The organism is Paenibacillus sp. M-152, from assembly GCF_003856555.1.
Classification (GTDB): domain Bacteria; phylum Bacillota; class Bacilli; order Paenibacillales; family Paenibacillaceae; genus Paenibacillus; species Paenibacillus polymyxa_C.
Window position 1 is genome coordinate 5,683,871 of record NZ_CP034141.1, and the last position, 57,129, is coordinate 5,740,999.

Genomic DNA, 57,129 nt, shown 5'->3' on the forward strand with positions numbered 1-57,129 from the left:
TTCCTGAGTATAGAGCGGATGCAGAACGGGTCGCGGCCCAGCTCGAATCCTGTGGATATACCTGTAACATCGTGGCCGCATCCATGAATGAATTTAAAAGTTCATCGATTCGTATGGAGTCAGACTTAATCATCTTTTCTCTGTTTCGTGACCGTGATGAGCAATTGCGCCTGTTTGATCTGTATCTTAATGTATCCGGACATGTGGAGCCGCATAGCCGCGTGGATATCGAAAGACTGCTGCGCGAAATTGCACGGGAAGCTGATCATACCGTCAGAGCGCAGCAATTTGAACATATCGAAACTCGGCTCATGGATGAGCACCAGCTGCATATCTTATATGAAAAGCCCGTTCAAACGGCATATCTTCCTACTGTACGCGGCGTATCCTTTAACAGCCAGGGCTGGGTGGATCTGCGTCATGTATGGTTTCCGCCTGCCCAGCTCCCAACTCCTCTCACTTGACGGCAAGGACGCTCCTTCAAATGCACTTCCAAATAAAAAAGGTATCCTCTTCTTCATAAGAGAATACCTTTTTTAATGTTATCGAGACCCTCTATGCGGATGGTTCAGGAGATGACAATGCCCATCCCCCCAGCCCATGACTGTGGACATCGCTAGGGTCTTCTATAGGAGGGGTGACGGGTGGAAAATGCAATAGGATAAAAACATTAAATGCGAGCAGAGAAAAAACGATCTTTTTTATCATGGATGTACTCTACCTCTCCAATGTACTCTACCTCTCCAAGTAAGTTTTTATACTCCTCTTTGTCCTCAGAAGTGGCAGTATGCCGATACTTTTCAAATAGTCCTACACATTTGATGGTGACAGGATTACCATTCAGCACGACGGAATAGGAAAGGCTCTCGAGCAGGAATTTCATACCTTTGGAATAACGATGTTTGTTGAGATCGTAACAAGCCATCTCTGCCAAAAATCGTGCATAGAGAGATGCTGACATTTGCTCGGTATAGGTGCCTACCTTGGCATGCTGATCTGCAAATGCCTCAATTTGTTTTTCAAAGTGCTGCAGTACATGATCTACATTAAAATCATAACGGTTGGCCGCTACCATTATCTTATGTAACCCAACCAGAATTTCGCCCTCATTTTTTTCCAAATAATCTACATACTGTGGAATTACATCCAAGCTGCCGGACATCAACTGATACAAATACCCGTTGGCCTCAGCCCAGTTGCTACAAAGAGCCTTCAGACGCCGAGCTTCTTCCGTATCCTCTTGCACCCAGCTCAAATCCGAATACAGGGATACATATTCCAGCGCTTTCTGATAATCCCCGCGCTCATCCCACACCCCGGCACGCAGCACATAAGAGTATACAATATACATAAATAAAGGACCCTTAGGTTCCCTGCCACGCTCTGATTTTCTGGTATTTCCGTATTTTTGCTCGTATTGTACTTTGGCTTTTTGAGCCATTTTTTCAGCAAACCATTCTACTTTATCCCAACGCCGCAAGGAAGCATACGTATTAGCCAAGTCTCTTAAGGCATCTAATTGGTCTGCTTCGCCCAATCGCTCCACAAAGCTTTCAAAATGTGTAGCTGCCCATAAATTCTCATCCTGATCATCGCCAACGGTAATCGTAAATAAACGGTATTGGCAGAGCGCCAGCCGCTCCGAATGTTGATACTTCTCACTTTCCGCGACATTCTTATAAATAATGGCCGCAGCCTCAAACCTACCTTCGCTGAACAATTCCTCCGCTGTCTCAAATAAAGCCGGGGCGTATATGAGATAGTCCATCATAAACTCCACGACTTGCTTAATACAATCCAATTTATTCAGCTCTGCACAGCGATGCAAAAAGGGACGAACCCGTCGCCAATTCGGTGCCGTATTCCGTATAAATTCATCAATGTATAGCTCATAGAGGCTCCCTTCTTCAAGCCCCATGCCTGCAGCAATCCGATCCAGCAACAGCATCGCAATTGGCCGGTTACCGTTGATTATGGCACTGATCGTACCTGCATTAATACCTGTCTTCTCCCCAAACTTACTAATCGTAATTCCTTCTCGTCTGATGTACTGCTCCAGCTCTGCGCGAATAGTGGTTGTTTCCTTCAAATCAGGCACCCCCAGGGATAACTTGCATGATTTCAATACAAAAAAAGAAAATTCCCGTGAATATTCCCTTAATTATACAAAAGAAAGCCCACTTAGCCAACTGCATAAGTACATTTATATCAAAAAATTCAATAATTCTCCGAATTGCCGTATACTACAGGAGGCGAGCTGAACAGCTACACCCAATCGGTCGCAGGAAAGGATACGACAAATGGACAACACCCCAACTATAGAACAACAAATTGCACAATGGATGGTCGCGCAGATCCGTGAAGTGGGCACTTTGAAACAAGAAGATGCCATTGCATATGTACGCTCTGAATATGGAGAGCAGTATGTGTTTATAAGCGAACATGGTCATGTCTCTTTGGAAAAAGAAATCAAAAAGGCATTTCGCAAGCTACATGGTGGCCGAATCGCCTGGGATCGTGATGCATTCCTCTGGGCCTGGACTTAACAAGCAAAAGCATCTGCTATCGGCAGATGTTTTTTTGATGATTTAACCGTAGATCCTCTGGAGTCGGCTAATTTCCTCCTTCACAAACTGTCGGAGTATTGCAGGCTCCACGATTTCAACCCGGCCGATCCAATCCATCGCATCGCGGCAAGCCGCTTCATAGCTATACATGTTAACGGTTACAATGAAGTGACTGCCCTCCTGCACAGACTGAATGATTTCCATCCTTTTCGCTAATATTCCAGCTTGCTTCTTAGTCGTTCGGATCAGAACAGGATAGTATTCTTTCTCTCTACAAAGCTGCTTAAACGCGCTTTCTTGCCTCATCCAATAATGTTCCAGCGAGAAATCTCTAGGAACCTCGAAGACTTCGGCAGACGGCTGAATCTCCATAATTCGCTCACACTTAAAGGTCCGAACCTCCTGCCCGACTTCACAAAAGGCAATAAGATACCAATCTCCCTTTTTCACCACAAGTCCATAGGGATGTACATCGCGAGAAGAACAAGAGCCGTCAGCTTTCTCATACTGAATAGTTACTTTATAGGACCCCCACACTGCCGCTCTCACGGCTTCCAGGCAAGGAATCGCTACACGTTCCGTCCACCACGGTGTATCATCAAAATAAAACCGCGCTTTGGCTTTTTGAATATCGGACTGATATGGGGCCGGCATCGTCTGTTCCAGTTTGAGCAAAGTATTCTTTAACTTCAAACCCGATTCTGTGGACCCGCCCGTATAAATGCCCATCCCCGTTAAATACAACTGAATGACATCCCCGCCATTCAACTGTTTCAGATTCGCTGTATAACCGTCCATTAAATAAATTCCGCCCTTCGGGCCGGATGCGGTAACAATCGGAACTCCGGCTTCAGCCAGAAGGTCGATATCCCTGTAAATGGAGCGTACAGAGGTTTCCAATGCCAACGCCAATTCCCTGGCCTTCATTCTCCCTCTAGATTCGATACATAATAAAATCGCGATTAAACGATGCAGTCTCACAATCATACCTCCACAATAGATGGTTAACCCGAAATGAAAAGATGATGCAAAGATTGTTGACACCCTGTTGGCAACAATAGGTGTGTATCATAGAAGTAAAGGGGTGTAATGGATGATGAATATTGGAATTTTGGGGACGGGATTCGGCGCGTATCACGCCTCACTGTTAAACAACCATCCCAAGGTAAACAGACTCATTGTATTTGGAAGGAACGAAACCAAGCTGCAAAAATTGAAAGAGGAGCTAAACGTAGAAGTCACACAAAATATAGAGGATATTCTGCTGGATCCGGACGTGGATATCGTCGATCTATGCCTGCCCTCCCACCTGCATAGGTCACATGCCATTGATGCGCTAAAGCACGGGAAGCATGTATTTTGTGAAACACCGGTTTGCTTTCATCTCGAAGACGCTCTTCTTATGCAACAAGCTGAGAAGCAATATGGCAAAAAAATTCTGGTCAACCAGTTCATTAAGTTTGATCCTGCCTATACCTATCTGTACGAGGCTTATCGCCAACAAAAATACGGAAAACTCATTTCCTTGTCCTTGAAAAGAGAAACCCCTCCCTTGTGGGGAGACCTTGGACTAAGCTCCATCCCTACGCAGTTCATGATTCATGAACTGGATTTATTCACCTGGCTATGGGGTCCCTGTGATCCATATACAGTGTGGGGCACAGAGGTAGTCCATCCCGAACAGGCACAGGTTCGGGCTTACTATCAGCATCGGGATGCCTTCACAGAAGTCATCGCTTCTTCCCATATGCCGAAAAGCTATCCTTTCACGGTAGCCTATGAGGCTTATTTTGAAAAAGCCAAACTGGTATTTCATGAGAGTGACGAAAACGATCCTATACCCACCGCATTATTTGAGTATACCGCATCAGGACAGCAAAAAATCAATCTCGAGTCTGCCAATCCATACGAAAAAAGTTGGGATCATGCACTTGAATGCTTTGGCGGACATGCGGAATGCCTCATTCCCCTGGAGTCGGCCGTACAAGCACTGGAAATGGCCATTGAGATTAAAAACAGGCTGGAACAGGCTCGGCGTTAGCCGGTATGTAGCTGGCACCTACGGAAATCAGCTTCCTATCAGGAAGCTGTATCCGCAGGCAAGGACACTTCGTCCGCGTAGTTCGTTGCCATAATCTTGGCTACCCCGGCCGGGTCTGTCGTCTGTCCCAACGCCCACATCATTTTCGTCACCAGCGCTTCCGTTGTCATGTCATAGCCCGGAATAACACCCTTCTCCAGTACCTTCTGACCTACCTCATAGATCGTCAGGTCCCCGCCCTCATAAGGACATTGAGTTGTGACGACAATACTCATACCGTCCTTCATCAGCTCCTCAATTTTGCTAATGAGGCTTCTTTCTTTAAAAGGCACGCCCCCCATACCAAAGCCCTCAATGACGATACCTTTATAGCCCAAACTCCGAATAGCATCAAAAATCGCGGGATTCGTACCTGGAATCAGCCTGAGCAGAAATACTTCAGCAGCATACCCGTCATTGTATGGGTGACGAACGGTATCACGATTTGCAAATATACCCTCCGTATAGACCACCTTGCCGTTCTCCACGAGACCTATGTACGGATAGTTAATACTCTCAAAAGCGTTATAGCTGCGTGTTCTGATTTTCGAGCTGCGACTACCGTTGATAATTTTGCCATTAAACACGACAAAAACCCCTGCCACCTCGCCACATGCGGTCAGGAATGAGTCAATTACATTTTTTTTGGAATCACTGTGCTCCGCCAATATGGATACCTGCGAACCTGTCACAACGACGGGTTTGTCTACAGTGCCCAACATGAAGCTCAGGGCTGAAGCTGTGTAAGCCATCGTATCCGTGCCATGGGCAATAACAATACCGTCGTATTGATCGAGCGAACGATGTACCATCCGAGCGATGGAAGCCCAATCCTCTGGTTGTGTATTGGTGCTATCAATGCTCATCAGATTGCAGGCATCAATCTCGCAAATTTCCTGAAGCTCCGGAATTTCAGCCAAAATATTTTCAGCCGATTGGGTTGGAGTCAGACCGTTTTCCTGATAGGAGGAGGAAATTGTCCCTCCGGTATTAATGAACAGAACCTTTTTCATTTGCCAATGTTCCTTCCCGATTACAACTTCACTTTATTGTTCTTAGAATTTATCATGAATAAGGGTGATTAGCTACTTTGCAACGGAAAATAATTTCGAATGTAAAGCTAAAAAAGCACGGCAAAACAAGCGCCGACTTTCCTGCCTCCCGCGACTTGTTTAGCGTGCTTTTTACGATAGTTGCAATGAATCTACAGCACTGCACATACCTTTAACCCATTCACGTACTTTTATGGCGATGCTGGCTGGTCCTGTAACGTTCTTTGCCCCAAAGCTTTGCCCAGGAATTGCCGTGTCCGTTCTTCCTTCGGATGATTGAAAAACTGCTCCACCGGCCCCTGTTCTACAATCGCACCATGCTCCATCAGCACGACCCGATTCGCTACATCCCTCGCAAAACCAAGCTCATGCGTGACAATAATCATCGTATTGCCTTCACTCGCCACCTTTTGAATCACGGACAGTACTTCATCCACCAGCTCAGGATCAAGTGAGGAGGTCGGCTCATCGAACAACAACACCTGCGGATTCAGCGCCAAAGCGCGGGCAATCGCAACACGCTGCTGCTGTCCACCCGAAAGCTGGGCAGGATAATAGGTCATACGATCCTTTAACCCGACCTTTTCCAAAATGCCCTCACTGATCTCCCTTGCCTGCTTGCGATCCATCTTTTTCACACTGGTCAGACCCATCATCACATTGTGGAGTGCATTCAAATTTTTAAACAGCTGATATTGCTGAAATACCATTGCCGTTGCCATCCGCAATCCGAGAATGTCCTTTTTTCCTGCCTTGGCCGCATCTACCTTCAGACCGTCAATTTCAATGATACCGCTGGTTGGCTGTTCCAAAAAATTAATGCTACGCAGCAGTGTAGACTTCCCCGATCCGCTTGGTCCCAGGATGACCACGACTTCTCCCTTGCCCACCGTCAGGTCTATGCCCTTTAACACATGATGCTGCCCAAAATGCTTATGAATTTGATGAAGTTGGATCATGCCCTTATTCACTTCTTTCGTATATTCGGATACGCTTCTCCAGCACAACAAGCCCGCGCTCAATAATGATGCACACCAACCAGTAGATCAAAGACACCGCAACATAGACCTCAAAAAAAGCCAACGCTCGCGCGCCCATAATTTTGGCCTGTCCCATCATATCGACGACACCAATCATAAAAATAAAAGATGTATCCTTCACTGTACTGATCAGTGTGTTTCCCAAATTGGGCAAAGCCACCGTTAGCGCCTGCGGCAATACAATTTTGAGCATAATCTGTGTTTGGCTCATGCCGATGGAATTGGCAGCTTCAAATTGTCCCCGATCGACTGAATGAATCGCTGCCCGGAATGTCTCCGACAAATATCCTCCAAGGTTCAACGAAAATGAAAGCAACGCAAACAGCTCGGGCGGAATGACATAGACATTAAATTGCTGTAAGAAGCCATACTCGCTCTGAAAATAATACAAAAACTTGGGTATTCCGTAATATACGAGAAACAGCTGCACAATGAGCGGTGTTCCCCGGATGTACGAGACATACAACGTAGACAAGGGCGCCAAGACAGGCACCTTGTATATCCGGATTAAGGCCGTAGCCAACCCGATGATCGCACCCAGCAGCATGGAGACAAACGCAATCCATAATGTAACAGGGAGATACTCCACGATCTGGGGAAGGCTTTTCAGCATATAATCTAAATCAAACAGCTTTTCCATAGGAACCCCACTCTACTTTTTACATTGTTATTACTGAGGAATAAATTCTCCGCCTGTCCACTGTTCAGACAATTTTTTCAGTGTTCCGTCCGCTTTAAGTTCTTTAATAATCGGGTCGATTTTAGCTTTCAACTCCTCACCCTGCTTATCCTTTTTGAACACCAGATTGATATTATCGCTTTGCACAGGCTCGCCCACAGCTTCCACCTGCAAGCCTTCCTTCTTGATCGTTGCTGCGGCCATCACTGGATCATTCACATAAGCATCCACTCGGCCATTTTGCACGTCTTGGAGGTTATCGGACGAAGTGCCTGTATCGTTATATTTTAAAATAATTTTGTTCCCGTTCTTCGCATTATACTGCTCTAGCAACTGCGTATAGGAATCCCCTACCGAGGCGGCTACCTTCTTGCCTTCCAAATCCTTGAGAGAATGGATATCCGTTCTACCCTTTTTCACAATAATAACCGACTGAGCGGAGAAATAGGACTCATCCGAGAACAGATACTTCTTCTCACGCTCCGGATTTTTGGCAACTTCATCTGCGATGATCTGAACTTTATTCGCATCCAGCGCAAGGAATATCGCATCCCAGCCCGAAGGTACAAATTCAATCTTATAGCCGTCCAGCTTCTTATCGATCTCCTTGACTACTTCCACATCGTATCCGGTCAGCTCGTTTTTATCATTCGTAAAAGCAAACGGCGGGTAGTCATTTTGTGTCCCCACATAGAGTACCTTATCCCCTGATGCCACTTCCTTCGAGGAACATCCACTCAAAGCACCCGTTAATAACACAAGAGATAGGCCAATCGCTGCTACTAAAGCAGATTTCTTCATAAGTGATATCCCCTTTTGAAATCCAAGTAATTTACTATGATTTTATATTATAACGAGTTATTCAAATAATACAACTAGCAAATTTCATTTCGATTATCTAACCAGATATTGCACAAAAAAAGACCCTTGCGGGTCAGTTGTTATTCATGAAGTGGAAGACGGTCTGCAGGGTGCTCCGGCAAAATGGACGAAATTAAACGTTGCACAGCCGGGTGAGCAGATTCAAAAATCTGATCTTTCTTATCACAGTGCTCGATTAATCTCCCCTGTTCCATCACAGCAATGCCATCACAGACGGCGTAAGCCGCTCGAATATCATGCGTGATAAACAGATATGACAATCCAAATGAAGTTTTCAGCTCTTCCAACAGGGATAAAATGCGCATCTGATGAACCATATCCAGACTGCTGACGGACTCATCCAGCACGATCAGCTTGGGTCTGAGCGCAATCGCCCGTGCAATATTAATCCGCTGTAATTGTCCACCGCTGAATTGGTGCGGATATTTATTCCGATCCTCTGGCTTGAGACCCACCCGCTCCAGCAGGCCTTCTACCGTTCTTTTTTGTTCCTGCACTGATAACCGCTCGTAATTATCCAAAGGCTCTCCGACAATCTGTCCGGCGGTCATGCGAGGGTTTACAGCAGAATAGCAGTCCTGGAATACAACCTGCATATCCCGTCGCAATCCCCTGCGTACTTGAGGACTTCCATTATAGATGTCCTGCCCCTGAAACAGTACCTGACCCTCCTGCGGCTTCTCCAGCCCCAGAATAACCTTGCCCAGCGTGCTCTTCCCCGCTCCGCTGGTTCCCAGCAGTCCCAGACAAAATCCGCTCTCTATGGTAAGCGACACATCAGTGAGCACAGGGAGACGTGATTCGGAGCGGCCCAGCCATTTGCGCTTTCTATAGCTATGAGTTACTTCCTTCACTTGCAGCACACGCATTCGCTCCCCTTTTGAAAGTATCCAACAGGTAACTAATCGCCCTACTGATTTATGCCCTGAAGGGACAACTTAGGTCTGGCCTGCAGCAGCATTTTCGTATATTCATGCTTTGGCTGGTCGAACAACTGAAAAACCTCTGCCTGCTCAACAATACGTCCCCGCTGCATCACTGCCACTTCATCCGCCATTTGGGAGATGACACCCAGATCATGCGAGATCAGCAAAATAGACGTGTCATATTCCGTACGCAAGCGATCCAACTCTCTCAGCACCTGTAGCTGATTAACCACATCGAGTGCCGTTGTCGGTTCATCCGCAATAACCACTGCTGGCCGCAGGCACATGGAAATGGCGATCATGACCCGTTGCAGCATCCCGCCACTCAACTGAAACGAATAACGTTTCATCAGCTTGGCTGGATCAGGCAGATTCATATTTTCCAGAGCCGTTATGGCAAGATCGCGAGCCTGTTGTTTGGTTAATCCGGTATGCGTGCGGATCGTTTCCATAAACTGATCCCCAATCGTATACACTGGCGTAAAAGCTCTCATCGGATTTTGCATAATAAAAGCGATTTCCTTGCCCCGAATGCGGCGCATCTCCTCAGCTGCCATTCCGTTCAACTCACGACCGTTCAGACGGACACTGCCTTCCACATCCATCGTCTGACGATCCAGTAACTGGAGAAGCGCGTTACAGGTTACTGTTTTGCCGCTCCCACTCTCGCCGACAAGACCTAGAATCTGCCCCTTTTTCAGTTCAAAATGGGTAGGTTCTAGTAGAGATACCGCCCCTGCATCAGTTTTGAGCTTTACCTGCAAGCCGCTGACCTCCAGCACCTGCGTCTTGGCCGTGTCATTCATCGTTGTCCCCACTCCTGTTTTACTGACGTTTGGCAATCCCGTATCGGTCGGACAGCGTCTCCCCCAATATATTGAAGGCCATTACCACCACCAGAATCATGATACCCGGATAAATCATTAATTCAGGATGACTGCGGATGTATCCCGTTCCCTCATGAATCATGGCTCCCCATTCAGGAGTCGGCGGCTGGATACCTAGACCAAGGAATGACAACGCGGAGATATCCATAATCGCCCAGCCCATCTCCAGCGTACCAATGACCACAATCGGCCGCAGCACATTTGGAATGATGTGCCGCCGGATAATGGCCCCTGAGGAGGAGCCGCTAATCCTTGCGGCCGCTATAAAATTCTGCTCTTTCAGACTGACGACCATATTGCGGCACATTCGGGCATAGTACACCCACTGCACCAGCATCAAGGCAAACAGCACCTGCATGAGACCCGGCCCAAAAATACCGACAATGCCGAGCACAAGCACCAAGTTGGGAAACGCCATAATGCCTTCGCAAAACCGCATCAGTACACTATCGACCCAACCGCCCAAATAACCTGCAATTGATCCGATTACAACACCGATGCTTAGCGAGGACAGGAAAATTAATGTCGCAAAGCCGAGCGAAATTCGTGCTCCATACAGCAGCCGGGATAGATTACACCGACCCAGATGATCCGTTCCCAGCCAATACTCTTTTGAAGGACCTTCCAGCTTATGCAGTAAATTGACCTTAACGGGATCATGGGGAGCCAGCCACGGAGCCAGCGCCATTATGATAAAAAGGGCTACCAGCACGACAGAGCAAACCACGATTACCTTTTGATCCTTAAACATTTTACGCAACCTTATCATCACTGCTCTGCTCGTCCCTTCGAGGAAATTCGGGGGTCCATATACAACTGCACCAGATCAACGAGCAAATTGCATACGATGAACAGGCATGCCGCCAGAAACACATAGCATTGTATGACGGGAATATCCCGGTTAAAAATGGCCTCCACAAAATAACGGCCAAACCCAGGCCATGAAAACACCTGCTCCACAATAATCGTTCCGGTCAGCAACTTGCCCAGATTCATGCCCATACTTGTTATTAGCGGAGTCATAGCCATTTTGAGTATGTGCTTGAGCATAATCACCCGCTCGCGTATTCCCCTGGTTCTGGCATACTGTACATACGTTTCCTGAAACTGTTCCAGCACACTGGATCGCAACAGGCGCGTATATAAAGCAATCAGAACCAGCGACAGAGTCAACGTCGGTAACACCAGATGCTGCCACGTTCCCCGACCCTCTACAGGTAGCCAGTCCAATCGGACAGAGAAAAAGAAGATTAACAAATATCCCAGCCAGAACTGGGGAATAGACGCTCCGAAATACGAAATCCCCCGACTCAGCATGTCGATCCAGCCATTTTTACGCATCGCCGCCAATACACCTAACGGGATGCTCACCAGTATAGATAGTGCCATGCTGCTTAAGGCCAGCTCAACAGTGGCAGGCAATCGAGCCTTCACCTCATCCCACACGGGCTTGTTGGTCAGATACGAAGTACCAAAGTCCAACCGACTGATTCTTTGAATTGTATGCATATACTGTGTCAGCAATGGCTGATCCAGTCCGAACTCATGTCTTTTCTGCTCCAGAACTTCCGGGGTAGGATAAATATGAGCAGCCGTCAAATAAGCTTCAGCGGGATCAACCGGTGAAATGTGAATGAGTGCAAAGGTAACGAGGGTGGCAAAGAGAACAATAGGAATGACCGCTACCATTCGCTTCCCGATATAGCTAATCATAAGTTGTCCTCCTATCCTGTAAATTAACGTTACCTCACCGTTTCAGTTACTTTCCAATTTCAATTCCCTCAAATGGATTTTCATCCCGATTAGCTGGGAAAACAAAGTTAGTAATCTTTTTCTGATACACTGCCGTTTTCTTAATATACGAAATAGGCACAATGGCAGATTGCTCTTGGAGCGTCTTCAAAATCGAAGCATACAGTTCTTGACGCTTGGTTTTATCTGTCGATGAAAGTGCTTCGTGTACTTGCTGATCCAGATCCTTCTTCATGGGAAGGGCGCTCAACACCTCAGAAATTCCGAAGCTCTTCTTGGCAATAACATTAATAAAGGAATGCGGATCATAAGGCGCACCATAGTTGTACCAGAAATACAGATCAAACTGGTTGGATCTAAGCCGCTTGATTTGAACCGTCAGCTCCAGTCCGGTCAGATTCACTTTGACACCCAGCTCTCCCCATTCGGCCTGAATGGTTTCAGCCATCGCCTTTTGGATCGGATCGGTCTTGTCGAAAATCAGCTCAAAATCCAGCTGTTGTCCGTCTTTCTCCCGTACTGTGCCGCCTGCGGGCAGCTTCCAGCCAGCCTCTTCCAACAATGCTTTGGATTTTTCCACATCATAGCCTATTGGCTGTAAGTCCACATTTGTATATGGGTAGTTTTTGGATAAAACCGTATCCGCTGTTTCCTCCAGCCCTGAGGTTACGCCTTCCACCATCGCCTGCTTGTTAAATCCATGCTGGAGTGCCAGACGTACCCGAAGGTCTGCCAGCTTGGGATTGGACGAGTTGAGCAACAGGCTTCTTGTGCCAACAGGCTCGGACAGCGTAGTAACATACTGATTCGTGTCGCGAAGCTGTTTGAAAGCATCCAGGCTAATAACACCCTCTCCATAAATCAGATCCAGGTCGCCTTTTTCAAAGGCCATTACACGTGTTTCACCATCGGGAATAATTTTGACCGTAATTTTGTCCACCTTCGGTGCAGTACCCCAATAATTCGGATTACGCTTAAAGGTTGCATACTCATCCTGCTTGTATTCATCCAGCATCCAAGGTCCTGTACCTACAGGTTTCTTAATTCCTTTGGACGTATCTCCATCATCCGGGAACCCGGCTTCACCCAAAAACCGGAACGGGCGAACGACAGACAGATCCTGAAGAACCGGGTAGTATGGCTCTTTGAGCGTCATTCGGAACGTACTGTCATCTACAGCTTCAGTTTTGTCGAGAACGCCTACTATACCAAGCCAACTATGCGTTTTCTCATTTTTCATAATAGCGTCAAAGTTCTTTTTGACAATCGCCGCATTAAATAGCGTTCCATCGGAAAATTTCACACCTTTACGCAGCTTAAACGTATATGTTTTGCCGTCCTTGGATATGGTCCAAGATTCAGCCAAAGCAGGCTCCAGCTTGCCTCCTTGCTTGTAGCTGACTAACGGCTCATAAATCATGGATTGTGCAAAAAGTTGGGAAGGGTTGTATACGTGAGGATTCATTGTACCAATATCCCGTGGCCACGATAGCGTGATCGACTTTTCATTGGCAGCTCCGTTAGTAGAGGTGGATGCAGGTGTGTTCTCCTGCTTCGCGCAGCCCAGAATAACGGATAATAAGAGGAGTGTCACCAACATAAGGGTGGCAGTCTTGCGGTGTCGAACGGACATCAATGTATTTCCCCTTTTCTATATATGTGATAATGATTATCATAATCATATTTAGAATAGGTACCACATTATATTTTGTCAACAATATTCGGCAAGCAGAGCTATTATTTATTTTGAATTTGTATAATATTAAATTTATGGATTAATCCCCCAATGTTTGAAATAGGGCACGCGTGTATTCATGCTTCAATAGTTCTTCATCCCAATCCTCAAATATTTCCACGATCTCTCCCTGAACCATGACGGCAACACGATCACAGAACGTACGGGTGGACTGAAGATCATGGGTGATAAAAAGATAGGACAGCTGGCGTTCGAGCTGCATTCTTTTGAGCATGTCTAGCACGGAGGACTGGGTTGACGTATCCAAATTGGCGACCGATTCATCGAACAGGATGATTTCTGGTTCAACCGCCAACGCCCGAGCAATGCACACCCGCTGTTTTTGTCCACCGCTTAGCTGTGCAGGGTATTTTCCCAGACTGTCAGCCTCCAACCCTACCGATTCCAGTAAGGAAAGGCAGATATCCAGCGCCCTTACCTTTCGCTTAGGAAAATAGTTACGGATCGGCTCCATCAAAATATCTTGAATGGTCATACGGGGATGCAGTGAAGAGGCCGAGTCCTGCGCAACCAACTGGATTCGTTTGTACAGATGAATATCCTTCATCCTTCTAGTATGTATGGGCCGGTGATCCAGCCAGATTTCCCCCGAGGTCAACGACTCCAGCCCCAGAATACACTGTGCCAGCGTACTTTTGCCACTTCCGCTTTCTCCAACCAATCCAAGGCATTCTCCCTGTCGTAATTCCAGACTCACTTTCTGTATAGCCTGCTGCTCACTCTGTCTCGTGTTGAACCAGCCTTTTCTCCGTCTGCGGACAGGGTAAGCTTTGGTGACGTTCTTCAATTCCAGTATCACGGTTGCATCCTTCCTTCCGGGGTCATCTCCAGCACCCGATCTGCTATGCGGCTTATCCCCTGACGATCATGTGAAATTAACAAAATCGTGAGATCGAAATCTTCCCTCAACTGTAGAAGCAAGGCCAGAACCTTGTCGCGGTTAATAACATCCAGCGCTGTAGTAGGCTCGTCGGCAATAAAGAGGCGCGGACCAGAGCTTAACATTGCAGCCAGCAGTACCCTTTGGCACATACCTCCGCTTAGTTCAAAAGGATATGATGACAGAATATGCTCAGGATCGGCAAAACCGACCTTGCGGAGCAGAGAACACAAATAGGCTTCCTGCCCTGGAATAGTACGGCCTCCAGCCAGCTCTGTGACACGATTTAGCATCAGCCGCATCCGTGACAGCACACCCTGGGGCTGCGATGCAGTGTGGGACGGGGCAGCATCAGCTTGCCCCAGCTCCTTCTGGGCGCGCATCAGGCGCCCCCCGTTCAGTCTAAGCGTATCCGTCAGCTGGGCGCGGACGGTACGGATCGGATTCAGCCCGCTCAGCGATTGCTGAATGAGCAGGGCAATTTCCTCACGGCGCAGTCTTTGCCAGCGCTGTTCATGGAACTGGATAATGTCTTCCCCGTTATAGTAAATGCACCCTTGCGTAACAACAACACCCGGGTCCAGCATACCCGCGATTGCGTGTGCGGTCAGGCTTTTGCCGCATCCACTTGGCCCAGTCAAGGCTACAATTTCCCCTGGGTAGACGGAAAAGTTCACATCCCGTAATAGCGGTTTGCTTTCGCTTCCGCTGGCTCTTACACCTGTACGGCAAATCTCCAAATGTTCCACGTGTAACAACGGCTTTTGCATGTATGCTTGTTCTATCGTATTCTTCCACACCATGACTGGTCGCTCCCCCACTATTTCGCCGCCTCCTTTTCCGAAAAATGATCACCCAGAAGCTGGCAGGCAAGCACAAACAGCATAATCGCCAAACCCGGGAAGATCATAACATGCGGAGCCACCTGAAAATACGAGGTTGCATCATGTAGCATCACACCCCACTCTGGCTTGGGCGGCTGTACACCCAATCCAAGAAAGGAGAGCCCAGCGATCATTAACACCACGTGTCCGATATCCCATACCGCATAAACCAACAATTGCGGCCATACTTGTGGCAATACATAACGTCTTAGTATGCGCACGTGTGAATTACCGGACAAACGGGCATACCGTACATAGTCCTCCTGGCAAGCTTTTTGAACCAAACTACGGATATAGCGGACATAGCCCGCCCACCGTACCGCAATAATCGCTAGGGCCATGTTGGCGAAACCCGGCCCCAAAATACCCACAATCGCTACCGTTAAAATAATATCAGGAAAAGCCAGTACGCCGTCGATTCCCCGCATAATCAACTGATCCACGCGCCCTCGCACATAACCAATGAGCAAGCCTGTGGGCAGACTGATACACAGCGTAGCTACCGTAATCGCACAAGCGATTAGCACACTCGTCCGAATCCCGTAAATGAGCCGTGACAGCACATCCCGACCCAGATGATCCGTACCAAAAGGATATTTCCGACTGGGTGGTGCCAAACGGTTCAGAAGGTCCACATGCAGAGGATCATGAGGGGCGGCCCATGGAGCCAGCAATCCGAGCAGCACGATCAGGCCAAACAGTGCGCCCCCTGTCAGCAAGCTTCCTCTAAAGGAAAGCCGTATCTTTTTCATTTTCAGCTTCCCCCTTAACGCAAACGCAGCCTTGGATCTATCACCGTCTGGACCACATCCACCAAACACTGAACACCTACAATTAAAAATGCAGCAAACATAACATATCCCTGAATCACCGGGTAATCCCGCTGCGTAATTGCATCTATAAAATACTTGCCCAACCCTGGCCATGAAAAAATGGTCTCTACGATGACGTTACCTGCCAGCATAAATGATAGATTCGTACCTAACAGCGTAATCATTGGCAGAACGGCATGTTTAAATAGCTCAAAAAAGAGAATATGCATACGGGAAAAACCGCGAGCCCTCGCTGCCTTCACAAAATTGCGGTCACTCAGCTCCAGCATTTGAGCGCGCAATACACGAGCTTGCACCGTTCCCAATCCTGCACCAAGCGTCAGCGCTGGGAGTACTAAATGTGTCCAGTCCTCCCTTCCCATGGATGGGAGCCAGCCCAAGCGAACGGAAAATAGATAGATTAGCAGAAAACCAAGCCAAAAAGAAGGGATCGACGATCCTAGCAAAGCGAACAGCCTGCCCAGACGATCTAGTGGACCGCTGACTTTTAGCGAGGCAGCCAGCCCCATCCCAAGCGTAAGCACCGTCATGACGGCAAAGCCCGCCAAAGCTAGCTCCACCGTAGCGGGCAGTCTGCTCCACAGTTCGTTTAGCACCGACTCCTTGGACACATATGAGGTTCCCCAATGTCCCGTGAACACATCCCGCAGCCAGTTCACATATTGAATATGAAGCGGCTCATTCAAGCCCAGTTCGTTTCGCAGCGCGGTCAGCGCCTCCCCAGAAGCAGGAACATTATGCGCGGTGAGCAAAATGAGGGCAGGGTCACCAGGGGCCAGCCTCATCAGTACAAAAGTCAGCGTGGATACAACGAATACAATGATGGGCAGCTGCGCCACACGTTCCAGTATAAAACGAATCATAGGATACGTAGCTCGTTATTCCGCAATATCGGATTGCGCTGTAATGTAGTAATACTCGATCGGATGCGGCGTAAAGCCCTCTACCCCTTTTTTCACGCCAAACACATTGTCAGGGTGTACAATGAACGACTGCGGCAAGTCTGTATTGATAATATCCAGTGCTTGCAGTGTTACCGCATTACGCTGTGTGGTATCGTTTGCCAACTTCAGGCTGTGAAGAATATCCTCCAGCGGTTTGGAAGCATAACGGCTTACATTAGCTTCACTTGTAGAGGAGTAGAACATGTCCATAAAATACTGCGGTTCCCCTGTATGGGCCGTGAGCATGCTGTACATAGCAAAATCCCAATCGTTTTTGGTCAACGCCTCGTCGATATTTTCCACCTTGCGAATCTTGACCTGGATTCCCTCATTCAGCAACTGGCTCTGAATAACCTCAGCCATGACGGATAGCTCCGGACGCTGAGGGAAGGTCAGCAGCGTAACCTCGAATGGCTTGCCCTGCTTGGACCATGTGCCTTGGGCATCCTTTTGCCAGCCATCCTTCGTCAACAACTGCTCTGCCGTTCCGTTCAATGCTTTGCGCTCAATCTTACCGAAGGGAAGGATACTCGGAAACGGGCTGCTTGCTTCCGTACCGTAGCCCCTCATGACGGCGCTCACAATGGATGCGCGCGGAATCAGACTGTCCACCACCTTACGGTTGGCCGCATCCTTGAACACAGACGATTCCATGTTGTACACAATCATATGGGTACGCAAGGACGGAGCCGACAGCACTTGTAGCTTGTCGTTCTTTTTTAATACCTCTGCGTTATCTACCGGAATATCCGTCGCTACATCCACCTCACCGGATTGCAACGCCATCAGGCGCGAATTACCGTCCGTAATGAATTTCATCGTTGCTTCAGCCAGTCGTGCCTTTTCGCCCCAATATCCATCATAACGCTCTACGACCAAGGATTGATCCTTGTTAAAGGCTTTGATTTTAAAAGCACCTGTCATTGCAGGGTAGCTCTGCTCATCTTTCATGGATGCCACATCCAGCACGATTGTTGACGGATCAGCCAGATTGGATGCCAGCGCTGCATTCGGTTGGTTTGTCGTGATTTTCAGCGTCAGCGGGCCATTTACATCAATGGACTTCACATCCAGTAAATCCTTCGCCAGGTGACTTTTCTCGATAGAGCGCAGCAAAGATGCTTTTACGCTTACTGCATCCATACTCTTTCCATCATGAAAAGTGACCTTATCCTGCAAGCTGAACGTCCACACGTTAGGACTGTCGTGCTTCCATTCCTTGGCTAGCCAAGCCACAGGCTCCAACTTTTCATTCAAACGAATGAGTGTCTCACCGGCACCGGAACGCATCACATCCCAGCTATTGTCTCCATGCGGATCGACGCCTGACGGTTTCCACGTATACGCCATCACCAGCTTTTTACCTGCTGGAGTCTGTTGTGCAGGAGTATTCTCACCCTTGCCTGAGCTATCCTCCGTCTTCGTGGCTGTGCCGCATCCCGAAAGAGCCATAACTGCCATCAGCAGCAGCAATCCTGTACATATGAACCATGAACGCCTATTACGATTGCCTATCATCCCACATTTCCTCCTCTATCTTGTAAAATATCGTATAAACCTAACGCAAAACGCGAAAAAAGCATTCCCAACCACTTGACCAGCAGTCAGAAATGCTTTCATTATAAAATGTCAAAACTCACCTCAAAGCCAACTCCAAAAACATAGAAGGGATCAGATCGGTTTCAGACATTCCGTATGCAGCACGCCTAACCACCTCCCCAGCATCCCGTGGGTCTGACAGTGATGTCAAAACAGGCAGGTCTCCTGACTCCAGGCTTATCTTTCAGGCCTTCCCGGTTCCTCACAGTTCCAGTGGCTATTCTGAAAGCTCCAGCAGTACCCTGCTGATGCCTGTATACAGTGGCGGGTCCGTGTCGGAATCTACCGAACTTCCCTTTTAAGTGAACACGCTCAACAACTATCTACATCGTCTCAACAAAACCTCGTATATAGAGTTGTCCGGCTCACACCTGTTTTCTTCCTTTATTCCTTTTTATTACGAATTAGGATTATCTTATTTTGTTGCTACTGGCTTGTCAACAAATGCAGCGTAATATTTTAAATTTGAATGATACGATTAGAATCAAGGCTGTGACTATTCATTGCATGCACGCAATTCACGTGCTAAAATTAGGTATAGAGATATCCACCGTATCCGTATACTAAAAAGAGCCTTCGCCGCGCCAACGGCAAAGACTCCTAGGATTTGAAAGGCTGTGGATCACCACGGCGCGCTAAATGCTTAGCTAAACCCACCGTTAGGCGCCTAACCTAATCAAGCGGTGGGTTTTCGCTTGTTCCGAAATTTCCGACGCAGCCAGCGATAAAGTTTACGAATACTAAACACCAGGCTTAGTAACGTAACCATCCAACGCAACACATCGTAGCACGACACAAGTGTGACCATCGGCTTCACCCCCTTTCGGGAAGCTGCACCGTGGTCCGAAAACATCCACCACTATAACCCGCTCTTGGTAACCCCATGCCAAACAGCCGGAAAAGAGGCTACGTCCTCTTTCCGGCTATTTTGGTTTATTTCCTATTCATCAAACCTTCTGTGGAACCTCCGAGACATTTACACCTTTGACCGATTCACCCTGTTTTCTTGCCAAAACGATGTTCAAGACAATTGCCGTAATCGAGCCCGATACAATACCATTTTGCAGCAGCATTTTGGCAAAGCTAGGCAGTTGGTCAAACATTTGCGGCAGAACAGCTGAGCCTAGGCCTACAGCAATACTGCATGCTGCGATCAGCAGATTGCTTTCCTTCCGCAGATCTACTTCTGACAAAATAGACATACCTGATGCAGCAACCGAGCCAAACATGACGATCATTGCCCCGCCCAGCACAGCGTTAGGAATCACTGTCGTCAGGGCAGCCAGCTTAGGCAGCAAACCGAGAACGACCATGATGCCGCCCGCAGCAAAAATAACGTTACGCGATTTGACGCGAGTTAGCGAGATCAGACCCACATTTTGCGAGAAGGCCGTGTAAGGGAACGCATTAAAAATACCGCCCAGCATAATCGCGAGCCCCTCCGAACGAAGTCCATTGACGATTTGCTTTTGTTCCACCTTCTGATCAATCGCTTTACCTACTGCCAGATAAACCCCCGTAGACTCGACCATGCTGACAATATTGACGATAATCATCGTGCATACCGCCATAATGCTGAATTCTGGCTTGCCAAAATAAAACGGCTGCGCAATACTCACCCATGAAGCATCCGCTACGGGAGCAAAATGCACCATTCCCATCGCATAGGCGACCACAGTACCTGCGAACAGACCAATAAGTACGGAAATCGAGCGTAAAAAGCCCTTAGCTACTCGATTGACAAGCAGAATAACCAGTAGTGTAACCAGTGCCAGCAGTAAATTACGCGGCTGTCCAAAATCCGCGCTGCCCTGACCACCCGCTACATTGTTCATCGCCACCGGAATAAGGGATAGACCGATAATCGTAACAACCGAGCCGGTAACCACTGTTGGGAAAAAGCGTAACAGTTTGCCATATAGCGGTGCCGCAAGCACCACAAATATACCGGACAAAATGATGGCACCGTACGCTGTCGCCAGATTTGAGGTCGAAGCAATTGCGATAATGGGTCCTACTGCCGTAAACGTACAGCCCAAAATGACAGGCAATCTACTTCCAAAAAAGCGTGTGCCCATAATCTGTAATAATGTAGCAATCCCGCAAGTGAATAAATCAGCAGCCACTAGATAGGCCATCTGGGCTGGCGTCAGGTGAAGTGCTCCCCCTACAATCAGAGGAACAGCAATGGCTCCGGCGTACATCGCCATGACATGCTGGAAGCCCAGCGCAAATAATTTTTGTTTACTTAACATCCCACATTCTCCTTAACGGGAGGAATCACCATGCCAGCTTCCTCTATAAAATGGACTTCGCCCGGTGCCATGGAAGCGATACGCGCAAGAGAACGTACGGCAATGCCCCTTTGCTCCAACAACCCGCGGCCTTCCTGAAAGCTCTTTTCAATTACACAGCCGACTCCGGCCAGTTCCGCTCCTGCTTCCTTCACAATATCCGTAAGTCCGACCAAAGCTGCACCAGTAGCCAAGAAATCATCCACGATCAGTACATGGTCGCTAGCATCGAGATATTTTTGGGAAATGCTCACCTGATAGGTTTCCTGCCGAGTGAATGAATGAACCTCTGCGAAGTATACCTGTTCATTCAGCGTGATCGCCTTCTTTTTCTTCGCATAAATGAACGGTACCCCCAAGGCAATAGCAGTAGCCATCGCAAATTGAATACCACTAGCTTCAATGGTAAGTACCTTGGTAATCGGAGCATTGCCGAACAGGCGTGCGAACTCCTTGCCAATCTCCAATGCTAATGCTGTATCCACCTGATGATTCAAAAATGAATCTACCTTTAACACCGTATCGGATAAAATCTGTCCCTCTTGACGAATACGTTCTTCCAAAGCTTTCATTATGCGAATATCGCTCCTCTGTACTTTAAAATAGAATAAAACCTGCGAAAACCAAAAAAGGACAAGCTCCCTTGAGTCGTTTCTCAAGTGAAGCCTGTCCTTGGGGTCGTAATCCCTGACGGATTGGCGCACAAATAAAATGCCCGCATTCATCCGAAGCTGATGCGCTATCACTCATAGTCGGACGATTACAGTGGTCATCCGGTAGAAACTTTTGGGCCATATCCCCAATATTATACGAGTCATATGAAATTGATATCTTGTATACTACACCCTCTGGCGGGCGGTTTCAAGACTATTTTTCATACAAACAGCGGCATTTGGAGAACCTTCCACAATTTGAATATCGCAGCAACACACCGATCCCTGTTTGAGGTATATATATAGTAGAAAACAGATATTAAAAAACGAAAAACAACACAAAACAATATTTGTTTTTAATTTCAAAGGTAAAACCAAGATTTTTACTTCCGTTTTTGTTGACTACACAGACAAACGGAAGTAGTATGGAATTAGTTAAGAAACAAAAGGCAGACTTTCAGGCTGCCAGGACTTCACCATGCAAGGAGATTAGATATGAACAACTATCTTGCTGTTGATATTGGAGCTTCAAGCGGAAGACTCGTGAGTGCAACCCTACAAGGTGAACAAATTCACTTGCAAGAGCTTCATCGTTTCAACAACTCCTTTACTGAGAGGCACGGGCACAATTACTGGAACATAGACAATTTATTTGATGAGATCATTCAAGGACTGCAAAAAGCTAAGCAAAATGGAATTGAATCCTGTACGCTCGGCATTGATACATGGGCTGTAGATTACGTGTTACTTCATAAGGAAGGTCATCGCATCCATGAGGTGTACGCATACCGCGATGCACGCACTCTCCATACCCCCGATAAGCTGCACCAGCTCATCAGCCGAGAAGATGTATATGAGAAAACGGGCATCCAGGAACTAAACTTTAATACCTTGTATCAGTTGTTCGTCCATGATCGGGAACAACTCGCCCAGGCAGATAAAATATTGATGGTTCCCGATTATCTGTACTATCGCTTGACTGGCATTATGGTCAATGAAATGACCAATGCATCCACGATGCAGCTTCTCAACGTGAACACCCGAGAATTTGATGAGGATCTGCTCTCCCTGCTCCAGCTTCGGCGCAATCAATTTTCGGAGCTGGCTGAGCCTGGACGCGTTCTGGGCTCCATCTTGCCGGAGCTTGTTCGGAAGTACGATCTTCCCGACTGTCAGCTCATCCTTGTGCCTACGCACGATACCGCCTCAGCGGTTGCAGGTGTTCCATCATCGCGGGAAGAGTCTTGGGCTTATATTAGCAGTGGAACATGGTCGCTACTGGGTATGGAACGATCCCAACCCTTGAATACCAAGACAGCTATGCAGGCGAACTACACCAATGAGTGGGGCGCTTACGATACGTACCGTTTTTTGAAAAATATTATGGGCTTATGGATGATTCAGGAGGTTAGAAGAGAGGGAGGCTCTGCACATAGTTTTGCTGAATTGGCCGAATTGGCTTCAGCAGAGACACCATTTGTCAGTCTCGCCCTCTGCAACCAGTCCTCATTCTTAAATCCAGATAGTATGACCCTTGAGATTCAGAGGTTCTGTGAAGAAACCGGGCAGCCTATCCCGCACACACCTGGCGCGCTTGCCCGCTGTATTTTCGATAGTCTGGCCTTAAGCTACCGAGACGCTTTACATGAACTACAACATTTAACGGACGAAACGATTACCAGATTGTACATTGTCGGCGGAGGCGCTAACAACGAATTACTATGTCAGCTAACAGCCGACTTTTTAGAAATCGAGGTTCAGGCAGGACCTTCCGAATCGACGGCCATCGGCAATATTGTCGTGCAATTAATCAGCTCTGGTGCTCTTGGAGATCTGAAAGCTGCTGGCCGAACCATAGCTAACTCCTTCCCGACTCGGCTATATGAGCCGCAATCAGTGGAAGGCATGAAAGAACTTCTGGATCGCTGGGAACGCCTCAAAATACAAGCAACATCCCCTACTCACATATCTCAATAAAGGAGTAAAGTCATGAACGAAGCCATTGAAGCGAGTTATAACGAAGCGAAAAAGCTGTATGCCCGCCACGGTATTCAGGTGGATGACGTTTTACGGAAGCTCTCACAAATTAAAATATCACTACACTGCTGGCAGGGAGACGATGTGCAGGGTTTCCTGTTCAAAGATAAACAGCTTAGCGGGGGAATTGCCGTAACAGGCAGCTACCCAGGTAGAGCAGGCACGCCTAATGAGCTGCGTCAGGATTTAGAAAAAGCTCTATCGCTCATCCCCGGTAAACACAAGGTTAATCTGCATGCGATCTATGCGGATACTACAGAACAAGTAGATTTGGATCAACTGGAGCCACGCCACTTTCAGAACTGGGTAGACTGGGCCAAACAGCAAGGGCTTGGACTTGATTTTAATCCGACCCTGTTCTCCCACCCCAAAGCGGAGGATGGCTTCACACTAAGTCACAAGGATCCGGATATTCGCGATTTCTGGATCACACACTGTAAAAAATCACGCAGGATTGCAGAACATTTCGGTAAAGAACTCGGTCAGCCATGTGTCACAAACCACTGGATGCCGGATGGTTACAAGGATACCCCGGTGGATCGCTTGGCTCCAAGAGAACGTCTGCGGGACGCTCTGGACGAGATTTTCAGTGAGGAAATTAGTCAAGATTACAACATCGATGCAGTTGAAAGTAAACTGTTCGGCATCGGTTCGGAAAGCTATGTCGTCGGCTCTCATGAGTTCTATATGGGTTACGCCCTGACACGGGGTAAATCTATCTGTCTCGATTCCGGTCACTTCCACCCGACAGAAGTTATTTCGAACAAACTGTCCTCTGTGCTGATGTTTACCGATCAATTATTGCTCCATGTCAGCAGACCTGTTCGTTGGGATAGCGATCATGTCGTGACGATGGACGACGAATTGCTGGACATTGCCCGTGAGCTGGTTCGCGGTGAGCTGCTCTCCCGCACTCATATCGGCCTTGATTTCTTTGATGGAAGCATTAACCATGTGGCTGCTTGGGTCATTGGAACACGCAATACCATCAAAGCGCTGCTTCGCGCCATGCTGGAACCGATTGAGGAACTGAAAAAAGCCGAAGAGGAAAGAGACTTCACGACACGCCTTGCCTTGGCCGAAGAGTTTAAATTCTATCCGTTTGGGGCTGTATGGGATTACTATTGCGCTCAAAACGGCGTTCCCGTTCGTGAGGAATGGCTAACCGAAGCTAAAAACTATGAACACCAGGTCCTGCTGAAACGATAAACTACTGCACTGATAATTTTATATTTATATCATCCAAAGGGAGAGATCATCCATGACTACTGTGCTGGAGAATCAAAAAGAACGAAAATCAGGACTGGATATCCCATTTGTTCGCGAGATGGCGGAAATTACGCAAAACATGTGGAAATTCGGCTGGGATGAACGCAATGGAGGCAATGTAAGTTATATTCTGGATGAGGCCGAGGTTGCCAAATATATTGATATTCAAAAAGTCATTCGAACGATTAAACCCGCTTTCCCAGTGAATGAACTGGCAGGCAAATATTTTATCGTCACTGGATCAGGCAAGTACTTCAAAAACGTTATTGCCGATCCGGAAGCCAATTTAGGAGTCCTGCGTGTATCCCAAGATGGTGAGCAGTTAGAAATTTTGTGGGGCCTCAAGCATGACGCGGTTCCTACCAGCGAATTGCCATCTCATTTTATGAGCCACATTGAACGCTTGAAGGTCGATCCTAACCATCGGGTTGTGATCCATAATCATGCCACTCATGTCATTGCCATGACCTTTATTCATAGTTTGGACGAAAACCAATTCACCAAAACGCTGTGGGAAATGTGTACCGAATGTATCGTAGTCTTTCCAGACGGTATCGGTGTAATCCCTTGGATGGTGCCAGGCTCCAGCGAAATCGGCCGCGAAACAGCGAAAAAAATGAAGGATCATCACGCTGTATTATGGCCTCATCACGGCATTTTCGGAACAGGTAGCTCCATTGATGAAGCGTTTGGCCTGATTGAAACGATTGAAAAAGCAGCACAAATTTATATGCTGATTGCTCAGCATGAGATCAAGCAACGGATTACAGATCAGGAATTGGCCGATCTGGCTAAAGCCTTTAATGTTACCCCAAAAGAAGGAATCCTGAACGTATAGACATAGGCTAATCGTATAGCACCGAACTCATAAAGCTCCACGGCTCGTCTCTTACCAGCCATGGAGCCTTTATCATGCATATCTGAATGCTACTGGATTCGAATGTTTTACCCATGACACGATCCGACAGCAGGTATAAACAGTATCCTCTATAAAGCGATTTAATTTTATAACCCCAAATTCCAATGAATTAACTTGTAATTACACTTTCCTTTATATACAATAAAATCAAAATTCCCTTATCTCCACCAAAGGAGAGGTGACAATATGAGAAGAACAAAGAATGAAGATCACTTCGACATCGTGGAAGACCATTATTTCACAACAACCGAACTAGAAAAATCCAGTGCTATTTGGCCGGTCAGACTGGGTATGGATATTTCGAAAACAAGCTGTCATGTCGGCCCCAAGGCTGTCCCTTATTTTTATTTTATTTTTGTACTTGAAGGGCAGGCTGAGTTCATTTATAAGGAAAAGAAGTATCGTGTCCAAAAGTCTGATTTATTCTGTTCCCCCCCCCATCTTGCCCATGAATATTACACCAACCAAGAGCACCCGTTACAAAAGGTATGGATTGCCTTTGAGGGACCAAAATCACTGGCGCTACTCGAGCGGATCGGGATTACCCCCTCTAAGCCATTTATAGCTAACGCAGTGAGCGAGGACATCCTCGAGCTGATCTCCAACCTATTTTCCATCGTCAACGACCACAACAGACAGGGCAGCGATCTGGCCCGCTTAATTACACTACACCAGATCTTCGAGGAGTTGTCCCGCAACACATCTGGCGCTCTGCGCAACTCTGTATGCTCTGATTATTGGCTCCAGCAGGGGAAAGATTACATCGAAATGCATTATTGTGACCGTGTTACAATCGAGCAAATTGCTGAGCATGTAGGTGTGGATCGTGCGCATTTTTCACGTAAATTCCATTCCACCTTTCTCATATCCCCCGCCAAGTATTTGCAAACTCTCAAGATTAACGAAGCCAAAAGATTGCTGGAACAAACTACTTACAATTTGTCGATTATCGCCCAATCCATCGGATATACCGATATGTCCACCTTTTCCAAAGCATTTAAGAAAACAGCAGGAATCCCACCCCGAGAGTATCGCTTCCGGCATCAGTCCCGGCAAGAGATCCGCACTGCCAACGCTTAGTCGGAATCCAGTAATGATACAGGAGAACCACCATCATACGGCGGCTCTCCCTTTTTTATGACCTGATCCTAATTTGTACTTGGTTCTGAGCGCTATCAACGCTATAATAAGCATCAAACCAACAGGAAAGGTACGTGAATTCCATGCTGCGATTCAATGCTATACGTACAGGTTATCTGCTGGGCATCTCACTGATACTGGCTGCGATTATTTATTTTTTCGCCTCCAATTGGGGCGGACTGGATCGAACAGTCAAAATCGTGCTAGCTGTTGCGCTTATTGTTTTGTTTTATGGCTTATCTTTTGTATTTGCACGTATACGTGCTGTTCCCGGGCAACAAGCTTTTCTGTCCAATATATTTCTGGTGGCTGGCTGTGTAGCCTTCGGCGTTTCCGTGGCGTTGCTCGGTCAAATTTACAACTCCCATGCGGACAGCTACGGGTTGTTTTTCATTTGGTCAGTGCCGGCTTTACTGCTTAGCTGGATTACTCGCTACAATCCTTTATATATGCTGTCTTATGTACTGATTCATTTAGGGGTATGGCTTTACTTCTATCCAACGATGCAAAGCCCGTCTTATAGCCAACTGGAATCGTTGTCCATCGCTGGAGTGTTCGCAATATTCAATCTGATGCTATTTCTATTGACGTTCCTTCATCGTATACATTCGGCTCCACTACAATATATGAGCTTTACTGTTCTCCATATAGCTATGTTGGCGATGACCAACTCCTTTGCATTCGATGGATATGGCCTAATCATGAATATACCGCATATCGCTGTGATTGCTTTAGGATTTTATATATTTATCAAGGTTCGGCTGAATAAAACGTTACTGACCTTGAATGCATTGGCGCTCTCGGCGTTTGCTGTCTTTAAATTTATAGAGCTGGCAGAGGCGTACTCTTCATCACTATTCTTTGTTTTCGGGTTGATTTTTGTGGCACTGTTATTGACGGGTAACGTATGGTTTTTCCGTTATTTAAATCGTTTGGGAAAACCATCCCCGGATGAGACAGTCGTCCCTGAGGAACATAGCAGTGAGTGGATCACCAAAACCGTATCTCGCATAATCAAAGTGGTTGGAGTGCTGATTGGCAGTATATCTCTCATCGGACTGATTATGATTAGCACGAACGTAAATCACACCGAATATGTACTGCTGGGCGTGTCTTTGTTGCTGATGATTACGATGATCGTCATACCAGAGTCCAAGCTGGATTCTGTAATCCGTTATACGCTGCTGACCATCAGCTATATTACCGGCCTGGCGGCCATTCTATGGTCAGATCAGACGCTACTTTCGGTATTATTTCTGATCGTTTCCATCGCCGGATGGTTTCGCTCCAAGGGGAAAAGGCAGCGATTTTTTGCCTATACTTTTGTAAACCTGAATATGGCAACTGTTTTGTTTCAACAGTATCAAGAGTGGGATGGCTGGAACTGGACCTATAAGTTCATCATCTTCGCCCTGTTCGCTCTCAATGCCGTCTTATATGGGCTAAGCTACTTTAGACCCAAGACAGAGCTAAAAGGACATCTTCGGGATAGTTCATTATTCTTCAGCTTATTGTTCCTGTTTTGGACGACGTTTTTCGAGGATGTCATTCCACACTCTTATATGTTCATGAACATTTTTTATTTTGTTATCGTTACATGGATGGTCTTTGCCTTTATCCGTCACAAACAAAAATTGGAGGCTATTACAAGCGTCGTATTCTGGTTTATTTTTATCGGCTTCAAATACTATGATTTATTGTGGACGCTGCTCTATAAATCTTTTACACTGGCGCTACTGGGAATCATTGTACTGGGAATTACCTGGTGGTTCGATCGACGAATGGCCCATAGCGGCAAAACAGCATTCGATGCCGACCACCGCAGCTTTAGCTTTATGCGCTTAAGCCCGTTACTCATTGCCATTGTCATTGTGCTACAGCTAGGAATTATCGGCTATCAGACGGCGAGAAGTGAAGCCCTGCTCGCCACAGGTGCCTCCGTTAAGCTCAAGCTGGCTCCTATAGACCCGCGCTCCCTGTTGCAGGGCGATTATGTGGCACTGAATTACGATATTTCTACCCCTCCTTCCAAGAACCCTCTTCAGGAGAAGGATTGGAACCGAGGCAAGGTTAAAGTCGTTCTCACACCAGATAGCCAAGGAGTATACATCGCTGATCGTCTATATCAAGATGGTGAGAAACTTGCCCATCATGAAATTGTTCTCAATGGACAATGGAATGGTTCTCGTATTCTGTACGGTATTGAGAATTATTTCATTCCTGAAGGAACCGGACGTACTGTTGAACAGAACGCTCATTACGCCTATATTCGGGTCAGCCGCAATGGAGACGCACTGCTGGAACGTTTGGTGGAAAGCTGACCTGGATTGGCAAAGAGGTAGAGAGGTAGAGAGGTAGAGGTATTGAACAAAGCGGGGCTTTAAAAATTTATTTGTACAAAAAGCAGGCTGAACCAGGTTGCTCCATTGCTGGAGCATAACTTGGTTCAGCCTGCTTGTTCTTTTGCGGCAATGAGGAAAACTCCATGATACCTTTCCCTAAAGCTTATCCTCGTTTATCTCTCTCGACCATGCTACGATTTCTTTAATATCCTGCGGCTGAGTCCGACAACAGCCACCAATCATACGCGCTCCTGCTTCATACCACTGCCGGGCACTCTGTCCGAACGTTTCTGTACAAGTATGGCCCTGCCATGTCTTGGTGACCGGGTCATATTCCTCCCCCAGATTGGGATATACCACCACCGGCTTGTCCGTATGGCTGTGTATTTCGTGAATAAGAGATGGAATGAATTTGGGCAACGTGCAATTGATCCCTACCGCAGCCACCTGCTCATGCTCATTCAGCCACTTTGCACATGCGGCGACAGACTCGCCATTACTGATATGCTGCTCATCCTTTGCACTAAAGCTGATCCAGGCATACGTACCGGGGAATTCCTTCAGCAAGCGGGCAATAGCCTTGGCTTCCACCAGGCAGGGTATCGTTTCACAGGCTAAAATGTCTGCTCCCGCCTCGATCAGAGCTTTCATGCGCGGCCTGTGAAACTCCATAAGCTGCTCTTCGCTCAGCTTGTAATCACCGCGATACTCTGAACCATCAGCGAGAAACGCTCCATAGGGTCCGACAGAGGCCGCAACCAGCGGCTTGGGACGATGCTGCTGACTTGCAGTAGCCGTCACATCGGCCCAAAACTCATCTCGTGCCTGTAAAGCAATCTGCACCGATGACTGAATCAGCTTCAACGCCTCATTTTCGCTTAGCCCTCGTTGAACGTAGCCTTCCACAGTGGCCTGATAGCTCGCCGTAATTGCACAGTCTGCCCCAGCCTCAAAGTAATCTTGATGTACACGCTTGATCGAATCCGGATGTTCATAGAGTATTTTGGCCGACCATAAGCTATCGTTCAGATCATGCCCATGACGTTCCAATTCAGTCGCCATTGCGCCGTCCAGCACGATCAGCTGAAATTTGTTCACTATACGTTGTATCGGATTCATGCGGCCCCTCCTGCTTGTCTAATCTATTTAACCCACTGACTAGGTTGGATTTAATTTTTTATATTATAGCATGTATGTTGATGAGCACCTTACATTTACATCCTGATGTGACGTATAAATTTTTTAAATTAGTTTCATAAGTTAAATTAATTAGATATTGTTCTTTTTTTCACAAAGTTTTTTTACTATAAAGGTGCAAACCAAACACTTTGGCCAAAAGATCAGGGAATTGCATTGTCACATTTTGCATCGGCATTTATGTGAAAAAAGGTACAAGAGAGGGTTTTATCTATGTCTTTACTAGAAATGATTACAGCGACCTTAACAGATAACAGTATTGTCAGTTCTATCGCTTCTACCGTTTTTATTATCCTGCTCGGCTTCTTTTGCCGCAAGAAGGGGATTTTTACCGCAGCCGTAGGAAAGATGCTATCTAAGGTTGTTCTCACTGTGGCTCTACCAGCACTAGCCTTTAATTCTTTCATGCAGGATATCAATCCTACAATATTAAAACAGGGCATGAATGTTTTAATATGGGGGATTCTCATTTATATCATTCTCATCTTTATCTCCAAGCCGTTCTTCCTGAGCTACAACAAGGATAAGCAGGATGTTTTGCGGGTACTAACCATTTTCGGTTCTACTACTTTTTTCGGAATTCCCATTGTCGGTGCCATTTACGGTCCTACTGGAGTGATGTACAGTTCCATTTTTAATATAGGCTACCGCATTTTCTTATATTCTTATGGCTATATCAAAATGAGCGGCTTAAAAATGGAGCTTAAAAATCTCAAAACTATGTTTTTGAATCCGATTGTTATTGCGACTTTTATAGGCTTGTTTGTTTGGTTGTTCCAGGGTTATTTACCACAAATGAGTGTGGCTACAGAGGATGGGACCATTCAGCAGTTTGCTTTTCTAAGAATTGATCAAACCGCTGTCTGGTTGTTCAAGCCCATGACCTACCTTGCCGGACTAGCTTCACCATTGGCCTGGTTATCGATTGGTTCAACTTTGGGTGAAATCAGCTTCAAGTCGGCAGCTACAGACAAGACATCATGGTATTACAGCCTTGTTAAAGTTTGGCTGGTACCTATTGTGAACATCGTTTTGCTGGCTTTGTTGACTATATCTCATATTCTGTCGGTCGATACTGTCGCTTTATCTACCATTGTCATTATGATGGCTACTCCTACAGCTACCGTAGCCGCAGCCTATGCCATCAGTTTTGATAAGGAAGCTGTACTAACTTCCAACGCATCGCTTCTATCAACTATCACTTCCGTCGTCATGATTCCGGTGTGGATTATTACGCTCAATGTCATCGATAAAATTGGAATTTTCTAAATCAGGGGGAAAACAACATGTTAAAAATCATCTGCTATGGTGCCCGTTCATATGAGAAGCCCTATTTCCATGAGCTTAATAAATATAACTTCCAGCTAACGCTGGTAGAAGAGCTGCTGACCTCCAGCAATGCAGAACTGGCCCAGCATCACGATGCTGTTTTGTTAAGAGGAAACTGTGCTGCCAATCGGGAAAATCTCGCAAAATTCAATCAGTACGGCATTCAATATATTTTCACCAGAACCGTCGGAATCAACCATATTGATTTGGATGCCTGCAGCGAATTTGGAATGAAGGTCGCACGTGTGCCATCCTACTCTCCGAATGCCATTGCAGAGCTTTCCTTAACGCTTGCTATGATGCTGCTCCGTCACACCGCTTATATGACTACCAAAAGCTCTTTCAAAAATTTTATTGTGGACGAGCATACGTTCAGCAAAGAGATTCACAATTGTAAAGTTGGGATTATCGGGGTCGGTCGCATCGGCCTGACGGAAGCCAAATTATTTAAAGGATTAGGAGCTTCTGTTATCGGCTATGATGTGTACCAATCGGAGGCTGCCAAGGCCGTCATTCCATTCACAACCTTGGATGAACTACTGGCAGAGAGTGATATCGTCAGTGTGCATGTTCCTTACCTGCCGGGACAGAACGACCAAATGATTAATGCCAGCTTTTTAGCAAAAATGAAAAAAGGGTCTATTCTCATCAATACCTCACGTGGGGAATTACAAGATAACCAAGCCATTCTGGATGCTTTGCTCAGCAATCATTTGGAAGGGTTCGGAACAGATGTCTTTCCTAAAGAGGAAGAACTATTCTTCAAAGCATTTGACCCATGGCAAATGCTCCCGGACCCAACGATCCAGAAGCTTGTGGAGCTGTATCCAAGAGTGTTGGTCACACCTCATGCCGGCTCGAATACCGTTACTGCGTTATCCAACATGATTGAAACCAGCTACGAAAACTTCCATGATATCATTACAACTCATTCTTCGGACAATCTGGTCCCACTTCCTGTTCTCGCTATGAAATAGGGTAGGAAGCTTGGCACACTCATTGGACAGTAAAGAACCGCTATCTCCAGATCATACTGGAAATGGCGGTTCTTTTATATCCGAATTGATCTGATAGAGCATTAGCGGCCTTCCAACCTTGTGGTATTCTATCGATTCAATCAGGAAGCCATCGTCTACCAGGAACTGAATATATTTTTTGACTGTAATACGGGACAAGTCCACTTCTCTGGCTAATGTTTCAACCGAAAAAGGTCCGTCCAGCTCTTGGATACTCTTCAGTATGGTAGTCATGGTCAATTTGGACAAGTTTTTAGACAGATTTTTCGATAGATTTGGGGAAAGTTGTTCAGCAGGTTTTTTCTTTTCTACACCCATAGGCTCTTCTTTATTAAAATATTGATCAATGACAGCTTGATTAATTCCGTTCCCTTCCTCCATCACCGTGGCCAAACGCTGGATTTTCTCAACAGCCAGCTTAAAGCGTTCGAATGTAAAAGGCTTAATTAGGTAGTCTGCCACTCCATAGAAAACAGCTTCCTTTACCGTTTGGATATCTTTTGCAGCCGTAATTAAAATAACCGAAGCATGGTACTGCTGCTCCTGCATATGGGATAACAAGGTTAATCCACTTTTCCCGGGTAAATAAACGTCCAGCAATACCAGATCAGGTGTGAACTTCTGGAGACAATCCTGTGCCTTCTGGACAGTATCTGCTTTACATACCACATCCAAGTTGTCCATACGCTCAATAAACTGTTGATTGAGCTCAGCAACCATAGGATCATCCTCAACAATGAGTACCTTCATTCACTCGTCACCTCCAATGTACAGGGCAACTCTACATAGATACTTGTTCCCAGACCAGGTTGGCTGTCAATCTCAATGATGCCCTGGTGATTGTCCACCATGGTTTTAACCAGATTCAAACCGTACCCCCTGTCCTCTCCTTTGGTTGAGAAGCCATGCTCGAATATTCTTTGTTGCATTTCAGAGTCAATTCCCATACCATTATCCTTCACTTTCAAAATGAACACATTTCCCTCACACTCATAATTCAATTTCAATTCAATTTTGCCGGGTTGCCTTTTTTGTAAAATGGAGTCTATCGCGTTGTCAAAAAAATTGCCCAATATGTGTATGACATCATGAACAATGTCCTGCATCTCTAGATTGGATACATTCGAGCTTTCTTCCAGTAACACTGAAATATTCTGCTCGCGTGCTTCGTTGATTTTCCCCATAATAAAACCTGCTAAAGCCGGAACCTTAATCCTCTCTGTTAGAAAGCCTACTTCATTTTGATACCGGTGATTTAGCTGCTGAATATACTGACTGACTTCTTCATATTTCCTCATCTCAATCAGTCCGGAGATCACGTGCATTTTGTTCATAAACTCATGCGTCTGTCCGCGAAGAGAGTTAATATAATATTTTGTGCCACTCAACTGATTGCTAAGATGAATCATCTCGGATTGGTCGCGCAGTGTAGCAACTGCCCCAAAAAACTCATTTTCTACATGTATAGGGGTTACTGTCGCAATGACTTCTATACCATTCACATAAAACGAGCGGTCCTTGATCTTCTTCTTACTATCAAACACTTTCTTGAAGAGCGCGTTATAAAAGTTGGTATCGATCTGCTCGCCAATCGGGGCTTTTCTGTCTTGATTCGCCAGTTGGTACTTGGCCTGAGCTTCCTTGTTCATAAGCATAATTTTCTTGTCAGCCGAAATGGCTATAATTCCTTCAGCGACCTCGTTTTCAATAATTACTTTTTCACGTAATCGTGTTGCTATCTCTTGTGGTTCCAGCCCAAATAAGATCGTTTTGATTTTTTGTGCCAGAATGATCGCGCCCAGAACTCCACTAAAGAGTCCCAGCATCAGTCCTCCAAAAATGGTATACTGCGCCTGCATCAAATCATGATTTAGCGTTCTCATGGTCAGTCCTACACATACAATGCCAATGACCTCTTTCTGTTGATTAAATATCGGCGTAAAATAACGGTAGCCTTGGCCTAAAACACCGATATTTTCAGAAAAATGTCCCTGACCGGATAGTGTTTTTCTGGCATCGTCCAAATCAGAGAACGGCTTGCCAATCATGGTTTCATTCGGATGGGATAGCCGAATTAAATCGTGGTTCAGTATGACTACAAAATCCACATTAACGTTATGCATTACTCCAAGCGAATAGTCTTGGATCTGCTTCACAGGGACTCCCTGCTCAACATTACGAATAACATCGTTGTCACTGGCAACCACCTTGGCAATACCTGAAAGTTTTTCCTTCGTATTATCAAAATGCTTGTTAATCACGAAATTACGAATGAGAAGCAAGGATATAATCAAGGAAATAATAATAACTAAAACAACCAAAATAATAATCATGAATTGTAGCGAAACTTTGAATTGTCTTCTCGGTTTCAACTTACCTTTTAACCGCAACCCTATCACCCAGCTTCTTTATCAAGCTCTCCAATGGGAAGAAGAGCCTATCTTGCCCCTATAATCCCTTTTTATTCGACATTGTTTGACAAAATCCCTTCTTATTTTACAAGCTTTACGCGTCCCATTAGTGGATAACGCAGCCTTTATCTGAAATAAAACAATATGCTGAATAAGGAAAGGTCAATTCTCCATAATAAGGACGTATACCTGACGAAAGGGAGGATAACGGATGATTGACAATCTCGAGAGCAATTACGACTGCGCTCATGCAGGAGAAGACCTTCATCAACTCAAGCAGGAGCTCGCTACGCTTCAGGCACAAGGTGCCAATGACCAGGCATCCAAGGAAGCCATTCACCGGCTGGAAAATCAAATTTCGTTCATCTTGAACAAATGCGATATTAACCATTAGTCAAGTCTGGCTGGTTCGGTAAAATAAAATACAAAACCGGCTTGCCTTAGAAGACAAGCCGGTTTTGTATGCTCAAGTTTATACACATATGAGTGCTAAATTTACAAAATTCCTCGTATCTCATCCAACGACTGCACCTTTTCCTGCTGCATCCATTGTTCTAGTCCATATACCAACTCAGCTCCTGCATGTAAATGGACAAAATTATACGTTCCCACCTGAATGGCGGCGGCCCCTGCCATGGTGAATTCAATAATGTCCTCCACAGAGCTGATCCCGCCCATCCCGATCACGGGAATGGATACCGCCTGCGCCACCTGGTGAACCATGCGCAAGGCAATCGGCTTGATTGCCGGTCCGGAAAGGCCTGCATACGTGTTGGCAAACACACTGCGGCGCCGGCGTATATCTATTTTCATTGCAGAAAATGTATTGATCAGCGAAACGCCGTCGGCGCCTTCTTCCTCGCACATAATCGCCATCTGCGTGATGTTCTCTGCATTTGGAGACAGCTTGACAACTAGCGGAAGCGCCGTCACATTGCGCACCTGACGCACCACCTCCCGCGCTACCTCTGTCTGGATACCAAATTGCATTCCACCCTGCTTCACATTGGGGCATGAAATGTTCAATTCCAGCATGTCGACGCCTCTGCGGTTCATTGTACGGCGTTTTTGCGCGTTTTCCGTAATCATAGCTACGGCCTGTACGTATTCCTCCAGATTGGAGCCGCCCACATTGGCAATAACAGCCGTATTCCAGCGAGTCATGTCATCCAGTTCATCCTTCAAAAAAGCCGCCACACCCGGATTTTCCAATCCTACACTATTCAGCATACCGGATGCTGTCTCATGTATTCGTTGCCCCGTATTCCCCGCCTTCGGATGAAGGGTTAGTCCCTTGCCGACGATGCCCCCGAGTAGCTCAGGAGAATAGAATTCCGCATACTCACGCCCGAACCCAAACGTACCGGATGCCATGATAATCGGGTTTTTGAACGGTACACCTGCTATATTACACGCCATGGAGATCATCGAACTCCACCTCCTCCACCGGGAATACAGGCCCTTCCTTACATACCCTCCGATTGCCTCCACGGGTACGCATGGTGCAGCCCAAACATGCGCCAATGCCACAGGCCATATGTCTTTCTGTTGAAATATATAAGCGGGACGCTGTACCCGCCGTTTTCAGCGCGAGTGCTTGCAACATCGGAGTTGGCCCGCAGGAAAACATATTCGTATAGCAAGCCGGATCGACCTGCTCGACGATGCTCCCCCCTACCTTGACCTCTACAGATGCTGCCGCAGCCTCGAACGCTTCAACCCCGAAGGCCTGCTGTGCAAATCCCAGATAAACGTCTGCATGCGGGTAATATTTTGCAGCCAATAACAATGGTGCTGTACCCATGCCACCGCCGATTAAAGCCAAACTGCCCTTAACCTGCGGAAACCCGTTTCCAAAGGGTCCTTCCAATTGAATCTCCTGACCAGGCTGTAATTGGGAAAATAGATGGGTCCCCTCTCCAACAACCCGATACAAAAAGGAAATGCTCTCTTCCCCAATATCATAAATGCTGATGGGTCTGGGCAGCAGTGGGTAACCATTCCCGCTGCGCAGCATGTAGAACTGACCCATCTTCCCCTTAAATTTCCCCTCTATCTTCATCACATAAATGCCCGGAACGAGCGCCACATTTGAAATTACGTTAGCCATATAACCCCTCCACTAACCACTCACTATAACGTAAAAGCAGCAACTATTACGTGACTATTTTCACATTTATAGTTGACGTTTTGTTCGATGGCTCATGTATACAAAAAGCGTACTCCTGTTAGAGAGTACGCTCGTATATTTTAACTAATAGCTTCGCGCTCCGCATTGCGGCTGCTATTGGCATCCTTGCGAATTTGCTTGCTGCGCAGCTGTCCGCAGGCTGCATCAATGTCGACTCCGTGCTCCAGCCGAACACTACAGCTAATACCTTGTTTTTTCAGAACATCATAGAAGCCAGTAATCGATTCCGACTCACTCCGCTGGTATTGACTATGCTCATCCACCGGATTGTATGGAATCAGGTTCACGTTCGCCAGATTGCGACGATGGCCCACCAGCTCAGCCAGTTCGAGCGCATGCTCCTTACCGTCATTAACATCCTTCAGCAAGATGTACTCCAGCGTAATCCGACGATTGGTTTTGTCCAAGTAATAATCAATTGCCTGCATGAGCTTCTCAATCGGGATCGCCCGGTTGATCTTCATAATGCGGGTACGAATCTCATTATTCGGAGCGTGGAGGGAGATCGCAAGATTGACGTGCAGATCGGAATCAGCAAATTCAATGATTTTATCGGCAAGGCCACTTGTGGACACGGTAATATGCCGCGGCCCAATCGCCAGCCCTTTATGATCCTTAATGACCCGAATAAAATCGGACAGGTTCACAAAGTTATCAAACGGTTCGCCAATTCCCATTACCACAACGTGACTGACCCGGTCGCCCGGACGTTCCTGGTCCAGATACAGCTGCACCTTCATAATTTGTCCTACGATTTCACCACTGGAAAGGTCACGGCTCTTCTTCAACAGCCCACTTGCACAGAAGCTACATCCAATGTTGCATCCCACCTGCGTCGTCACACATACGGATAATCCAAACTTATGCCGCATTAATACCGTCTCAATCAAATTACCATCCTGCAAACGGAACAAAAACTTGACTGTCCCGTCTGCTGATTGTTGCTTCACGTGTTCTTCCAGGGTTTCAATAGAGAAGTGCTCTGCCAACAGGCGAGTACAATTCTCATGAACCTCTGTCATCGCCGCAAAATCAGTAATCCGTTTCCGATACAATGCGTCCCATACCTGCAATGCCCGAGATTTTTTATGTCCATGCTCCATGAGCCATGCTGTCAATTGGTCTAGCGTTAATCCATAAATGGATTCCTTTTTCATGTTCGATCCTCTTTTCAAACGTTAAAATTCGTATTTCTATATATAAACCCTAGCCATCACGACTCGTCTCAACTATCATTGCATCATAGCATGTTTGAGCGCTCTGCGCTATTCAAACACTTCTTGTATTGTCCCAAATTTTAATTATGAACACAAGGGGCAGGCTGATGATATCCTGTTCGACAAAAGCACGCAAAGACAGGATGACGGACACCGTGAATGATATGATTACAACCAAGGAAGGTGATGTGGTTGGAATGGTTGCTTCGGATCAAGAACGCACTCGATCTAATGGAAGAAAGAATGCAGCAGCCCCTCGATATTGATGAAATTGCAAAGGCGGCCTACTCGTCGCCCTTTCATTTTCAACGGATGTTTTATATGCTAACTGGCGTTACGGTAGCAGAATATGTGCGCAAACGTCGATTGACCCTGGCTGCTCAGGAATTGAGTCTTTCTACCACCAAAGTACTGGATGTTGCGTTCAAGTACGGATATGATTCCCCCGAATCTTTTTCTAAAGCGTTCCGAAAGGTACACGGTATTTCTCCCTCTGAGGCCAGAAACCCGGGAGTGAACCTGAAAGCCTTTCCACGCATCACCTTCCATCTATCACTGAAGGGAGATCAGGAAATGGATTATAAAATTGTAGAGAAGGCGGCCTTTACGGTCATTGGGAAGTCCATTCAAGTTACTACTAAGAACGGTGAAAACCTTCGGGAAATCCCAAAATTCTGGGATCAACTTAACGCAGATGGCACATCGGATCGCATTCATGCCTTGGGGACAGGCGATGATATCCTCGGTATATGTCTGGACATGAAGCACGGTGAAGAAACGTTTAGCTACCTTATCGCCGCAGAGGGCAGTGAAGACGTAGCAGCCTCGAACGGATTAGAAGCCAGAACCATCCCGGCTGCAACCTGGGCCGTGTTTACATCCATCGGCCCTATGCCTCACTCGATCCAGAAGGTATGGCAAAGAATTTACCAGGAATGGTTCCCTGCCAGCAACTATGAGCACTCAGGCGGGCCTGAGCTAGAAGTATATACCATGGGAGATACTCATGCTGAGGAATACCGAAGTGAAGTATGGATTCCGATTACGAAAAAATAAACAAACGAACCGGCTGCCTATTGCAGTCGGTTTGATATCGTATGCTCACGACAATTGCCCAAGCTCCTGCTTTAACACAGAATATAGCCTTGAGCTTGCCAGCTTCAGCGGTGCCTCGTTTGCTTTACAAAGAAGACCAAAGGTCATATCGATCAAGCTGCCGCTTAATTGCCTCAATGCTGTTCCTGCCGGGACAGGATGGACTAGAATTTGGGGCACAAGGGCAATCCCTAATTCACATTCCACATAAGATTTTAGAGCCGTCATGCTGCCAATTTCCATCGTGTCTAACGTAGTTATTCCATGTTCCTTCATGACCATTTCAAGTTTGCGCCGATAAGGACAGATGGACGACGTAATAAGTAGGCGATGCCCCTGTAAATCTGCGGGTCCAATGCACTCCTTTTCTGCAAGAGGGTGATGTTCAGGCATCAAAACTACAAAATTCTCCTTAAATAAAGGTTCAAAATATAGCTCTGTACCCAAATCCGGGGCAGAGCATAATGCGATGTCCACATCCCCTTGGAGTATACGCTCGCTTAATGTAGGTGTATTCCCAAACTCAACAGAAACCCGAATGTGAGGGTAATGGTTTAAGAACCGCTTTAAAATTTCGGGTAGTCGGTAACTAGCGGTCGGTTCAGTCACTCCTATACGAATGTCACCTGCGGTTCCCCTTTGCAGGTTCTCCATATTTTCCTGCAGTTGCTCCATGTCTTTTACAATGGGCAAACTTTGCTCATAAAACATCCTGCCCGCTTCAGTTAACTTTATTTTCTTGCCCCGCTCAATTAGTTGAACTCCTAGATCGGATTCCAGCTTCTGTATTTGCATCGTCACAGTCGATTGCGCATAATTCAACGCTTCCGCCGCACGCATAAAACTCCCGTAATTCACAATCATCTGAAATGTTTTGAGTGCTTTAATATCCATTCTCCTACTCCCAAGTCGCTTGTTTAATTCAAGTTTATTGAATTACAAGTTCAGTTAATTCAATTATACAAAATATAATACATCCTCTACAATGATCCATAACAGATTGTATTACTTTTCTCACACAACACTAACGAGTTGGCTAAGGAGCGGATATACATGGATTTACATCAAAAAGTAGCCCTAGTTACAGGCGGCGGTACAGGAATTGGGAGAGCGATATGTATAGAATTAGCAGATCGAAAGGCTACTGTAGTCGTAAACTATTCCCGTTCTAAAGACGATGCAGAGGAAACCGTACGTATGATACTTGAACAGGGAGGAAGTGCAATTGCATTACAGGCAGATGTTTCCCAAGATCGGGAAGTACGGGATATGGTCGAGCAGATTGTTCAGCAATACGGCACGGTTGATGTATTGGTGAATAACGCCAGCATTACACATCATATTCTGATGGAAGATCTAGAAGCCGTTACGGAAGAGGTGTGGAATGATCTCTTGGATGTCAATGTGAAAGGCATGTTTTACTGTGCCAGAGCCGTAGCTCCTAGTATGAAGCATAGTCAACAAGGAGCTATCGTCAATCTGGGAAGTATAGCTGGACAAACAGGGCTAGGTTCCTCACTACCCTATGCAGTATCCAAAGCAGCCGTCCACGGGCTGACCAAATCGTTAGCACGATCCCTGGCACCTGATATTCGAGTCAATTGCATCGTACCAGGAGCGGTGGCGACAAGATGGTGGGCAGGTAGGGAAGAACAAATGAAACAATTGGCTCCTCATCTGCTGCTACAGCGCATTTCCACACCTGAGGATATTGCCAGCATGGTCTGCTCTGCCCTGGAACAGGAAGCCATGACAGGCCAGATCATTACGGTAGACAGCGGACAAACGCTATAAAGGTACTGAGCTTCTGGGTAAAAAAACAAGCCGCCTTCTCAGACAGAAGGCGGCTGTTGAGCTATCGAATACCGTCGTTAACTACGTTTTTGCCTAATGGCATCCCCATACTTGTACCTTTCACGAATCTAACAAATAAATAGCGAACAAGCGGCCCTACAATGCAGAGCTGTAGAGGAAAAGCAAACGCAAAATTCTTAACAACTAAAGATAAGTAATTTTTAAATAATGAGCCTTCTGAAAGACTATTAAAAAAGTAAGCCGTCCCCAAACCATAAAGTGACATACAGAGAACCATGCCAATGACCATACAACATGAAAGGGATAGAATTACAAATAGCTTTTTGGATTTGTCGTACGGTAATGAGAAGGCTATTTTCTTTGCTACTGGACCGACAATACATAATTCCAATACGAAAGCAGTGATAAAACATAAAATAAATTGAAGAAGCATTGCCTTTAGAGACATGGTGCCAATCAAGCCATTTGTATATAGATTATACAATGTCATGAATACGACCATCCCCAAGCACATCATTAAACCAAAATAAAAATTTTCTTTCTTCGTTGTTGGCAATTCCATCATCCCTTCTTTTGCTTTGCTAATTATATAAATAGTCGAAACTATCACATAAGTGAACATTTTGTGAACAATTCGATAGACACTCTCTTTTAGAACACAAAAAAGGCATCGTTCATCTTAACGATACCTTGAAATGTTGCCGTTCTGATATTAGAGTGCTGCTTTAAAACACTTTATCCTAATGATGATGAATACGACGTTTGTTTCTCAAAATGTTGCGAATCATCTTATGATTAGGGAGCTGCCTGAATAACATATGTCCGGGATGCGGATTGGCCTCGATAATCCAGATTTGGCCACTCTTCTCAACAGCAAGATCAATGCCCAGCTCGCGAACCGGATGATTTTTGTCAATCGTGTCGGCAATAATTCTAGAAAGCTCGATGATCTGGTCCAAAATCTCTTTCATTTTTGCTCTGTCATTTTTAAAAACCCTTAAAAGCACTTTGGACAACGGCGCCGCATGTCCTCCCTTCCGATAGTTGGTAACGACCTTTCGAGGTGCAGCGACACGACCGGTTACCCCTGAGATAACCCATTCCGAGTCTGGCTTCTGCATATACACTCTGGCATCAAAAATCGAACCTTTGTATTTGGCTAACTTGAGTCCTTGCTGTACCAAATAACGACGATGAGGTCTTCGGTAGCTTCTAATTGCTCTTCTTACGGCGTGGGATCTAACGACTCTGCGACTGGAGCCGCAACGAACTTCATATCTCCTCCCTACCTTTTTCGCGCGTATGATGCCGGTTCCCCCACTCCCATAATTAGGCTTGATGAAGACTGTGCGATAGGTATCCAGCATCCGTAAAGTCCTTGCATTCGTAATCCAGCGGGTTTCGGGCAAGTGCGAGCGTAAAATGGGATGTTGTCGCATTTCCTTGTATTGAATCATCTTTCCAATGGGCACGAATATCCCTCGATTCTGTTGGGTTTTTGCACACACTACATGAATATGCATCTATATTCTATCTTGGTAACGGCGAATGCCACAGTTTGCTATGTAAGAAGCGAATCTCCTATTTCCTATGTCGAGTCTTCTTTGATTTCAAAAGATAGATGGACAATGTATCTTTACATGACGGGGTTATTGTAAATTCCTATAAAGTTGATTCCAATAATATATTAGACCAATAGCAATTCTGGATATACGATGTGTATAAAATAACGTGAGGAGGAATGTTAACGTGTCTGTTTATGATTTTCAAGCAACCTTAATTAACGGGAAACCGATTGAATTCTCAAACTATAGAGGTAAGGTTCTCCTTATTGTAAACACTGCCAGCATGTGTAGCTTCTCCAGTCAATTCTCTGATCTGCAAAAGCTCTATGAAAGACGGAGGGAACAAGGTTTTGAAATCCTTGCGTTTCCTTGTAACCAATTCAATGAAAAAGAGCCGGGTAGCAATTCGGAGGTTCAGGCATTCTGCCAAAATAACCATGGATTAACCTTCCCACTATTTGAGAAGACGGATGTAAGAGGTTTATCTGCTCATCCTTTATTTCAATATCTGACCCAACAGTCACCTTTTCAAGGCTTTGATACCCAGACCAAAGACGGTCAATGGATGGACGATTTCTTACGGGATAAATATCCAGAAATATACGTCGGCGACGGTATCAAGTGGAATTTTTCCAAATTCCTGATTAATCGCGATGGCCATGTAAAAGGCAGATTTGAAGTAACAACAGCGCCCTGTGCTATTGATCCTGTCATCGAATCGCTATTGTAGTTTTTCTGGTCACTTCTTTGGATTCTTTTAAAAAAATGAGTATCAAATGACAAAAACTAATATTTGTCATTTGATACTCATTGTGTTATCCTGACTTCAAGGAGGTGACTCACACGGTAAGTTAACCGTGTCTCTATGGAAAAATCCTCAGATATACTGACCAAGGAACAGATTCTCATTGCTACAGAAGACACACTTAGGCGTTTTGGTGTAGCTAAAAGCTCCGTGACGGATGTTGCCAAAGTATTAGGAGTAAGTCACGGCACCATTTACCGACACTTTAAAAGTAAAGCCGAGCTTCTTGAAGGCGTGACCGAAAAATGGCTAAATGAAAAGATAATCGATCCGTTAACGGAGATATGTCAGGATTCATCTGTGCTAGGAATACCGCACTTAAAACGATATATTCAGACCTTGATCGAGCTTAAGCAGTATTATGCCCGCGATGACGAGGAAATGTTCGGGATGTATACTCGGGTCACCGAGCAAGCCGCGGATTTAATCGACCAGCATATCGCCCACATTGTGGGTCAGCTCGCTGACATTATTGCACGCGGGGGCATCACAGCGGATCAGCCGACCCAACTGGCGCGTACGCTTTTCTATGCCACAGCCCGTTTCCATCATCCCGCACATGCTTACGAATGGAAGAGTCCGACAATTGATCAGGAGTTTTCAGATGTGTGGATGCTTTTAGAAAAAGGGATCTCTTAAAAATATATAGAAAGAAGGCTGAGCACATATGAAGCATTTGGATGGGAAAATAGCAATTATCACTGGCTCATCCAGGGGAATTGGACGTGCCATTGCTGAGCAGCTGGCTGATCTAGGTGCTACTGTAGTTGTCAATTATGCCAACAGTCCGGATAGAGCTAAAGAAGTTGTAGCAGGCATTATTCAAAAAGGCGGAAAAGCCAAAGCTCTTCACGCTGATCTGAGCAAGATGAGCGATATTGAAGCCTTATTTACCAATACGATTGCTGAATTCGGCAAAGTAGATATTCTGGTTAACAACGCCGGGCTGATGATTACCAAACCCCTGGCTGAGGTGACCGAAGCTGATTTTGACCAACAATTCGCGCTGAATGTAAAAGGTACCTTCTTTGCCTGTCAGCAAGCGATGAAATACATGGAGAACTACGGAAGAATTGTAAACCTGTCCACATCCGTGATCGGACAAATGTTTCCGGCCTATAGCGTATACGCGGGTACGAAAGGCGCGGTGGAGCAATTTACCCGTCAGCTAGCCAAGGAGTTCGGAAGCAGGCAAATTACGATCAATGCCGTGGCTCCCGGCCCTGTCAACACAGAGCTTTTTCAAGCAGGAAAAACAGAGCAGCAGATCGAAGGCATGAAGAAAATGAATGCTATGGGTCGTCTCGGTGAACCGGAAGATATCGCTGATGTGATTGAGTTTCTGGTCAGCGCTAAATCGCAGTGGGTTACCGGACAGACCATCCGCGTCAATGGCGGGTTCATCTAAAAGCTGGAATACATGAAATGGAGGCTATACACGTTCATGATATTACACAAAGGCGAGACCTTATTTCGACAAGGGGAAACTGGCCCTTTATATCACTTAAAAAGCGGCCTGTTAAAAATTATCCGAGTCCATGAAGACGGCTCGCAAATTTTAGTTAATGTAATTGTGCCCGATGAAATCATCCCGCACCACTCCCTCATCAGTCCCAATCCCTATTATGGTACCGCGATGGCGCTGGTCACCTCAGAGATTGAGGTTCTGTCGCAAAAAGAATGGTACCTGAAGCTGGAGCAGGACCCGGCTCAATGTCGAGCCATCGCTTTGCAGCTACAGGATAAGCTGCGCATGATGCAGCAACGAATTGACCAGCTCACAGAGGTATCGCCTGCCGAGAAGCTTCGGAAGCTTCAACGCTGGTTCCACTCCTACATCGCACCCGCTACGTTAACAGACGTACTGACGCAGGAGGAAATCGGGCAGTTCATCGGGCTACGTCGGGAGACGATCAACCGGCTATTGCGTGCTTCAAGCGCTCCATCTGCAAAAGATGGTGACGATAATGCATCTCGATGAGTCTAAACCACTCTCCCGCATTCAACGCGCCAAATCCGGGATGAGGAGAAGTAGACGACCCTGTTGATTTCTCAACGGTCGGCTCAATCTCTCTCATTTTACGGATCACCACATTCAATCCTTCTGCAATCTCTTCTTTGCTCGTCGGTTGGGGGGGAGTATACTGCGGAGATGGTGGGACTTGGATACGTATGGGTGGATAGCTTCCCAAGTTAAATGCGGCTGTGCCCGCCTCCGTTTTAGTCCCTTTTTCCCCATTAGACTGTAGACAAAGATCTATGTTCCTAAGATGCATATAAAGAGCAGAGTTCACCAAATGAAGATACATTTGTCCAAGCGACCATTGTCCCTCCTGCGGTGTGTACTGCAATTGCTCCAGGCTAAAGCTGTCCAATTCAAGAAGATAGTGCTGTACCGTTTCTTCAAAACGCTGTAATGTTTCGCTTGTATTCATATAGTAAATGCCCCTCTCTATCAAAGTAGCTTTACTATACAAGAATGCTACTGACAGCATTATGTCAGTAGCATTTCAACATTTTTTCCACTTCCGTACGGACACGCTCGCGAAGCGATTCAGGCTCCAGCACCACCACGTCTGCACCCCATCCAAGTATCCATGATAGTAATTCCTCTGGCTGTCTGACGCGAAAGAGTACATGCAGTCCATCTGCATGTTCTTCCATGGACTCCATGTAAAAATGGTTCGCTTCCTTCACTTTATCTACAATATTCGAATTGGCTTGTATGCGGACATTTACATGGCGGTCATCGGGTTGTTTATAATCCTGCAAATTAAAATCACTAGGCAACTGATAACCGTCCTCCAGCATGATCAGATCGTTCATACGCGACAAACGGAAATGGCGCAGCTGTTGCCGCAATTCGCATTGTCCAATCAAAACCCACGAACCATGCAGCAGTACAAGACCATAAGGAGCGACCACACGCACACTTTGGCGATTCCCGTCAGCCTCTGGCATTTTTTTGGAGTAACCAAACCGAACCTTCTGTTTAGCCAATACAGCGATGCGCAGCGTTTCCAAATAGGCTTTCTCTGTATGGTTTGTTCCTTTACCCACCGCCAGCAGTCTGATAGTCGTTCGCACCTGGGCAACTTCCCTGCGAACGCTCTCTGGTAAAATAGCTTCGATTTTTCTGCGTGAAGTTTGCGCCTTCATGCCATAGTCTGTATCAAATTTTTGTTCGACAAAATCTGTTCCGATTAGCAGCGCTACAGCCTCTTCTACAGTAAAGCTTACAGGAGGCAGGAAGTATCCCTCCATCAAAGAATATCCAATACCCGGTGCTCCTACAATCGGTACGCCCGATTCGCTGAGAGCCTGAATATCCCGATAGATCGTTCTCACACTCGTTTCGAAAATCGCCGCTAAATCCTCGGCCCGTATAATATCCTTACGTTGTAACTCTAGCAAGATAGCCAGCAAGCGGTCGGTTTTGTTCATACTATATCGCCCCGTCCTTGAGAGGATCTAAATGCACGAATTTAAAAGAGCAATAAGGGCAGTGCACGACTGCGGCTTATTGCTCTTTTTTTATAAAGTAGCTGCTTGTTGCTTTGTTACTTATAAAACACTTTTTCAACGTTATATTTAGCCTTTTGCGAATTGATGATGTAGGTTTCATAAATTTCACGATCTACCGCATCTTCCACAATACAGACCTCAATAATCGCCACTTCGTTCCGATTAGCCTTGATCGGCGATACGTTATCTTCAAAATGCTTTTTGATTCTGGGTCTTAACTTTCTTGCTTTACCAACGAACAGTAATTCCTCCTGTGCATTGTAGAACATAAAGATACCAGCCTTATCTCTAGGAATCAGGTGGAAATCTGTAAATCCATAAATATGGCTGAGCTCAGGGTTAACCTGTTTGGTAATTGTGATATCCGGAGTTGGAATCGTTATATTAATCACTATGTCACTTCCTCATTCTATATAGGTGTAAATATTACCACAAAGATGAAGGTAACACCATTCCATAAATTCTTGCCCCATTACTAACAGATCGGGAGGAATTTTATGATTTCCCTACTATGCGGAGTAGGTTGGTTTCCGTTACAATATGTCAGTGTGATTCTGGCATCGGCAGATTGACACGTACCTAAATATTATTGGAGGCTTCTATTTTTTCATGCAAAATGAATCTCATTCTAACGTAAAAATCATAACGGCCGATCCGAGCGCGATCGGCCTGTTTGGCTTGGCCATTGTAACGCTTGTAGCTTCATCCCAAAAGCTTGGTCTCACCGAGGGCTTGAGCTTTATTATTCCTTGGGCTATCTTCCTGGGTGCCTTTGCACAGCTGTTTGCCTGCATTCAGGATGCGAAGCATAACAACACCTTTGGCATGACGGCATTTGGCGCTTACGCCTTCTTCTGGTTAGCCGTAGCTAGTAGCTGGATGATTAAAATGGGCGTATTCGGCTCAGAGCTGGCATCAGCGGTGGATGGTAGGCAGCTCGGCGTTGCCTTTGCCGGCTATCTCATCTTTACGCTCTTCATGACCATTGGAGCCATGGAGACGCACAAGGTTCTATTTTTTATTTTTGTGTTGATTGATTTTCTGTTCCTCGGCCTTAGCTTCGATGCATTCGGCATCGCCCCAGAGGTGTTCCACACCATCGCTGCTTATGCTGAAATGGGCATTGGTCTACTCTCGCTGTACGGTACAGGAGCTGCTGTTCTGAATGCACATTTTGGCCGTACATTCCTGCCTGTAGGACGTCCTTTCGGCATCTTCAAACCACGTCCTTAGCTGCATATGTATGCCCCCCAAAGCCACCTTTCGCGCCGATCCGCGTTAAGACAGCTTTGGGGATATAAGGCTGGAATTACTCGGCTTGCTACTAGATGCTGCTTATTAAAGTTAACTTGAAGTCAAGTGCTGCCTTGGATCGCTGTATCTGAACTAAACTGCCAAGTATAATATTGGTATAATAACAAAGTGAAAGGGGATGATATGGTTGAGAAAACGGCTGAACAATGGAGTTAATTGCACGCCGACTAAAGGCTGTCCGGTGGAAGTAACCTTGAGCATTATCGGCGGAAAGTGGAAAGGAATCATTCTGTACGAATTGCTGGGTGGAACTAAGCGGTTTCAAGAACTGCGGCGGGCACTTCCCACGGCCACTCAAAAAATGCTGACCCTCCAACTACGAGAGTTAGAAGCAGACAATCTCATTCACCGTGAAGTTCATCACCTTGTTCCGCCTAAAGTGGAATACTCGCTAACCCCGCTCGGAGCTTCGCTTGAGTCAATACTCACCCAAATGAAGGCTTGGGGAGAACGGTTTCAGGCCGAGCATCATCTCTCCGACTTTTCAAACCTGAAATAACGAACCGGTGTAATAAATGAAACTGAGGATAAAAAAAGTGCCTAATTTACAATCTCCGCGTGTCGGATTAAGCTAAAGATGCTCGCCGGCGAAATCCTAGGACGTATGATCACCGTCCGACATACAGAGGAGAATGGATATGAGCGCATATGTTATCGTAGATATAAAAGTAGAGGAAGAAGCTGTTTTCAAACAATACGCAGAGCTAGCAGATGCGCTGCTGCAGGAAGTTCCGGGATTCCGCAACCTTACGCTAGATCCACAGCCCGAGACACTGGAAGGCACATGGAAGCCGTCAATAGTCGTAGTTCACGAATTCCCGACTTACGAGGCTGCCAAGCAGTTCTATTATTCCGATGACTACGCGCCCTTAATTAAGCTGCGTCAATCAGGAACTCAAGCTAACGTTATTCTGGTTAACGGAAGAGCATAAACTTCTGTTCTGCTACTTTTCATATACTAGGACAATTCGCACTCGAATTAGGTAACTAGCTTGTTTTATTTCATACTCTTTAAATAAAACAAACTCCTACGTCCTATTAAGAACGTAGGAGTTTGTAATACAACGTAAAGAATGTAACCGCAACCAATATATCAACCGCCTCCGCCAGCATCTTGTTCTCCCCCACATGAAGGTAACACCATTCCATAAAATTATAGAGTGTCCCCTGCGACAGGCTTCATCGTTTTTTCCGCCATTCTGTCGAGTGTCCAGACTAGTACCCCCACGGCAAGAGTGGCGATGACCGCCATAATTACTGTTCCGCCTACATGTAGCAGCAGCACGGGAACCCACAGCAGTCCAAGTATACGATGGATGGTTCGCATCCACTTGTTACGTACTTTATTAATATAGAAGCCGTACCCGGAGATTGCCACTATAATAGCAAAGGCTGCTAGGCCGGAGTAGGTTTTGTGATCTTGAAGTTTGGTAATCAGGAAATAGACGCCATGAACGGCAATAAGAATCAAGGTCGCCCAACCCAGCAGTTTATGCAAGGAGTGAAACAACTTTCCGGCCTTTCGAACCAACATTGACGGCGATCTCAGTTTCTTCTTAAACCAGAACCAACAGAAAGAGGCCGCCCCAAGAAAAACGGAGATCGTGCCCAAGGTATTAAATATTTCCCCGTTTCCCCCACCACCTTTTCCGTCGGGACGTCCGCCCATGTGCCCTGCTACATTGCCGCCTCCCGGAGGTCGCATGCCAGGCTTGCCGCCGGAAACCGAGGACATGTAGTAATAGTAGATTACGAGTAGAGCCGCTACCGTAACTGCGATGATTGCCGGAATCCAAACCGTCTTTTTCATCTTTGTTTTCATTGTTATGCATTCCTCCCCGGGAAAATTGCCTTGATTGTACCCGGTCAAGCTGAAAACAAGATGAAAGCTGGCTGAAAGTATCCCTTTTTTGGGTATATAAAATCATACAAGGATAACAATGTATACAATAATTGTAATCAAAGGGGTGCTTGTGAAAATGAAACAAGACGAGTGTCGTACGACCTTCCCGCAATTTCCAGAATCGTATTGGTTAGCTTCAACTGACGTCCCCAATTTCCCCAAGCTTAATGAAGATATTCAGGTGGATGTTGCTATTGTAGGTGCGGGGATCACCGGTATTACCACTGCTTATTTACTTTCTAAAAAAGGACTAAACGTCGCAGTCGTTGACGCAGGGCGGATACTTCATGGAACAACGGGCCATACCACCGCCAAAATTACCGCACAACATGATTTGATCTATAGCGAGTTCCTCTCGCATTTTGGTAAAGAGAAAACCCAACTCTATTATGAAGCTAACCGCGATGCTCTTGAATTCATCAGACAAACGGTAGAAGAGTATCATATCGATTGTCAATTCACAGAAGAAGATGCCTACGTTTATACATGTGCGGATACGCATGTGGAAAAAATCAACGACGAATATAAAGCTTACAAGGAACTTGGCATCCCGGGAAGTTATGTCGAACAAACGCCTCTGCCCTTTTCAACTAAAGCAGCTATTATGATGGAAAACCAAGCTCAGTTTAATCCGATTCCTTTCTTAAGGTATCTAGCCAATCAAGTCATCCGGCAAGGCGGGAAGATTTATGAACAGACCACCGTTGTGGGTGTGGATAAAGGAACCCCCTCTATTATTAATACAAGCGACGGGCACAAGATTACCTGCAACTATGTCGTATCCTCCTCTCATTTTCCGTTCAATGATCCAAACAGTCTTTATTTTGCGCGATTGCATGCCGAGCGGTCTTATGTACTAGCGGTCAAGACGGACAAAACCTATCCGGGTGGTATGTACATAAGTGCGGAAACCCCCAAACGTTCGCTTCGCTCTGTACTAATAAACGGTGAACCGATGGTCATCGTCGGTGGCGAAGGCCACAAAACGGGTCAAGGAATCTGCACATTTCAATACTATGAAGCTTTAGAAAAGTTTGCAGAGCAAACATTTGGATTAAAGGAAATCGTCTATCGCTGGTCGGCACAGGACCTGTACTCGTTAGACAAGCTCCCTTATATCGGGCAGGAATTATCCGATGTTTCTAACATCTTCGTTGCTACGGGTTATAGAAAATGGGGGATGACGACAAGTGTCGCGGCAGCTTTATTAAATACGAATCTGATAACCAGAAAGGAAAGCCCGTATCAGGATCTTTTCTCCCCTTCAAGATTTCATGCAGACCCTGACATTAAAACATTTGTAACTCAAAATGCGAATGTGGCGAAGCACTTAATTGCTGGTAAGCTGGAAATCAGCTATAAAAAAGCCGAAGAACTCCAGCAAGACGAAGGGGCAGTCGTCCGGGTAAACGGCAAAAGGGCGGGCGCATATCGAGATCCACAAGGAGCACTGCACCTGGTGGACACAACGTGCACCCATATGGGCTGTGAAGTTGACTGGAACGAGGCCGAAAGAACATGGGATTGCCCATGTCATGGCTCACGCTTTTCATATCAAGGCGAAGTAATTGAAGGACCCGCTAAAAAAGCACTTGGCAAGGTTGAAGCCGAATAGCACGATCCTTTCGGAATAAACCTAGTTATGCTGGACAACATACCTTTGAGAATCATAAAAGAAAGGTGAGCCTATGATAAGCCAACAGCCTACATTAGCGGCGCATGAGTCCCTAGAGATCCATGAAGTGCTTAACTTCAAAACGTTATGTTTAGCAAAGTCCAAATTAATGCAGGGCTTAGTATTCGATCAAGAGCTAAAGGATTTAATGGAAAAAGATGTTCAGCAATCTATTCAAGCTATTGCCGATTTGCAAGCAATCTATGCTAAAGCACCGTTTCAAGCGCCTGTTCCTGACTTCCGCCCAACACCAATTTTAAATTGAGGTGAATGATGTGACACCTAACCAGACCCAGTCCGCTAAAATGGATTATGTGGACCCAAAAAACTCATTAAATATGCCCGAAATGGCAGACACGACCCTTGCAATGGATTTTCTGGTTCGCGTCAAGGAAGGGGTTCGGAACACAGCAATAGCTTTGACAGAAACTGTCTCTACCGATGCCAGAACCCTATTACGTAATCAACTGCATCAAGGCATTGCGCTTCATCAGGAAATTACCGATCTTATGGTACGAAAAAAATGGTTTCATCCCTATGATCTGCAAAAGCAATATCAATTGGATCAACTGTCAGCCAATAAGACGGTGGACATCAGTAAAATGAAACTGTTCCCAGACGATACCACCCGCAAAGGTATGTTTGATCGCACGCCGGACGAACATATGGGAGGAAACCAGGCATGAAAGCAGTGACCTACCAAGGTATCAAAAACGTTGTGGTTAAAGATGTTCCGGACCCGAGTATTCAAAAAGCCGATGATGCGATTATTAGACTGACAACAACCGCTATTTGTGGTTCAGATCTGCATCTCATTCATGGAATAATTCCGAATCTACAAGAGGATTATGTAATTGGGCATGAGCCGATGGGGGTTGTAGAAGAAGTCGGCAGCGGCGTAACCAAATTGAAAAAGGGAGACCGCGTGATCATTCCGTTCAACATCGCGTGCGGTGAATGCTTTTATTGTAAAAACCAATTGGAAAGCCAATGTGATCATTCGAATGAGCATGGAGAAATGGGCGGTTTCTTCGGCTACTCCGGGACAACTGGTGGATATCCAGGTGGACAAGCTGAATATTTGCGTGTGCCTTTTGCCAACTTTACTCACTTCAAAATTCCGGAGAGTTGTGAACATCCTGACGAGAAGCTTTGCCTGATTGCTGATGCCATGACTACTGCATTCTGGAGCGTCGATAATGCCGGAGTGAAGGATGGGGATACCGTCGTTATTATCGGCTGTGGACCGGTAGGTCTGTTAGCGCAAAAGTTCGCCTGGTTCAAAGGGGCTAAACGAGTCATTGCGGCAGACTATCTCGATTATCGTCTGCAACACGCGAAGCGCACCAATCACGTGGAGATCGTGAATGTGGAATCGCAAGAAAACGTCGGCAACTACCTCAAGGAAATAACCAAAGGAGGCGCGGACGTAGTTATTGACTGCTCCGGCATGAGCGGCAAAATGTCTCCGCTGGAGTCCTTGGCTTCCGGACTTAAGCTTCACGGTGGAGCTTTAGGAGGATTGGTCATAGCTACACAGGCTGTCCGCAAAGGCGGCACCATTCAAGTTACCGGGGTATACGGCGGTCGATATAACGGTTTTCCTCTGGGAGACATTTTTCAGCGAAATGTTAATTTGCGTACTGGACAGGCTCCTGTGATTCACTATATGCCTTATATGTATGAGCTGATCGATACGGGGAAGGTTGACCCTGGGGACGTTGTCACACACGTTATTCCGCTAAGCGATGCCAAACGGGGGTATGAAATTTTCGATACCAGACAAGACAATTGCATCAAAGTTGTACTTAAACCTTAACTATCTATTGGACTGGAGGCAAATGTCGTATGGTGTATGGCCTGCACGAAACACTTGAAGTCCATGAATTGTCAGCATTCAAAACAGTGTGCCTTACCAAATCTAAAACAATGCAAGCATTGATCTCAGATCCGGTCCTCAAAGCTATATTGCAAAAGGATGTTGACCTAACAACACGGCAATTGCAAGAGTTGGGTAACATTTTAAATCAAGCCTCGTCATCACAGGAGGTAAAACAATGAACATACTCTTGGAGCATTTGACCGGACTAAATATTTTAACCGACCAAGTGATTGCTGCCGATTTCTTAAACACCGCCAAAAGCGGTGTGAGAAATTACGCCATGGCTGTAACGGAAGCGGGAACTCCAGAAATTAAGGCTATGCTTATAAAACAACTGGATGAAGCTATTGATATGCATGAGCAAATTTCAACGTATATGATCGAACGCGGCTGGTATCACCCATGGAACGTAAACGAGCAGCTGTCGATGGATCTGCAAAATATCAACACTGCATTACAAGCTCCTGTTTTGTAAAACGATGCCTTCGGCATTATACGAAGCACGTTCTTGCATATATATAAAGTCCCCAAAGCCGTCCGTCGCGCTGATTGGCGTTAAAGACGACTTTGGGGGTTATTTCGTGGTCCTCATTACTCCGCTTGCCAATTTGGCATACGCTCTGCCGGGTAACGAAGGCCCGCTGCCATTCCTTTGGGGATGATTGCGTTAATAGTCTCCATTTCCTCTGCGGACAAGCCCACATTCACTGCTCCTGCATTTTCCTCTAAATACGTGACCCGTTTAGTACCGGGAATCGGTACAATTCCCTCTTGCGCAAGCAGCCAGGCCAAAGCAAGCTGAGAAGGCTTAACTCCTTTTCGAGCCGCAAGATCTTTAACATGCTGCACGAGATCCAGATTCTTCTGGAAATTCTCAGGCTGAAAACGCGGCACCGTGCGACGGAAATCATCTTCTGCAAAATCATCAAACTTCTGAATTTGCCCGCTCAAAAAGCCGCGGCCCAGTGGACTGTAGGCCACAAATTCGATGCCCAGCTCCTTACATGTGGGTATAACCTCATCTTCCGCTTCCCGGCTCCATAAGGAGTATTCTGTTTGCAACGCTGTAATCGGGTGTACCTTGTGAGCACGTCTGATCAGTGCAGGAGACGCTTCGGATAGCCCCAGATAGCGGACTTTTCCCGCTTGAACCAGATCACTCATCGCCCCTACTGTTTCTTCAATAGGCACATTCGGGTCAACACGGTGCTGATAGTACAAATCAATGACATCTACACCCAATCTTTGCAGGCTGCGATCACATGCCTGTTTTACATATTCAGGACGACCGCTGACACCCAGGAATCCCCCATCCTCTCCGCGCATAATGGAGAATTTGGTAGCCAACACTACCTCATCCCGGTAGCTGCGCAGGACTTGACTGATCAGTTTTTCATTTTTCCCCACACCGTACACATCGGCTGTATCCCAGAAGTTGATCCCCAACTCCAACGCACGATGAAGCGTTTTGATCGATTCCTGATCATCCAACTCACCATAATACTCGGACATTCCCATGCAGCCCAGACCCAGTGCAGATACTTGAAGCTCGCTGTTACCCAGTTGTTTCTTTTTCAATTCTATCACTCCCAAATTGTCAGAATAGTTACGTATTTCCTAATCACCACGTCACACCCAGTATGTTACTACTTAAAGTTAACTTTAAGTCAAGTGGTTTCTTGTATATGATGTTTCAAATTTTTTTAGAAAAATTTGATTTCCGGGTTGTAAAAGACAGCTGTAAATTTCCTATATATATGAGAAACGAATTATCGCGCGAGATTCTGTTTCAAAATCATCTAATTGGAGGTTTCCCATGCCAGCAAACTACTCTTACACCAAAACGTCTGATGGTTTCCATGTGATCATTACGCCAGCTTCGAATATCCAAAATAAAAATATTCGAAGCCGGATCACACAGCAAACCGATTACGGGATTAATGGGGGCTTCTTTTACCCTATCAGCACCACAAAACCACCGACTCAAGGTTTATCCATTGCGGTGACACCTAATAACACTCACGATATTAAGGCAAATGCCAAAGAGAATAGTCGAGGTACTGCATTTATTTTTACGGAAAGCAACAAAACAAAAATAGGGATTACCCGTACTTCAAGTGTGACGGATCTCAAAAAACAAATGGGAACGGCCATTAAGTACAAATCCATTATTAGCGGCGGTAGTCTATCATTGAAGAATGAGGAAGAAGTATGGCTCAAGGAGCTGAAAGAGATTGAAAATTTCGATCTGAACGGAACCTTGCGATACACCGAATCCATCGGACGGACAGGCTTGGGCTTCAAAGTCGTCAATAACATTTGGCAGGTCTACCTGGTTGTTCATGAAAATGCGACGCTGAAACAACTTCGCAACTATTTTATCAAGCAGGATTGCTTCGAAGCCATTCTTCTGGATGGTGGAGGCTCGTCCGGCATTCAGGTCAAAAATTCTGCAGGCACTATGGTCAAATATGAGCAAACGCGTTATATCTACAACATGGTGAAACTTATTAACATCACCTAAGCCTTATGACGTGCTTCCATAGGAGTGAGGAGGCCTTACTGGCCTCCTCTACAAATCATCCAGCACGACCACTTCCAATGCTAGGAAAACAGGTGTTGCAGGGTACACATAGGAGACTTCAATGGATTGCCCCACCTGTAATTCTGCCGGACGGATTAATTGCCTCCGCTGACCATCCATCTGCTTATAAATATGTGTGTCTGGAACGGATATATAGACCGATTGGATAGGCTTCTCCGTTGGATCTTCA

Annotated in this window: 60 protein-coding genes and 2 riboswitches (2 of these 62 only partly in view); of the genes, 27 read left to right on the top strand and 33 right to left on the bottom strand. The window is 46.1% G+C overall.

What is annotated here, in order from left to right; all coding sequences use genetic code 11:
- Positions 1-464: the end of an ABC transporter substrate-binding protein gene (locus EGM68_RS24925; protein ID WP_129550225.1), read on the top strand. The gene continues 1,279 nt to the left of window position 1, outside the view; the window shows 464 of its 1,743 coding nt (coding positions 1,280-1,743); its start codon lies off the left edge, out of view; its stop codon occupies positions 462-464.
- Between the two features lie 206 nt (positions 465-670).
- Here the strand turns inward: EGM68_RS24925 and EGM68_RS24930 are convergent, their stop codons facing one another.
- A complete protein-coding gene (locus tag EGM68_RS24930) occupies positions 671-2,089 on the bottom strand; it encodes a helix-turn-helix domain-containing protein (protein WP_129550226.1) in 1,419 nt (472 codons plus the stop codon).
- A 211-nt stretch (positions 2,090-2,300) separates the two neighbouring features.
- Between EGM68_RS24930 and EGM68_RS24935 the strand changes: the two genes are divergently transcribed.
- Positions 2,301-2,546, top strand: coding sequence for a DUF6953 family protein (locus EGM68_RS24935; protein ID WP_013373729.1), 246 nt, complete (start codon positions 2,301-2,303; stop codon positions 2,544-2,546).
- A 42-nt stretch (positions 2,547-2,588) separates the two neighbouring features.
- Here the strand turns inward: EGM68_RS24935 and EGM68_RS24940 are convergent, their stop codons facing one another.
- Positions 2,589-3,548 carry a helix-turn-helix transcriptional regulator gene (locus EGM68_RS24940; RefSeq protein ID WP_129550227.1) on the bottom strand — a complete coding sequence of 320 codons (960 nt, stop codon included), beginning with the start codon at positions 3,546-3,548 and terminating at the stop codon, positions 2,589-2,591.
- 112 nt (positions 3,549-3,660) lie between these two features.
- On the opposite strand from EGM68_RS24940, the gene EGM68_RS24945 reads away from it, so the two are divergent.
- Positions 3,661-4,608, top strand: a complete 948-nt coding sequence (locus tag EGM68_RS24945; protein ID WP_129550228.1) for a Gfo/Idh/MocA family protein — start codon at positions 3,661-3,663, stop codon at positions 4,606-4,608.
- 38 nt (positions 4,609-4,646) lie between these two features.
- On the opposite strand, the gene EGM68_RS24950 is transcribed toward EGM68_RS24945, so the two are convergent.
- The 16 genes from EGM68_RS24950 to EGM68_RS25025 all read right to left on the bottom strand — a co-directional run bounded on the left by EGM68_RS24950 (position 4,647) and on the right by EGM68_RS25025 (position 21,627).
- A complete protein-coding gene (locus EGM68_RS24950; RefSeq protein WP_129550229.1) occupies positions 4,647-5,660 on the bottom strand; it encodes an asparaginase in 1,014 nt (337 codons plus the stop codon).
- Between the two features lie 230 nt (positions 5,661-5,890).
- Positions 5,891-6,658, bottom strand: a complete 768-nt coding sequence (locus EGM68_RS24955) for an amino acid ABC transporter ATP-binding protein (RefSeq protein ID WP_129550230.1) — start codon at positions 6,656-6,658, stop codon at positions 5,891-5,893.
- 4 nt (positions 6,659-6,662) lie between these two features.
- Entirely contained in the window at positions 6,663-7,379 is a 717-nt protein-coding gene (locus EGM68_RS24960; RefSeq protein ID WP_016822612.1) for an amino acid ABC transporter permease, read from the bottom strand.
- 30 nt (positions 7,380-7,409) lie between these two features.
- Complete coding sequence (locus EGM68_RS24965; RefSeq protein ID WP_040102554.1) at positions 7,410-8,219, bottom strand: transporter substrate-binding domain-containing protein; 810 nt, start codon at positions 8,217-8,219, stop codon at positions 7,410-7,412.
- 140 nt (positions 8,220-8,359) lie between these two features.
- Positions 8,360-9,169, bottom strand: a complete 810-nt coding sequence (gene nikE / locus EGM68_RS24970; RefSeq protein WP_013373736.1) for a nickel import ATP-binding protein NikE — start codon at positions 9,167-9,169, stop codon at positions 8,360-8,362.
- 41 nt (positions 9,170-9,210) lie between these two features.
- Positions 9,211-10,032, bottom strand: coding sequence for an ABC transporter ATP-binding protein (locus tag EGM68_RS24975; RefSeq protein WP_129550231.1), 822 nt, complete (start codon positions 10,030-10,032; stop codon positions 9,211-9,213).
- 19 nt (positions 10,033-10,051) lie between these two features.
- Positions 10,052-10,882, bottom strand: coding sequence for a nickel ABC transporter permease subunit NikC (nikC, locus tag EGM68_RS24980; protein ID WP_129550369.1), 831 nt, complete (start codon positions 10,880-10,882; stop codon positions 10,052-10,054).
- Complete coding sequence (gene nikB, locus EGM68_RS24985; protein WP_129550232.1) at positions 10,882-11,826, bottom strand: nickel ABC transporter permease subunit NikB; 945 nt, start codon at positions 11,824-11,826, stop codon at positions 10,882-10,884. Before nikB (EGM68_RS24985) ends, nikC (EGM68_RS24980) begins: the two co-directional genes overlap by 1 nt.
- A 46-nt stretch (positions 11,827-11,872) precedes the next feature.
- Complete coding sequence (gene nikA, locus EGM68_RS24990) at positions 11,873-13,498, bottom strand: nickel ABC transporter substrate-binding protein (RefSeq protein WP_129550233.1); 1,626 nt, start codon at positions 13,496-13,498, stop codon at positions 11,873-11,875.
- A 142-nt stretch (positions 13,499-13,640) separates the two neighbouring features.
- Entirely contained in the window at positions 13,641-14,420 is a 780-nt protein-coding gene (locus EGM68_RS24995) for an ABC transporter ATP-binding protein (protein WP_129550234.1), read from the bottom strand.
- Positions 14,417-15,322: an ATP-binding cassette domain-containing protein gene (locus tag EGM68_RS25000; protein ID WP_129550235.1), complete on the bottom strand. Its 906-nt coding sequence runs from the start codon at positions 15,320-15,322 to the stop codon at positions 14,417-14,419. Before EGM68_RS25000 ends, EGM68_RS24995 begins: the two co-directional genes overlap by 4 nt.
- Entirely contained in the window at positions 15,322-16,137 is an 816-nt protein-coding gene (gene nikC / locus EGM68_RS25005) for a nickel transporter permease (protein ID WP_058830978.1), read from the bottom strand. Before nikC (EGM68_RS25005) ends, EGM68_RS25000 begins: the two co-directional genes overlap by 1 nt.
- Before the next feature lie 14 nt (positions 16,138-16,151).
- Positions 16,152-17,081 carry a nickel ABC transporter permease gene (gene nikB / locus EGM68_RS25010; RefSeq protein ID WP_129550236.1) on the bottom strand — a complete coding sequence of 310 codons (930 nt, stop codon included), beginning with the start codon at positions 17,079-17,081 and terminating at the stop codon, positions 16,152-16,154.
- Between the two features lie 15 nt (positions 17,082-17,096).
- The gene (locus EGM68_RS25015; RefSeq protein WP_129550237.1) at positions 17,097-18,680 is read right to left on the bottom strand and encodes an ABC transporter substrate-binding protein; all 1,584 of its coding nucleotides are present in this window, start codon (positions 18,678-18,680) and stop codon (positions 17,097-17,099) included.
- A 219-nt stretch (positions 18,681-18,899) separates the two neighbouring features.
- Positions 18,900-19,103: riboswitch (cobalamin riboswitch) on the bottom strand.
- Positions 19,104-19,708: 605 nt separating this feature from the next.
- Positions 19,709-21,016: a nucleobase:cation symporter-2 family protein gene (locus EGM68_RS25020; RefSeq protein ID WP_016822599.1), complete on the bottom strand. Its 1,308-nt coding sequence runs from the start codon at positions 21,014-21,016 to the stop codon at positions 19,709-19,711.
- Entirely contained in the window at positions 21,010-21,627 is a 618-nt protein-coding gene (locus EGM68_RS25025) for a xanthine phosphoribosyltransferase (protein WP_025675736.1), read from the bottom strand. Before EGM68_RS25025 ends, EGM68_RS25020 begins: the two co-directional genes overlap by 7 nt.
- Before the next feature lie 157 nt (positions 21,628-21,784).
- Positions 21,785-21,888, bottom strand: a riboswitch (purine riboswitch).
- A 315-nt stretch (positions 21,889-22,203) separates the two neighbouring features.
- Between EGM68_RS25025 and rhaB the strand changes: the two genes are divergently transcribed.
- From rhaB to EGM68_RS25050, 5 genes are all read left to right on the top strand, one after another.
- A complete protein-coding gene (gene rhaB / locus EGM68_RS25030) occupies positions 22,204-23,685 on the top strand; it encodes a rhamnulokinase (RefSeq protein WP_129550238.1) in 1,482 nt (493 codons plus the stop codon).
- Between the two features lie 12 nt (positions 23,686-23,697).
- Positions 23,698-24,954, top strand: a complete 1,257-nt coding sequence (rhaA, locus tag EGM68_RS25035; protein WP_129550239.1) for an L-rhamnose isomerase — start codon at positions 23,698-23,700, stop codon at positions 24,952-24,954.
- Between the two features lie 52 nt (positions 24,955-25,006).
- On the top strand, positions 25,007-25,852 hold the full coding sequence (gene rhaD, locus EGM68_RS25040; protein ID WP_064962795.1) for a rhamnulose-1-phosphate aldolase: 846 nt from the start codon (positions 25,007-25,009) through the stop codon (positions 25,850-25,852).
- Positions 25,853-26,119: 267 nt separating this feature from the next.
- Positions 26,120-27,013 carry a helix-turn-helix domain-containing protein gene (locus tag EGM68_RS25045; RefSeq protein ID WP_129550240.1) on the top strand — a complete coding sequence of 298 codons (894 nt, stop codon included), beginning with the start codon at positions 26,120-26,122 and terminating at the stop codon, positions 27,011-27,013.
- Between the two features lie 143 nt (positions 27,014-27,156).
- The gene (locus tag EGM68_RS25050) at positions 27,157-29,394 is read left to right on the top strand and encodes a GDYXXLXY domain-containing protein (RefSeq protein WP_206099063.1); all 2,238 of its coding nucleotides are present in this window, start codon (positions 27,157-27,159) and stop codon (positions 29,392-29,394) included.
- Positions 29,395-29,571: 177 nt separating this feature from the next.
- Here EGM68_RS25050 and mmuM read toward each other — a convergent pair whose 3' ends face one another.
- A complete protein-coding gene (gene mmuM / locus EGM68_RS25055) occupies positions 29,572-30,534 on the bottom strand; it encodes a homocysteine S-methyltransferase (RefSeq protein WP_129550242.1) in 963 nt (320 codons plus the stop codon).
- 291 nt (positions 30,535-30,825) lie between these two features.
- On the opposite strand from mmuM, the gene EGM68_RS25060 reads away from it, so the two are divergent.
- Positions 30,826-31,881: an AEC family transporter gene (locus EGM68_RS25060; RefSeq protein WP_013373759.1), complete on the top strand. Its 1,056-nt coding sequence runs from the start codon at positions 30,826-30,828 to the stop codon at positions 31,879-31,881.
- A gap of 17 nt (positions 31,882-31,898) precedes the next feature.
- Positions 31,899-32,918 carry a 2-hydroxyacid dehydrogenase gene (locus tag EGM68_RS25065; protein WP_129550243.1) on the top strand — a complete coding sequence of 340 codons (1,020 nt, stop codon included), beginning with the start codon at positions 31,899-31,901 and terminating at the stop codon, positions 32,916-32,918.
- 51 nt (positions 32,919-32,969) lie between these two features.
- Here the strand turns inward: EGM68_RS25065 and EGM68_RS25070 are convergent, their stop codons facing one another.
- Both EGM68_RS25070 and EGM68_RS25075 read right to left on the bottom strand, forming a co-directional pair.
- The gene (locus tag EGM68_RS25070) at positions 32,970-33,707 is read right to left on the bottom strand and encodes a response regulator (protein WP_090737663.1); all 738 of its coding nucleotides are present in this window, start codon (positions 33,705-33,707) and stop codon (positions 32,970-32,972) included.
- Entirely contained in the window at positions 33,704-35,329 is a 1,626-nt protein-coding gene (locus EGM68_RS25075; protein WP_240664107.1) for an ATP-binding protein, read from the bottom strand. The genes EGM68_RS25070 and EGM68_RS25075 overlap by 4 nt, the downstream gene beginning before the upstream one ends.
- Before the next feature lie 250 nt (positions 35,330-35,579).
- Between EGM68_RS25075 and EGM68_RS25080 the strand changes: the two genes are divergently transcribed.
- Entirely contained in the window at positions 35,580-35,762 is a 183-nt protein-coding gene (locus EGM68_RS25080) for a hypothetical protein (protein WP_013373763.1), read from the top strand.
- A gap of 101 nt (positions 35,763-35,863) precedes the next feature.
- On the opposite strand, the gene EGM68_RS25085 is transcribed toward EGM68_RS25080, so the two are convergent.
- From EGM68_RS25085 to rlmN, 3 genes are all read right to left on the bottom strand, one after another.
- The gene (locus EGM68_RS25085; protein WP_129550244.1) at positions 35,864-36,796 is read right to left on the bottom strand and encodes a dihydroorotate dehydrogenase; all 933 of its coding nucleotides are present in this window, start codon (positions 36,794-36,796) and stop codon (positions 35,864-35,866) included.
- Positions 36,777-37,478, bottom strand: coding sequence for a dihydroorotate dehydrogenase electron transfer subunit (locus EGM68_RS25090; protein WP_129550245.1), 702 nt, complete (start codon positions 37,476-37,478; stop codon positions 36,777-36,779). Before EGM68_RS25090 ends, EGM68_RS25085 begins: the two co-directional genes overlap by 20 nt.
- Positions 37,479-37,618: 140 nt before the next feature.
- Positions 37,619-38,716, bottom strand: coding sequence for a dual-specificity RNA methyltransferase RlmN (gene rlmN, locus EGM68_RS25095; protein ID WP_129550246.1), 1,098 nt, complete (start codon positions 38,714-38,716; stop codon positions 37,619-37,621).
- Positions 38,717-38,962: 246 nt separating this feature from the next.
- Between rlmN and EGM68_RS25105 the strand changes: the two genes are divergently transcribed.
- A complete protein-coding gene (locus EGM68_RS25105) occupies positions 38,963-39,832 on the top strand; it encodes an AraC family transcriptional regulator (protein ID WP_013373769.1) in 870 nt (289 codons plus the stop codon).
- A gap of 45 nt (positions 39,833-39,877) precedes the next feature.
- Here the strand turns inward: EGM68_RS25105 and EGM68_RS25110 are convergent, their stop codons facing one another.
- Positions 39,878-40,765, bottom strand: a complete 888-nt coding sequence (locus EGM68_RS25110) for a LysR family transcriptional regulator (RefSeq protein WP_129550247.1) — start codon at positions 40,763-40,765, stop codon at positions 39,878-39,880.
- Between the two features lie 159 nt (positions 40,766-40,924).
- Here EGM68_RS25110 and EGM68_RS25115 point away from each other — a divergent pair, with 159 nt between their 5' ends.
- On the top strand, positions 40,925-41,665 hold the full coding sequence (locus tag EGM68_RS25115; RefSeq protein WP_129550248.1) for an SDR family NAD(P)-dependent oxidoreductase: 741 nt from the start codon (positions 40,925-40,927) through the stop codon (positions 41,663-41,665).
- 61 nt (positions 41,666-41,726) lie between these two features.
- Here the strand turns inward: EGM68_RS25115 and EGM68_RS25120 are convergent, their stop codons facing one another.
- Positions 41,727-42,242, bottom strand: a complete 516-nt coding sequence (locus tag EGM68_RS25120; protein ID WP_058831014.1) for a DUF2798 domain-containing protein — start codon at positions 42,240-42,242, stop codon at positions 41,727-41,729.
- Positions 42,243-42,426: 184 nt separating this feature from the next.
- Complete coding sequence (locus tag EGM68_RS25125) at positions 42,427-43,158, bottom strand: YheC/YheD family protein (protein WP_225683706.1); 732 nt, start codon at positions 43,156-43,158, stop codon at positions 42,427-42,429.
- Positions 43,159-43,435: 277 nt separating this feature from the next.
- On the opposite strand from EGM68_RS25125, the gene EGM68_RS25130 reads away from it, so the two are divergent.
- The 4 genes from EGM68_RS25130 (at position 43,436) to EGM68_RS25145 (ending at position 46,037) form a co-directional block, all read left to right on the top strand.
- Positions 43,436-43,981 carry a glutathione peroxidase gene (locus EGM68_RS25130; protein WP_040102533.1) on the top strand — a complete coding sequence of 182 codons (546 nt, stop codon included), beginning with the start codon at positions 43,436-43,438 and terminating at the stop codon, positions 43,979-43,981.
- Between the two features lie 135 nt (positions 43,982-44,116).
- Positions 44,117-44,695 (top strand): TetR/AcrR family transcriptional regulator, encoded by a 579-nt coding sequence (locus EGM68_RS25135; protein ID WP_129550249.1) that lies wholly within the window; start codon positions 44,117-44,119, stop codon positions 44,693-44,695.
- 28 nt (positions 44,696-44,723) lie between these two features.
- Positions 44,724-45,464, top strand: a complete 741-nt coding sequence (locus tag EGM68_RS25140) for an SDR family oxidoreductase (RefSeq protein WP_129550250.1) — start codon at positions 44,724-44,726, stop codon at positions 45,462-45,464.
- Between the two features lie 36 nt (positions 45,465-45,500).
- Entirely contained in the window at positions 45,501-46,037 is a 537-nt protein-coding gene (locus tag EGM68_RS25145) for a Crp/Fnr family transcriptional regulator (RefSeq protein WP_013373777.1), read from the top strand.
- Here the strand turns inward: EGM68_RS25145 and EGM68_RS25150 are convergent.
- The 3 genes from EGM68_RS25150 to EGM68_RS25160 form a co-directional block, all read right to left on the bottom strand.
- On the bottom strand, positions 45,970-46,491 hold the full coding sequence (locus tag EGM68_RS25150) for a DinB family protein (RefSeq protein ID WP_013373778.1): 522 nt from the start codon (positions 46,489-46,491) through the stop codon (positions 45,970-45,972). The two genes, EGM68_RS25145 and EGM68_RS25150, sit on opposite strands and share 68 nt — an antisense overlap.
- A 64-nt stretch (positions 46,492-46,555) precedes the next feature.
- Positions 46,556-47,500, bottom strand: a complete 945-nt coding sequence (locus EGM68_RS25155) for a helix-turn-helix transcriptional regulator (protein WP_129550251.1) — start codon at positions 47,498-47,500, stop codon at positions 46,556-46,558.
- A gap of 116 nt (positions 47,501-47,616) precedes the next feature.
- Positions 47,617-47,973 carry a nucleotide excision repair endonuclease gene (locus tag EGM68_RS25160; RefSeq protein WP_090737638.1) on the bottom strand — a complete coding sequence of 119 codons (357 nt, stop codon included), beginning with the start codon at positions 47,971-47,973 and terminating at the stop codon, positions 47,617-47,619.
- A 217-nt stretch (positions 47,974-48,190) separates the two neighbouring features.
- Between EGM68_RS25160 and EGM68_RS25165 the strand changes: the two genes are divergently transcribed.
- The 3 genes from EGM68_RS25165 to EGM68_RS25175 all read left to right on the top strand — a co-directional run bounded on the left by EGM68_RS25165 (position 48,191) and on the right by EGM68_RS25175 (position 49,827).
- Positions 48,191-48,814 carry an acetate uptake transporter gene (locus tag EGM68_RS25165; protein WP_013373781.1) on the top strand — a complete coding sequence of 208 codons (624 nt, stop codon included), beginning with the start codon at positions 48,191-48,193 and terminating at the stop codon, positions 48,812-48,814.
- A gap of 208 nt (positions 48,815-49,022) precedes the next feature.
- Positions 49,023-49,394 carry a winged helix-turn-helix transcriptional regulator gene (locus tag EGM68_RS25170; RefSeq protein ID WP_058711918.1) on the top strand — a complete coding sequence of 124 codons (372 nt, stop codon included), beginning with the start codon at positions 49,023-49,025 and terminating at the stop codon, positions 49,392-49,394.
- 139 nt (positions 49,395-49,533) lie between these two features.
- Positions 49,534-49,827 carry a DUF1330 domain-containing protein gene (locus EGM68_RS25175; protein ID WP_013373783.1) on the top strand — a complete coding sequence of 98 codons (294 nt, stop codon included), beginning with the start codon at positions 49,534-49,536 and terminating at the stop codon, positions 49,825-49,827.
- A gap of 221 nt (positions 49,828-50,048) precedes the next feature.
- Here the strand turns inward: EGM68_RS25175 and EGM68_RS25180 are convergent, their stop codons facing one another.
- Positions 50,049-50,717: a hypothetical protein gene (locus EGM68_RS25180; protein ID WP_090737634.1), complete on the bottom strand. Its 669-nt coding sequence runs from the start codon at positions 50,715-50,717 to the stop codon at positions 50,049-50,051.
- Positions 50,718-50,874: 157 nt separating this feature from the next.
- Between EGM68_RS25180 and EGM68_RS25185 the strand changes: the two genes are divergently transcribed.
- The 6 genes from EGM68_RS25185 (at position 50,875) to EGM68_RS25210 (ending at position 54,830) form a co-directional block, all read left to right on the top strand.
- Positions 50,875-52,413 carry an FAD-dependent oxidoreductase gene (locus EGM68_RS25185; protein ID WP_090737633.1) on the top strand — a complete coding sequence of 513 codons (1,539 nt, stop codon included), beginning with the start codon at positions 50,875-50,877 and terminating at the stop codon, positions 52,411-52,413.
- A gap of 73 nt (positions 52,414-52,486) precedes the next feature.
- The gene (locus EGM68_RS25190) at positions 52,487-52,738 is read left to right on the top strand and encodes a hypothetical protein (RefSeq protein WP_016324904.1); all 252 of its coding nucleotides are present in this window, start codon (positions 52,487-52,489) and stop codon (positions 52,736-52,738) included.
- A gap of 40 nt (positions 52,739-52,778) precedes the next feature.
- Positions 52,779-53,159 (top strand): spore coat protein, encoded by a 381-nt coding sequence (locus EGM68_RS25195; protein WP_043886153.1) that lies wholly within the window; start codon positions 52,779-52,781, stop codon positions 53,157-53,159.
- Positions 53,156-54,292, top strand: coding sequence for a zinc-dependent alcohol dehydrogenase (locus tag EGM68_RS25200; protein WP_129550252.1), 1,137 nt, complete (start codon positions 53,156-53,158; stop codon positions 54,290-54,292). Before EGM68_RS25195 ends, EGM68_RS25200 begins: the two co-directional genes overlap by 4 nt.
- Before the next feature lie 29 nt (positions 54,293-54,321).
- The gene (locus EGM68_RS26315; RefSeq protein ID WP_013373789.1) at positions 54,322-54,534 is read left to right on the top strand and encodes a hypothetical protein; all 213 of its coding nucleotides are present in this window, start codon (positions 54,322-54,324) and stop codon (positions 54,532-54,534) included.
- Positions 54,531-54,830 carry a spore coat protein gene (locus tag EGM68_RS25210; RefSeq protein WP_129550253.1) on the top strand — a complete coding sequence of 100 codons (300 nt, stop codon included), beginning with the start codon at positions 54,531-54,533 and terminating at the stop codon, positions 54,828-54,830. Before EGM68_RS26315 ends, EGM68_RS25210 begins: the two co-directional genes overlap by 4 nt.
- 116 nt (positions 54,831-54,946) lie before the next feature.
- On the opposite strand, the gene EGM68_RS25215 is transcribed toward EGM68_RS25210, so the two are convergent.
- Positions 54,947-55,933, bottom strand: coding sequence for an aldo/keto reductase (locus EGM68_RS25215; protein WP_129550254.1), 987 nt, complete (start codon positions 55,931-55,933; stop codon positions 54,947-54,949).
- Positions 55,934-56,171: 238 nt separating this feature from the next.
- Between EGM68_RS25215 and EGM68_RS25220 the strand changes: the two genes are divergently transcribed.
- The gene (locus tag EGM68_RS25220; RefSeq protein ID WP_206099040.1) at positions 56,172-56,879 is read left to right on the top strand and encodes a phosphodiester glycosidase family protein; all 708 of its coding nucleotides are present in this window, start codon (positions 56,172-56,174) and stop codon (positions 56,877-56,879) included.
- 48 nt (positions 56,880-56,927) lie between these two features.
- On the opposite strand, the gene EGM68_RS25225 is transcribed toward EGM68_RS25220, so the two are convergent.
- Positions 56,928-57,129 carry the 3' portion of a hypothetical protein gene (locus tag EGM68_RS25225; RefSeq protein WP_129550255.1) on the bottom strand. It continues 290 nt past the right edge of the window, so 202 of the gene's 492 nt are visible here — the last part of the coding sequence; its start codon lies beyond the right edge, outside the window — the gene reads right to left on this strand; the stop codon is at positions 56,928-56,930.

Bases quoted from the DNA above. Each gene is read 5' to 3' on its own strand.
- EGM68_RS24935 (WP_013373729.1), top strand. From the start codon at position 2,301: ATGGACAACACCCCAACTATAGAACAACAAATTGCACAATGGATGGTC.
- EGM68_RS24945 (WP_129550228.1), top strand. From the start codon at position 3,661: ATGATGAATATTGGAATTTTGGGGACGGGATTCGGCGCGTATCACGCC.
- EGM68_RS24950 (WP_129550229.1), bottom strand. From the start codon at position 5,660: ATGAAAAAGGTTCTGTTCATTAATACCGGAGGGACAATTTCCTCCTCC.
- EGM68_RS24955 (WP_129550230.1), bottom strand. From the start codon at position 6,658: ATGATCCAACTTCATCAAATTCATAAGCATTTTGGGCAGCATCATGTG.
- EGM68_RS24960 (WP_016822612.1), bottom strand. From the start codon at position 7,379: ATGGAAAAGCTGTTTGATTTAGATTATATGCTGAAAAGCCTTCCCCAG.
- EGM68_RS24965 (WP_040102554.1), bottom strand. From the start codon at position 8,219: ATGAAGAAATCTGCTTTAGTAGCAGCGATTGGCCTATCTCTTGTGTTA.
- nikE (WP_013373736.1), bottom strand. From the start codon at position 9,169: ATGCGTGTGCTGCAAGTGAAGGAAGTAACTCATAGCTATAGAAAGCGC.
- EGM68_RS24975 (WP_129550231.1), bottom strand. From the start codon at position 10,032: ATGAATGACACGGCCAAGACGCAGGTGCTGGAGGTCAGCGGCTTGCAG.
- nikC (WP_129550369.1), bottom strand. From the start codon at position 10,882: ATGATAAGGTTGCGTAAAATGTTTAAGGATCAAAAGGTAATCGTGGTT.
- nikB (WP_129550232.1), bottom strand. From the start codon at position 11,826: ATGATTAGCTATATCGGGAAGCGAATGGTAGCGGTCATTCCTATTGTT.
- nikA (WP_129550233.1), bottom strand. From the start codon at position 13,498: ATGTCCGTTCGACACCGCAAGACTGCCACCCTTATGTTGGTGACACTC.
- nikC (WP_058830978.1), bottom strand. From the start codon at position 16,137: ATGAAAAAGATACGGCTTTCCTTTAGAGGAAGCTTGCTGACAGGGGGC.
- nikB (WP_129550236.1), bottom strand. From the start codon at position 17,081: ATGATTCGTTTTATACTGGAACGTGTGGCGCAGCTGCCCATCATTGTA.
- EGM68_RS25015 (WP_129550237.1), bottom strand. From the start codon at position 18,680: ATGATAGGCAATCGTAATAGGCGTTCATGGTTCATATGTACAGGATTG.
- EGM68_RS25020 (WP_016822599.1), bottom strand. From the start codon at position 21,016: ATGTTAAGTAAACAAAAATTATTTGCGCTGGGCTTCCAGCATGTCATG.
- EGM68_RS25025 (WP_025675736.1), bottom strand. From the start codon at position 21,627: ATGAAAGCTTTGGAAGAACGTATTCGTCAAGAGGGACAGATTTTATCC.
- rhaB (WP_129550238.1), top strand. From the start codon at position 22,204: ATGAACAACTATCTTGCTGTTGATATTGGAGCTTCAAGCGGAAGACTC.
- rhaA (WP_129550239.1), top strand. From the start codon at position 23,698: ATGAACGAAGCCATTGAAGCGAGTTATAACGAAGCGAAAAAGCTGTAT.
- rhaD (WP_064962795.1), top strand. From the start codon at position 25,007: ATGACTACTGTGCTGGAGAATCAAAAAGAACGAAAATCAGGACTGGAT.
- EGM68_RS25045 (WP_129550240.1), top strand. From the start codon at position 26,120: ATGAGAAGAACAAAGAATGAAGATCACTTCGACATCGTGGAAGACCAT.
- EGM68_RS25050 (WP_206099063.1), top strand. From the start codon at position 27,157: ATGCTGCGATTCAATGCTATACGTACAGGTTATCTGCTGGGCATCTCA.
- mmuM (WP_129550242.1), bottom strand. From the start codon at position 30,534: ATGAATCCGATACAACGTATAGTGAACAAATTTCAGCTGATCGTGCTG.
- EGM68_RS25060 (WP_013373759.1), top strand. From the start codon at position 30,826: ATGTCTTTACTAGAAATGATTACAGCGACCTTAACAGATAACAGTATT.
- EGM68_RS25065 (WP_129550243.1), top strand. From the start codon at position 31,899: ATGTTAAAAATCATCTGCTATGGTGCCCGTTCATATGAGAAGCCCTAT.
- EGM68_RS25070 (WP_090737663.1), bottom strand. From the start codon at position 33,707: ATGAAGGTACTCATTGTTGAGGATGATCCTATGGTTGCTGAGCTCAAT.
- EGM68_RS25080 (WP_013373763.1), top strand. From the start codon at position 35,580: ATGATTGACAATCTCGAGAGCAATTACGACTGCGCTCATGCAGGAGAA.
- EGM68_RS25085 (WP_129550244.1), bottom strand. From the start codon at position 36,796: ATGATCTCCATGGCGTGTAATATAGCAGGTGTACCGTTCAAAAACCCG.
- EGM68_RS25090 (WP_129550245.1), bottom strand. From the start codon at position 37,478: ATGGCTAACGTAATTTCAAATGTGGCGCTCGTTCCGGGCATTTATGTG.
- rlmN (WP_129550246.1), bottom strand. From the start codon at position 38,716: ATGAAAAAGGAATCCATTTATGGATTAACGCTAGACCAATTGACAGCA.
- EGM68_RS25105 (WP_013373769.1), top strand. From the start codon at position 38,963: ATGTGGTTGGAATGGTTGCTTCGGATCAAGAACGCACTCGATCTAATG.
- EGM68_RS25110 (WP_129550247.1), bottom strand. From the start codon at position 40,765: ATGGATATTAAAGCACTCAAAACATTTCAGATGATTGTGAATTACGGG.
- EGM68_RS25115 (WP_129550248.1), top strand. From the start codon at position 40,925: ATGGATTTACATCAAAAAGTAGCCCTAGTTACAGGCGGCGGTACAGGA.
- EGM68_RS25135 (WP_129550249.1), top strand. From the start codon at position 44,117: ATGGAAAAATCCTCAGATATACTGACCAAGGAACAGATTCTCATTGCT.
- EGM68_RS25140 (WP_129550250.1), top strand. From the start codon at position 44,724: ATGAAGCATTTGGATGGGAAAATAGCAATTATCACTGGCTCATCCAGG.
- EGM68_RS25145 (WP_013373777.1), top strand. From the start codon at position 45,501: ATGATATTACACAAAGGCGAGACCTTATTTCGACAAGGGGAAACTGGC.
- EGM68_RS25150 (WP_013373778.1), bottom strand. From the start codon at position 46,491: ATGAATACAAGCGAAACATTACAGCGTTTTGAAGAAACGGTACAGCAC.
- EGM68_RS25155 (WP_129550251.1), bottom strand. From the start codon at position 47,500: ATGAACAAAACCGACCGCTTGCTGGCTATCTTGCTAGAGTTACAACGT.
- EGM68_RS25165 (WP_013373781.1), top strand. From the start codon at position 48,191: ATGCAAAATGAATCTCATTCTAACGTAAAAATCATAACGGCCGATCCG.
- EGM68_RS25175 (WP_013373783.1), top strand. From the start codon at position 49,534: ATGAGCGCATATGTTATCGTAGATATAAAAGTAGAGGAAGAAGCTGTT.
- EGM68_RS25180 (WP_090737634.1), bottom strand. From the start codon at position 50,717: ATGAAAACAAAGATGAAAAAGACGGTTTGGATTCCGGCAATCATCGCA.
- EGM68_RS25185 (WP_090737633.1), top strand. From the start codon at position 50,875: ATGAAACAAGACGAGTGTCGTACGACCTTCCCGCAATTTCCAGAATCG.
- EGM68_RS25190 (WP_016324904.1), top strand. From the start codon at position 52,487: ATGATAAGCCAACAGCCTACATTAGCGGCGCATGAGTCCCTAGAGATC.
- EGM68_RS25195 (WP_043886153.1), top strand. From the start codon at position 52,779: ATGGATTATGTGGACCCAAAAAACTCATTAAATATGCCCGAAATGGCA.
- EGM68_RS25200 (WP_129550252.1), top strand. From the start codon at position 53,156: ATGAAAGCAGTGACCTACCAAGGTATCAAAAACGTTGTGGTTAAAGAT.
- EGM68_RS26315 (WP_013373789.1), top strand. From the start codon at position 54,322: ATGGTGTATGGCCTGCACGAAACACTTGAAGTCCATGAATTGTCAGCA.
- EGM68_RS25210 (WP_129550253.1), top strand. From the start codon at position 54,531: ATGAACATACTCTTGGAGCATTTGACCGGACTAAATATTTTAACCGAC.
- EGM68_RS25220 (WP_206099040.1), top strand. From the start codon at position 56,172: ATGCCAGCAAACTACTCTTACACCAAAACGTCTGATGGTTTCCATGTG.